This window comes from Lamprobacter sp. (assembly GCF_034860625.1).
GTDB lineage: Bacteria > Pseudomonadota > Gammaproteobacteria > Chromatiales > Chromatiaceae > Lamprobacter.
Window position 1 is genome coordinate 57672 of the sequence record NZ_JAYESN010000004.1, and the last position, 49337, is coordinate 107008.

37 protein-coding genes, 2 pseudogenes and 1 CRISPR repeat array (1 of these 40 only partly in view) are annotated in these 49337 nt (G+C 62.5%); of the genes and pseudogenes, 14 read left to right on the forward strand and 25 right to left on the reverse strand.

Annotated features, from left to right (window positions below; all coding sequences use genetic code 11):
- A protein-coding gene (gene cysM / locus VBE63_RS01955) for a cysteine synthase CysM (RefSeq protein WP_323681305.1) crosses the window boundary here: on the reverse strand, positions 1 to 706 show its 5' portion. 188 nt of this gene lie to the left of the window's left edge; 706 of the gene's 894 nt are visible here — the first part of the coding sequence; its start codon is at positions 704 to 706; its stop codon lies beyond the left edge, outside the window.
- Between the two features lie 150 nt (positions 707 to 856).
- The gene (lptG, locus tag VBE63_RS01960; RefSeq protein WP_323681306.1) at positions 857 to 1918 is read right to left on the reverse strand and encodes an LPS export ABC transporter permease LptG; all 1062 of its coding nucleotides are present in this window, start codon (positions 1916 to 1918) and stop codon (positions 857 to 859) included.
- Between the two features lie 323 nt (positions 1919 to 2241).
- On the opposite strand from lptG, the gene VBE63_RS01965 reads away from it, so the two are divergent.
- Both VBE63_RS01965 and VBE63_RS01970 read left to right on the forward strand, forming a co-directional pair.
- The gene (locus VBE63_RS01965; protein ID WP_323681307.1) at positions 2242 to 3741 is read left to right on the forward strand and encodes a leucyl aminopeptidase; all 1500 of its coding nucleotides are present in this window, start codon (positions 2242 to 2244) and stop codon (positions 3739 to 3741) included.
- Positions 3742 to 3819: 78 nt separating this feature from the next.
- Positions 3820 to 4272, forward strand: a complete 453-nt coding sequence (locus VBE63_RS01970; RefSeq protein ID WP_323681308.1) for a DNA polymerase III subunit chi — start codon at positions 3820 to 3822, stop codon at positions 4270 to 4272.
- 45 nt (positions 4273 to 4317) lie between these two features.
- On the opposite strand, the pseudogene VBE63_RS01975 reads toward VBE63_RS01970, so the two are convergent.
- Positions 4318 to 4824 (reverse strand): annotated as a pseudogene (locus tag VBE63_RS01975) (molybdopterin-binding protein); the annotation flags it as partial.
- Between VBE63_RS01975 and manA the strand changes: the two are divergent.
- Positions 4751 to 6091, forward strand: coding sequence for a mannose-6-phosphate isomerase, class I (manA, locus tag VBE63_RS01980; protein ID WP_323681309.1), 1341 nt, complete (start codon positions 4751 to 4753; stop codon positions 6089 to 6091). The pseudogene VBE63_RS01975 and the gene manA sit on opposite strands and share 74 nt — an antisense overlap.
- Positions 6092 to 6148: 57 nt before the next feature.
- On the opposite strand, the gene VBE63_RS01985 is transcribed toward manA, so the two are convergent.
- On the reverse strand, positions 6149 to 8584 hold the full coding sequence (locus tag VBE63_RS01985) for a PBP1A family penicillin-binding protein (protein WP_323681310.1): 2436 nt from the start codon (positions 8582 to 8584) through the stop codon (positions 6149 to 6151).
- Between the two features lie 377 nt (positions 8585 to 8961).
- Between VBE63_RS01985 and VBE63_RS01990 the strand changes: the two genes are divergently transcribed.
- Positions 8962 to 9651, forward strand: coding sequence for a TetR/AcrR family transcriptional regulator (locus tag VBE63_RS01990; protein ID WP_323681311.1), 690 nt, complete (start codon positions 8962 to 8964; stop codon positions 9649 to 9651).
- Here VBE63_RS01990 and VBE63_RS01995 read toward each other — a convergent pair.
- Positions 9648 to 9953 carry a hypothetical protein gene (locus VBE63_RS01995; RefSeq protein WP_323681313.1) on the reverse strand — a complete coding sequence of 102 codons (306 nt, stop codon included), beginning with the start codon at positions 9951 to 9953 and terminating at the stop codon, positions 9648 to 9650. The genes VBE63_RS01990 and VBE63_RS01995 overlap by 4 nt on opposite strands.
- Before the next feature lie 327 nt (positions 9954 to 10280).
- Here VBE63_RS01995 and VBE63_RS02000 point away from each other — a divergent pair, with 327 nt between their 5' ends.
- On the forward strand, positions 10281 to 10760 hold the full coding sequence (locus VBE63_RS02000) for an Hsp20 family protein (RefSeq protein WP_200242278.1): 480 nt from the start codon (positions 10281 to 10283) through the stop codon (positions 10758 to 10760).
- 137 nt (positions 10761 to 10897) lie between these two features.
- On the opposite strand, the gene hemW is transcribed toward VBE63_RS02000, so the two are convergent.
- Together hemW and uvrD are read right to left on the reverse strand one after the other, a co-directional pair.
- Positions 10898 to 12094 (reverse strand): radical SAM family heme chaperone HemW, encoded by a 1197-nt coding sequence (gene hemW, locus VBE63_RS02005; protein WP_323681314.1) that lies wholly within the window; start codon positions 12092 to 12094, stop codon positions 10898 to 10900.
- A 115-nt stretch (positions 12095 to 12209) separates the two neighbouring features.
- Positions 12210 to 14417, reverse strand: a complete 2208-nt coding sequence (gene uvrD, locus VBE63_RS02010; protein ID WP_323681315.1) for a DNA helicase II — start codon at positions 14415 to 14417, stop codon at positions 12210 to 12212.
- A gap of 229 nt (positions 14418 to 14646) precedes the next feature.
- On the opposite strand from uvrD, the gene hemE reads away from it, so the two are divergent.
- Complete coding sequence (gene hemE / locus VBE63_RS02015; RefSeq protein WP_323681316.1) at positions 14647 to 15711, forward strand: uroporphyrinogen decarboxylase; 1065 nt, start codon at positions 14647 to 14649, stop codon at positions 15709 to 15711.
- Positions 15712 to 15796: 85 nt separating this feature from the next.
- Here the strand turns inward: hemE and glmS are convergent, their stop codons facing one another.
- The 16 genes from glmS to VBE63_RS02095 form a co-directional block, all read right to left on the reverse strand.
- Positions 15797 to 17674 carry a glutamine--fructose-6-phosphate transaminase (isomerizing) gene (gene glmS / locus VBE63_RS02020; RefSeq protein ID WP_323681317.1) on the reverse strand — a complete coding sequence of 626 codons (1878 nt, stop codon included), beginning with the start codon at positions 17672 to 17674 and terminating at the stop codon, positions 15797 to 15799.
- A gap of 102 nt (positions 17675 to 17776) precedes the next feature.
- Entirely contained in the window at positions 17777 to 19156 is a 1380-nt protein-coding gene (gene glmU, locus VBE63_RS02025; RefSeq protein ID WP_323681318.1) for a bifunctional UDP-N-acetylglucosamine diphosphorylase/glucosamine-1-phosphate N-acetyltransferase GlmU, read from the reverse strand.
- 251 nt (positions 19157 to 19407) lie between these two features.
- Positions 19408 to 19830: a F0F1 ATP synthase subunit epsilon gene (locus VBE63_RS02030; RefSeq protein WP_323681319.1), complete on the reverse strand. Its 423-nt coding sequence runs from the start codon at positions 19828 to 19830 to the stop codon at positions 19408 to 19410.
- Between the two features lie 29 nt (positions 19831 to 19859).
- Positions 19860 to 21236, reverse strand: a complete 1377-nt coding sequence (gene atpD / locus VBE63_RS02035; RefSeq protein WP_323681320.1) for a F0F1 ATP synthase subunit beta — start codon at positions 21234 to 21236, stop codon at positions 19860 to 19862.
- Positions 21237 to 21350: 114 nt separating this feature from the next.
- Positions 21351 to 22220, reverse strand: a complete 870-nt coding sequence (atpG, locus tag VBE63_RS02040) for a F0F1 ATP synthase subunit gamma (protein ID WP_323681321.1) — start codon at positions 22218 to 22220, stop codon at positions 21351 to 21353.
- Between the two features lie 113 nt (positions 22221 to 22333).
- Entirely contained in the window at positions 22334 to 23875 is a 1542-nt protein-coding gene (gene atpA, locus VBE63_RS02045) for a F0F1 ATP synthase subunit alpha (RefSeq protein ID WP_323681322.1), read from the reverse strand.
- A gap of 13 nt (positions 23876 to 23888) precedes the next feature.
- On the reverse strand, positions 23889 to 24428 hold the full coding sequence (locus tag VBE63_RS02050) for a F0F1 ATP synthase subunit delta (protein ID WP_323681323.1): 540 nt from the start codon (positions 24426 to 24428) through the stop codon (positions 23889 to 23891).
- 9 nt (positions 24429 to 24437) lie between these two features.
- Positions 24438 to 24908: a F0F1 ATP synthase subunit B gene (locus tag VBE63_RS02055; RefSeq protein WP_323681324.1), complete on the reverse strand. Its 471-nt coding sequence runs from the start codon at positions 24906 to 24908 to the stop codon at positions 24438 to 24440.
- Between the two features lie 60 nt (positions 24909 to 24968).
- Entirely contained in the window at positions 24969 to 25202 is a 234-nt protein-coding gene (gene atpE, locus VBE63_RS02060; protein WP_150091495.1) for a F0F1 ATP synthase subunit C, read from the reverse strand.
- Positions 25203 to 25257: 55 nt separating this feature from the next.
- Positions 25258 to 26124 carry a F0F1 ATP synthase subunit A gene (gene atpB, locus VBE63_RS02065; RefSeq protein WP_323681325.1) on the reverse strand — a complete coding sequence of 289 codons (867 nt, stop codon included), beginning with the start codon at positions 26122 to 26124 and terminating at the stop codon, positions 25258 to 25260.
- Between the two features lie 16 nt (positions 26125 to 26140).
- Positions 26141 to 26488 (reverse strand): ATP synthase subunit I, encoded by a 348-nt coding sequence (locus VBE63_RS02070; RefSeq protein WP_323681326.1) that lies wholly within the window; start codon positions 26486 to 26488, stop codon positions 26141 to 26143.
- A gap of 295 nt (positions 26489 to 26783) precedes the next feature.
- The gene (locus tag VBE63_RS02075) at positions 26784 to 27704 is read right to left on the reverse strand and encodes a ParB/RepB/Spo0J family partition protein (RefSeq protein ID WP_323681328.1); all 921 of its coding nucleotides are present in this window, start codon (positions 27702 to 27704) and stop codon (positions 26784 to 26786) included.
- Between the two features lie 63 nt (positions 27705 to 27767).
- On the reverse strand, positions 27768 to 28562 hold the full coding sequence (locus tag VBE63_RS02080; protein WP_323681329.1) for a ParA family protein: 795 nt from the start codon (positions 28560 to 28562) through the stop codon (positions 27768 to 27770).
- Positions 28555 to 29289, reverse strand: coding sequence for a 16S rRNA (guanine(527)-N(7))-methyltransferase RsmG (gene rsmG / locus VBE63_RS02085; protein WP_323681330.1), 735 nt, complete (start codon positions 29287 to 29289; stop codon positions 28555 to 28557). Before rsmG ends, VBE63_RS02080 begins: the two co-directional genes overlap by 8 nt.
- Position 29290: 1 nt before the next feature.
- On the reverse strand, positions 29291 to 31345 hold the full coding sequence (gene mnmG / locus VBE63_RS02090) for a tRNA uridine-5-carboxymethylaminomethyl(34) synthesis enzyme MnmG (protein WP_323681331.1): 2055 nt from the start codon (positions 31343 to 31345) through the stop codon (positions 29291 to 29293).
- A gap of 263 nt (positions 31346 to 31608) precedes the next feature.
- Positions 31609 to 32091: a Uma2 family endonuclease gene (locus tag VBE63_RS02095; RefSeq protein WP_323681332.1), complete on the reverse strand. Its 483-nt coding sequence runs from the start codon at positions 32089 to 32091 to the stop codon at positions 31609 to 31611.
- Positions 32092 to 32506: 415 nt separating this feature from the next.
- On the opposite strand from VBE63_RS02095, the pseudogene VBE63_RS02100 reads away from it, so the two are divergent.
- A pseudogene (locus VBE63_RS02100) lies at positions 32507 to 32791 on the forward strand (AAA family ATPase); the annotation flags it as partial.
- Between the two features lie 4 nt (positions 32792 to 32795).
- Here VBE63_RS02100 and VBE63_RS02105 read toward each other — a convergent pair.
- A complete protein-coding gene (locus VBE63_RS02105) occupies positions 32796 to 34472 on the reverse strand; it encodes a transglycosylase SLT domain-containing protein (protein ID WP_323681333.1) in 1677 nt (558 codons plus the stop codon).
- Positions 34473 to 34611: 139 nt separating this feature from the next.
- Here VBE63_RS02105 and rlmH point away from each other — a divergent pair, with 139 nt between their 5' ends.
- The 7 genes from rlmH to VBE63_RS02140 all read left to right on the forward strand — a co-directional run bounded on the left by rlmH (position 34612) and on the right by VBE63_RS02140 (position 48058).
- A complete protein-coding gene (gene rlmH / locus VBE63_RS02110; protein WP_323681334.1) occupies positions 34612 to 35136 on the forward strand; it encodes a 23S rRNA (pseudouridine(1915)-N(3))-methyltransferase RlmH in 525 nt (174 codons plus the stop codon).
- Positions 35133 to 35834: a Maf family protein gene (locus tag VBE63_RS02115; RefSeq protein ID WP_323681335.1), complete on the forward strand. Its 702-nt coding sequence runs from the start codon at positions 35133 to 35135 to the stop codon at positions 35832 to 35834. The genes rlmH and VBE63_RS02115 overlap by 4 nt, the downstream gene beginning before the upstream one ends.
- Positions 35835 to 36002: 168 nt before the next feature.
- Positions 36003 to 37457, forward strand: a complete 1455-nt coding sequence (gene rng, locus VBE63_RS02120) for a ribonuclease G (protein WP_323681336.1) — start codon at positions 36003 to 36005, stop codon at positions 37455 to 37457.
- A 199-nt stretch (positions 37458 to 37656) separates the two neighbouring features.
- Positions 37657 to 42237 carry a YhdP family protein gene (locus VBE63_RS02125; protein WP_323681337.1) on the forward strand — a complete coding sequence of 1527 codons (4581 nt, stop codon included), beginning with the start codon at positions 37657 to 37659 and terminating at the stop codon, positions 42235 to 42237.
- A gap of 348 nt (positions 42238 to 42585) precedes the next feature.
- Positions 42586 to 43413, forward strand: a complete 828-nt coding sequence (locus VBE63_RS02130; protein ID WP_323681338.1) for a carbon-nitrogen hydrolase family protein — start codon at positions 42586 to 42588, stop codon at positions 43411 to 43413.
- 262 nt (positions 43414 to 43675) lie between these two features.
- On the forward strand, positions 43676 to 45130 hold the full coding sequence (tldD, locus tag VBE63_RS02135) for a metalloprotease TldD (protein ID WP_323681339.1): 1455 nt from the start codon (positions 43676 to 43678) through the stop codon (positions 45128 to 45130).
- A gap of 72 nt (positions 45131 to 45202) precedes the next feature.
- The gene (locus VBE63_RS02140; RefSeq protein WP_323681340.1) at positions 45203 to 48058 is read left to right on the forward strand and encodes a UvrD-helicase domain-containing protein; all 2856 of its coding nucleotides are present in this window, start codon (positions 45203 to 45205) and stop codon (positions 48056 to 48058) included.
- Between the two features lie 145 nt (positions 48059 to 48203).
- On the opposite strand, the gene VBE63_RS02145 is transcribed toward VBE63_RS02140, so the two are convergent.
- Entirely contained in the window at positions 48204 to 48515 is a 312-nt protein-coding gene (locus tag VBE63_RS02145; protein WP_323681341.1) for a hypothetical protein, read from the reverse strand.
- Between the two features lie 175 nt (positions 48516 to 48690).
- Positions 48691 to 49268: a CRISPR direct-repeat array (repeat unit 29 nt; unit sequence GGGCCTATCCCCGCGAGCGCGGGGGAACC).
- Positions 49269 to 49337 lie beyond the last annotated feature (69 nt).

Below are 49337 nucleotides of genomic sequence, written 5' to 3' on the forward strand. Positions count from 1 at the left end.
GTGACACATCGATGATGCGGTCGACCCGGGTGGCCTCATAGATCTTCGGCAGATAGGCCTCGGGCCAACGCCGAATACCTGGGATGCTCGAGCCCTCCTCGGGCTGTACGCCGATGATCTGCACAGCCGGATTCTGGGCCTTCAGATAGCGACTGGTCCCCATGATGGTGCCCGTCGTCCCCATGGCACTGACGAAGTGCGTCACTCTGCCATCGGTGTCGCGCCAGATCTCAGGGCCGGTGCCCTCATAATGAGCGAGCGGATTGTCCTGGTTCGAGAATTGATCCAAGCGCAGGCCAACCCCCTGCTCCTCGAGCTCACGGGCCAGGTCGATCGCCGCCTCCATACTGCCGGCCTTGGGCGTCAGCCGAATCTCCGCACCAAAGGCCGCCATTGTCTGGCGGCGCTCGACACTCATGTGCTCGGGCATGATCAGCAACATTCGATAGCCCTTGATCGCCGCCGCCATCGCCAGCGCGATGCCGGTGTTGCCGCTGGTCGCCTCGATCAGGGTATCGCCAGGCTGAATCGCGCCGCGCTGCTCGGCGTGGCGGATCATGCTCAGCGCGGCGCGATCCTTGACCGAGCCAGCCGGATTATTGCCCTCAAGCTTGGCCAGGATCAGATTGCTGGTCTCCCCCGGCAGGCGTTGCAACCGCACCAGCGGAGTATTGCCGACTTGATCTTCGATGGTCGGATAGCGCATCGTTTAAACCTCAGAGCGACTGGGCCTATCGCTTAGCAGAACCCTTGCATTGTGCCCTAACCTGACCTTAGAGATTGTCTAGGTTTTTAAGAACAGGGTTCCTGTGCTCAGGGACCGGGCTGGGACCTGCCCCAATTGATGGACAGCCACTTAGCCCACCCGCCGCAGCAAGATCAGCGCCCCGAGCGTGAACAGTATCAGCGGCGCGAAGGCCGCCAGAGCCGGGCTCAAGCCATAGAGCAAGGCCAGGTAGGTAAAGGTCCGGCTGACCAGATAGAACAGGATGCCGAGGGCGACACCGATGAACAATTTGATCCCGGTGCCGGTGCTTCGTGCTGAGCCCAGCAACACCGGGATCGCCACAAAGATCATCGCCAGGATCAGCAACGGCTGCACCACCTTGCTCCAGAACGCCACCGCATGCATGCCGGCGTCCTGCTCGGTCTCCTGCATGTAGCGCAGATAGCGGTACAGCCCCCAGATCGGGAGCGCCTGTGGCTCGACCACGATCACCTCGAGTAAGCGCGGATTGAGCAGCGACTCCCAGCGCGCACGATCGAGCCGCTCGACATCGACGCGCTCGCGACCGATGAGGCTGCGCTCGAGATCGGACAAGACCCAATGGCCGTCCTGGTAACGAGCCTCGCGTGCCTGCGTTGCCGAGGTCAGGTGATGGTCTTCAATCACGAAGATATCAATGTCGGACAGCTTAGCCCCCGGCTCAATCTGGCGCACCTTGATGAAGGCATGGCCGTCGCGCGCCCAGAAGCCGCGACCGCTGATCTTGACCGCATCGCCGCTGGTCGCGGTTGCTCGGACCGCCAATGCACGTTGTTCGGCGGCAGGCGCTACTAGTTCGCCAACCGCAGTGGCAAGCAGCGCCAGCAGCAGGCCGCCGAGCATTGCCCCCCGCACGATCCGCGCAATCGACAGCCCCGCGGCCCGCATCGCAACCAACTCTGAGCGCGCGGCGAGTTGGCCCAGGCCGACCAGCGCGCCGATCAGCGTTGCAATCGGGAACACTTGATAGAGGTAGCGCGGCATCCTGAGCGTCACGAACCAGAACGCGTCCGCCAGCTCATATCCGCTCGAGCCCACCTGACCCATCTCATCGGCAAGCACGAACACCGCCAACAAGGGCAACAGCACAGCCAAAGTCCCAAGGGTACCGCCGATCACGGCACTGGCGAGATAGCGATCGAGGATGCGCAACGGCTCTTTCCTAAGGGTGGACGAATGATGCCGATTAGCGGAGGTCGCAGGCGCAGCCAGAGGATTCAGTCACTGCGGCTGCGGTGCCGATTCCTGTAGACTGCAGACACATGATAGACCGATCCTGCCTTCCCCTGCCGTTCAAGAATCGCCTCCCTAGTATGCAGGGCGCGTCACCGCTCGGGGTGTTGACCTGCCTGCATCAGGACAGAGGCTGACAAGGCCTGTCTTTTGGATCATGGTCACGACGGCACTGACAACGACAGGTCCAATCCAACAGAAATCCTAACGCAAGCCTTCGGCCAGCAGCCCCAGGAGCCCCCATGCAATCCAAGATCACCCACGGTGACCTGACTCAGCTCGAGACCCCTTGCCTGATCCTCGGCGTTTTCAGTGAGCGTCAGCTCTCGGAAGCGGCGAAGACTGTTGATACCGCCAGCCATGGTGCATTGACCCGCGTGCTCGAGAAAGGCGATCTCGACGGTAAGACCGGCAGCAACCTCATGCTCTACAGCCTCGCTGGGGTCAAGGCCGAACGGCTCATGTTGGTCAACTGCGGCAAACACGAAGAATTTGATCGCAGCGCCTACGAAAAGGCGATGAAAGCCGCACTGGCGAGGCTCGATAGCGCCCGGCTCACAAGCGCCCTATGCACCCTGACAGCACTCGAGCCAAACGGCATGGATTGCGGCCAGTGCGTTCGCCATACGGTCCTGCTCGCCGCACAAAGCGCCTACCGTTATACCCAGACCAAAAAGCCTGCTCCAGAGTCGCCGTCACCGCTCGCCGAGCTCGACTGCTGGATCGGGGATACCTCGCAGGCCGAGTCCGCTGAGCATGGTGTCGCGCAGGGGCTGGCCATCGCCGAGGGCGTCGCGCTCGCGCGTGATCTGGGCAACCTGCCCGGTAACATCTGCACCCCGAGCTATCTCGCCGAGCAGGCCGTTGGCGTTAGCGAACACTCCGCCAAGCTGGAAACCGAGGTGCTGGACGAGGACGCCATGGCCGAACTCGGCATGGGCGCCCTACTCTCAGTCAGCCGCGGCAGTCGAGAGCCGGCTAAACTGATCATCATGCACTACCGCGGTGGCAGCGACGAAGACAAGCCGATCGTACTGGTCGGCAAGGGGCTGACCTTTGACGCCGGCGGTATCTCGATCAAGCCCTCCGAGGCCATGGACGAGATGAAGTACGATATGTGCGGCGGCGCCAGCGTCATTGGCACGCTGCGCGCGCTCTGTGCGCTGGATCTGCCGATCAACGTCATCGGCGTGGTGCCGGCCTCCGAGAACCTGCCCGATGGCGCCGCCAATAAGCCGGGCGACATCGTCACCAGCCTCTCCGGCCAGACTATCGAGATCCTCAACACCGATGCCGAGGGCCGGCTGATCCTCTGCGACGCGCTCACCTATGTCGAACGCTTCGAACCGGCTCTGGTGGTCGACATGGCGACCCTCACCGGTGCTTGCATCGTCGGCCTTGGGCGGCATCCATCCGGGCTGTTCGCGAATGATGATGCCCTCGCCGAGGCGCTCACCCAGGCCGGCGAGGCGAGCGCCGATCGCGTCTGGCGCATGCCGCTGTGGGACGATTACCAGCAACAGCTCGATAGCAACTTCGCCGACATGGCCAACATCGGCGGCCGCGACGGCGGCGCCATCACCGCCGCCTGCTTCCTGTCGCGCTATACCAAGGCCTACACCTGGGCCCATCTGGATATCGCCGGCACCGCCTGGCTCACCGGCAAGGAGAAAGGCGCAACCGGGCGACCCGTGCCGCTGTTGAGCCAATTTCTGCTCGATCGTGCTGGACAAGGCGCCTAAGCCCCTGAGCCAACCGAACTGGCTGCGGCGGGCCCCTCCAGCCTCATCGCAGCCAATCTTGCGGTTGGGACCCACGTCATGACCAGGGTCGATTTCTACGTCCTCAAGGAGAGCAGCCGCAGCGACCGCTTCGGGCTCAGCTGCCGACTGGTGGAGCGCATCTACAAAAGCGCGCCCGCAGGTGAACAACCACCAAGGGTGCTGATCTACTGCCCGGCATCACAGCAGGCGCGCCACCTCGACCGCCTGCTCTGGAGCTTCCGCGAAGACAGCTTCTTGCCGCATGGGCTGGTCGGCGAGACCGACCCAGCGCTGACCCCGATCCTGATCAGCACCGATGGTCAACCGGAGGCCGAAGACCAGGTACTGATCAATCTCAGCCCGAGCCCCGAAGCCCCGCCCTTCTTTAGCCGCTTCGAGCGCCTGTGCGAACCGCTCGATCATGACACCGAGATCCGTCAAGCAGGCCGCAAACGCTATCTTTACTACCGTGACAGCGGTTATCCGCTCGCGCATCATGAAGTGGGTTAGGTGTCCAAATCCCGGCACCTGATTGACCAAATTGGGGATCAACGAGGCCCCAGCTGGCAGGTCCGCCATTCGGATACGCTGCGGATAGGCATCGGCGCCGAAACGGTTCTCGATCAGCATCGCCGCCTCTGCATGCCGTTCCAAGGTCACAGCAGCAGCGGCTGCCACACAGGCGCGGGTGTAGTCATCCGGAGTTGCACCGATCCCGCCGCAGCAGAAGACGGGGTCCTGAGCAGACATCGATGCTTGCAACTGGCGCACCAGTCGCTCGGGCTCATCGGGCAAGATCCTGATCCATCCAGCTCGCCTTATCGGCCGATCCGCGGTAAACCCGCTACAGCGGGCATATCCGCTGCAGCGAGCACTGGCATCAGAGCGCTTTCCCAGGGTCATTAGGCACTGGAACCGCTTCGCCGAACCCGCTATCGTCAGGCAATAGACTCGCAGCCAACGCCTTGCCGACTGGAATGCCGTTGCGATGAACTCCAACCGATGCGCCCATAGCAGTCGCATTGCCCAAACGTGCAGGCAATGGATTCTCAACAACGCCATCAGCGACTTCAAGGCAGCACCAAGACCCTTGCCCCTACACTGCGGTGTTCAGCATTACAGCTGGGGTGATCCGGATTTCATCCCAAAGCTCATGGGTGTTCGCAACCCGCGTCGACTGCCCTTCGCCGAGCTCTGGATCGGCGCCCACCCAGACCTCCTCTCGACCGTTCAGCTCGGCGGTTGCCGATTATCACTGGCGGAACTCATCGCCGCGGCTCCAAGGACTCTGCTCGGCGCCGAATCGGCAGTGCGCTTCGGCCACCAATTGCCCTTTCTACTCAAGCTGCTGGCGGTGCGCGAACCGCTGTCGATCCAGGTGCATCCGACCCGAGAACAGGCGATTGCCGGCTATCAGCAAGAGGACGCGATCGGGCTGCCGCTGAGCGATCCCCGGCGCAGTTACCGTGATCGCAACCATAAGCCTGAGCTGCTGGTCGCGCTGACCGATTTCTACGCGCTACGCGGCTTCCGGCCCTTGGAGGAGATCAGCACCGAGCTGGCCGCAGCCCCCGAACTCGCCCCGCTCCAAGCGCGGTTCACGCAGAGCGCGACGGGGCTGTTCGACCTCTATCGGTGGCTGATGCAGCTCGAGCAGACGCAGGTTGACGTCCTGCTCTCACCGCTGATCAGGCGCCTGCGGCGACAGCGGGCGGCTGTCCCGTTCGACCCCAATGAACGTCGCGCTTGGCTGATCGAGGCCGATCGGCTATTTTCCATCAACGGCCACCGCGACCGCGGCCTGTTTTCCTTCCTCTTACTGAACCTCATCAGGCTGCATCCCGGCGAAGCCCTCTTCTTGCCCGCGGGAGAACTTCACGCCTACCTGCGCGGCGCCGCAATCGAGCTGATGGCCAATTCGAACAATGTCCTGCGCGGCGGCCTCACGTCGAAGCAGATGGATGTGCCCGCCTTGCTAAAGGCCCTGAGCGTCGATCCGGCGCCCGGCGAGGCGCGCCAAGCCCAGCCGCCAGCGGGACCTGGACGGCCGCAAACCTATCCAACCCCTGCGAGCGAATTCCTGCTCGAGCGGCACAAACTCAGTGCCCGAGAGCGTCGCCAGATCGGCCCTAGTGCCGACAGTGGAATCATCGGCACCAGCGCCAGGCTGCGGCTCGGGCTGGTCATGGATGGACCACTCAGCTTGCACAGCGCGGGGCAGGCGCCGCTTGAGCTGGAACCAGGCACGGCCTTCGTGCTTCCTGCCACCTGCACGGTGGAGCTATACACTGAGCAAGACGCCCTGCTCTTCATGGCGCGAGCACCTTAGCCTGTGCCCACGGCCTCCTTACCGATCATCGCCCCACAGCGGTCTTCAAAGTCATCGCTAGAACAACTCGTCCATCATCCGCGGCGCTGTGCGCTTTGGGGCCGCTTTCTTCCGCGCGACCGGCGCCGAGTATCTCACGGGGTCTGGCCCCAAGGTCATGAGTTGGTACTCATCGCGAATGTACTCGATTCGGCTGTTGCTCTTCGAACGGGTCTTATCACCACTGCTCAGACTGATACGCACCGGCACCATGCCTTCCGGTCGCTTGATCGTCGCCACCGGAATATCGGCAAGTGCATCTTGCATAAAGTCGATCCAGATGCCGAGCGCCGCGGTTCCGCCCCACTCACCTTTACCGAGCGGCTTGTTGTCGTCACGGCCAACCCAGACCACGGTCACCAGCCTTGGCTGATAGCCTGCAAACCAGGAGTCTCGCGACTCATTCGTGGTGCCGGTCTTCCCCGCGATATCATCGCGATTCAACTGCTTGGCGCGCGTTGCCGTGCCGCTCAGGATCACATCCTTGAGCATCGAGTCCATGTTGTAGGCAATTCGGGGGTCAATCGCCAGCGGCGCCTTGGGACCTTCAGAGGCGCCGACCGCCTGCACCCTTGCCGCCTCCTCATCGTTCTCAATCCAGCATTCCATGCAAGCTCGAGGTGGCTGCGCATCGTACAGAATCTGGCCACGCGCATCCTCAATGCGATCGATGAGATAAGGCAGCACGCGATAGCCGCCATTGGCAAAGACCGCAAAACCTCGCGCTAGCTCGAGCGGTGTCATCGAGCCCGAGCCCAGTGCCATCGACATATCCACCGGCATGCTCTCCAGCGTGAAACCGAAGTTCTGGATAAACTCACGCGCATACTTGACGCTCATCCGGTTGATGAGGTTGACGATGGCGAGGTTACGCGACTTCGACAGCGCGACGCGGATGCGAATCGGCCCCATGAACTTCCCGTCGGCATTCTTCGGTCGCCACATGCCCTGGGCCGAGGGCATCTCGAAGCGTTCATCCTTGACCAGGCTGGCCGGCGTATAGCCTTTGCCAAGAGCAGCCGCATAGACGAACGGCTTGAAGGTCGAGCCCGGCTGCCGCTTCGCGTCTAGGGCACGGTTGAACTTGCTCCATTCAAAGGCATAGCCGCCGGAAAGGGCGCGAATGGCGCCATCCTCGGGCGTTAGCGCCACCAAGGCCCCGCCGACCTTAGGGACCTGAGCCAATACCCAATCGTCAGGCTTGTCCTCACGCAGCCGAATCACGTCGCCGACCGCAACAGCATCGGTCACCCGGCGCGGCGCCGGCCCCCGCCAGTTCTCGGTCTTGAACGGTCGCGCCCATTTGACCTGCGCAAGTCCTAGACCGCGCGTTTCGCCCTTGCCCAGGTAGACCTCCGCCATTGAACCGCTTGCGTTGATCACGATCCCAACGGGCAGGCCCGGAACCTGAGGGCGTTCGGCGAGGAGCGCGTCGAGGGCCTCAACACTCAGTTCCGCAACATCCTCGACCTTCGCTTCAGGTCCATGGTAGCCATGACGCTGATTGTAGGCCATGAGCCCTCGACGCAACGCCTCGTCGGCCTCGCGCTGCAAGTTCTCATCGACCGTGGTATAGACCCGCAAACCGAGCCGATAGGCATCCTCTTCGCCATAACGCTGAACGATCTCCTGGCGCGCCATCTCAGCAAGGTAATCGGCGCGGAGCTCGATGACCGGGACATAGCGTTGTGCCGTCAGCGGCGCAGTGATCGCGAGCAAAAGGTCGGTCTCATCGATGTAGCCTAAGACGTGCATGCGCTCCAGAATAAAGTTGCGCCGCGCGATCGCACGCTCGGGATTGGTCAGCGGATTGTTCACCGAGGGGGCTTGTGGCAGCCCGGCAAGCATTGCCATCTCAGCAAGGGTGAGTTCGTCCAGCGTCTTCTGATAATAGAACTCAGCCGCGGCCGCCACCCCGTAGGAGCGATGGCCGAAGAAGATCTTATTCAGGTAAAGGCTGAGGATCGCTTCCTTGCTCAGCCTAGCCTCAAGCCTCCAAGCCAGCAGGATCTCGGTGAGCTTGCGTTTGACGGTCTTATCGCGGCTTAGGAAAAAGTTCCTCGCGACCTGCATGCTAATGGTGCTACCGCCTTGGGTTGCCTCACCACTCCTCGCAACACTGAATGCGGCTCGGGCAAGGCCAATCGCGTCGATGCCGTCATGCTGGAAAAAGCGGCTATCCTCAACCGCAATGAAGGCGTGAATCAGCAGGGGTGGGATCTCATCAAATGCCACTGCACGCCGACGCTGAACACCAAACTCCGCCATTAACGCCCCCTTGGCGGTAAAGATACGCAGTGGCTCCTCAAACTCGACATCGATCAGCCCGTCCACCTGCGGCAGCTCGGCCTCAAGTGCGTTGAGCACAAGGGCCGCACCAAAGGCAGCGATCAGTGCCAAGTCAAACGGGATGGCTAGGCCCTCGGAGACCAGCCGCGCAAGCCAGCCAAGCACACCCGTGAACAGCCCCCGAGACCCTTGTCGCTGACTTGCGCGAGAGGGCGCTCGCTGCTTCCGATGTCGTGACCCTTCTGCTTCTGGGGCCTTTCCCGAGGAACCCTCTAGGCTCTCCGAGCCAGGGCGCTCTTGCGTACGACTGTCATTCTCCAAGCGGCTCAACCCCCTAACAGTAGGCCTTTCGTTTCGCGGAGGTTGGACGGCCAACGCCAGCGATCGCCATTGATATCGCCATCGATGTTGCCATCGATTCAGTAGGCGCTAAAAGTCTACACGAAGCGCCGGCACAGGATTAACCATGACAAGACGACCGAAAACCCAATCCCCGCGATCATCTACACTTAGCCATCAGCCATCAGCAGAGGAGCAATATCTTGCCGGACAGGGGCAGTAACAATCGTACGCGTGAGCGGCTGCTGCAGGCAGCCCTCGAGGTTTTTGCCGAGCATGGTTATCGCGCCGCCACCATTCGCGAGATCTGCGGCCGTGCCGACGCGAATGTTGCTGCGGTGCATTATCATTTCGGCGATAAGCGCACACTCTATGAAGCCATCTACGGCCACCTCTTCGAGACCCTGCGTGAGCGACGCACCGCCTTCCTGCCACCTGATTCCGCGCCCGATCTGCGGTTGCGCGTGCACATTCGGACCCTCTTCGAAGAGATCTTTTGCTGCAAGGACAATAGCGACCGGCAGGTACAGCTTAGCAGGCTCTATCTCAACGAGATGGTGCGTCCAACCGAGGCTCTTGATCGCATCGTGACCGAGCACTTCGAGCCCGACGCCCGCACGCTCTACGAGATCATTGCCGCCCTCCTTGAGACCAGCCCCACCGATCCGCTGACGATTGACTGCGCCGCGAGTGTGATTGGGCAAATCCTGTACTACCATCATGCGATGCCGATCATCTCGCGGCTGCATCCGGAACGCCCTTCGGTTGCCGAGCGGCTCGACGCGATCATCGAGCAGGTCTGGCGGTTTTCACTTGGCGGCATCGAGCGCGCGAAACAGTCCCGCGATGTCCTCAGCCAGCCGCTGGACGACGTCGCCGACCAGGGATGTTAATCAGCCGCCGTTGGCGCGTGTGGCAGCTTCTCAAGCAGCCCAGCCGAGGCGATGGCGAGATGAGACTCGGCCCGCTTTGAAAGCGCGCTCCCGAGCGCAAAGGCCTCGGCCCCAATCGCCAACTGCTGCAGCCGTGGCGGCTCGCCATACAGCGAGACGAAGAGATGCGCGAGCGCGGTTGGCGCCAGCTGATGGCTGGTCCAGCCGAGCCTCTGGGGCGGAGGACGGGGCTGAGCGCACGCCGGCGCGACCGGGGTCAGATGATAAGGCTCGCCCAAGCCGAGCCAGCGAGCGTTCGACAACCCCGGCGACCTGCTGCGCCTCTGGCAAGCCTCCACAATCGGCCTGATGCATGACGCCTCCCTCTGGAGAATCATGGACACACCCTCAGGATAGTCAGTGGCACGAACTTCGCTGACCGCCTATCCCACTACCATAAATAGACTGTTTTTCAAAGCTTTTTCATCTCCACGCCCAGCAAAGATTACAATCTGTTCATGTTGTCTTGCAAAGCTCGGAAGACTGCGCTACTTTACATAACGCAGACGGCCAACACGGCGTTTGCATTCAGCCGGCGGTTCCTCTGGAACGCCAAACCAACCCATATTGCTCATTTGGAGGATATGCAGATGACAACCATCGACTTCTCACCCCTGTTCCGTTCCATGATCGGCTTCGATCGGATGGCGCCCTCGCTCGAGAATGCCTATCGCACCGAGGCTGGCGGTTATCCGCCCTACAATGTCGAGGTCGAGGACGAGAACAAGTACCGCATCACCATGGCGGTCGCCGGCTTCGCCGAAAGCGATCTTGGTCTTGAGACCAAAGAGAACCTGCTCACGGTGACCGGCTCGCGCCAGCAGGACGACGCAGAGGATGCCCGTCGCTACCTCTATCGAGGCATTGCGACCCGCAGCTTCGAGCGGCGCTTCCAGCTCGCCGACTATGTGAAGGTGGTCGACGCAAGGCTTGAGAACGGGCTTTTGCACATCGACTTGGTGCGTGAGGTGCCAGAGGCCATGAAGCCGCGCAAGATCGAGATCCGCGGCGACAATGGACGCTACATCGAAGGCACCAGCAACCAAGAGGAGGTGCGCGCTGCCGCCTGAGCGCGGTAGCCACCTTGGCCTGTCACGGCTGATCCCTGCGGTCAGCCCAAAGGGCCAACTCCAGTGGTGACTTAGACCAAGGCCGGGCCATTTGCCCGGCCTTTTTCATTGGTCCGCTGCATCCTGAATGGCCCTGCTCAGAGCGTGAAGCAGCCTATCAGGTCGTTCAAGAATGCGAGACCTCGTGCCGTTGGATGCATCGCACTAGGATCTCGAGCCTCGATCCGAGACACCAATCCAAGCGCTTCTGCAGCGTCCAAGCCCGGTTTGAGATGGCTTGCACTGAGCCCAGTGCTGCGCTCGAAGTCTATAGCGGTGAAGCCATCGACCAGACGAAAAGCGTTCAACGCAAACTCCTCAAGCAAATCCTGCTCCGAGAGGGTCCATACCGAGCTCGTCGGGTCATTGGCGCTCAGATAGACGTTCTGACAGGCATTGATATAGGCATTCGGCTGACGTCGCTTTGTCCGACGCGCGACCAGCCCAGAGTTCGCGGCAGTGAGCTTCCCATGCGCCCCGGCGCCAATTCCAAGATAATCGCCAAAGTGCCAATAGTTGAGGTTGTGGCGACAGCGAGCGCCTGGCTGCGCAAAGGCCGAGATCTCATAACGCTCGAAACCGGCCTCCGCCAGCAGCTCGAAACCCTGCTGCTGGATCGCATCCGCCAGATCGGGATCAGGCAGGGCCGGCGGTTGCTGGAAGAACGCGGTCTTTGGCTCGAGAGTCAGTTCGTAATAAGAGAGGTGCGTTGGCTCAAGCGCCATCGACTGCTCCAAATCCTCACGCGCAGCCGCTAAGTCCTGCCCCGGGAGCGCGAACATCAGGTCCAGGTTGATGTTTGTGATGCCAGCCGCTCGCGCCACCGCAACCGCCCTCCGCGCATCGTCCGCAGTGTGGATACGCCCGAGTCGCGCGAGCGTCTCAGCCGCGAGCGATTGCACCCCCATCGACAATCGATTCACCCCCGCCTCGGCATAGCCCGCAAAGTGCGCCTCATCGACCCTGCCTGGGTTCGCCTCCAGCGTGATCTCGACATCAGGCGCTAGCGCGAACCGCGTCCTCAGGCCATCAAGCAGACGGCGAATCGCCGACCCTGAGAACAGACTCGGCGTGCCGCCACCGATGAAGATCGAGATCAGGGGCCGAGCGGGCGCAGACGCGAGCCGCTGGCACTCAGCATCGAGGTCGCTGAACAAGGCGTCAAGATAGGCATCTTCGGGAATCCCGTTCTGCACTGCATGGGAATTGAAGTCGCAGTAAGGGCATTTGCGCACACACCAAGGCATGTGCACATAGAGCGCTAATGGCAATGGCCTGGCGAAGAAGGGCCCCATAGATTGCGTCAACAGGCGCTACAGCGTCTTGGAGTCTCTGTGCTCATCCGCGACGGCCGTTCAGCGCTGATCGCGGGTCGGCAAGCAGGTCCAGATTCTGTCGTCATTCACTGCATCATTCCGCTGGCTCAAGCCGCGCATAGTCGAGCACCAACCACTTGGCACCGGCTGACTCAAAGTTGACCTGAATACGGGCGCCAGAGCCGCGCCCCTCTGCGTTCAGGACCACCCCGGGACCAAACTTCGGATGTTGGACACGCTGCCCGAGCTGGAATCCGCCGCCGGCATCGGCAGTAGCAACCTTAGACCCTGCCCCAGCGCGCGCAGCTCCAAAGCCCGATCCAGCCCCGCCACCGTGCGGCCGCGAGATCCCACCGCCGCGGACCTCCTCGATCAGCTCAGCTGGCACCTCGCGCAGAAAACGCGAGGGCATGGCGTAATCCTCGCGCCCATGCAAACGCCGGCTCTCGGCATGGGTCAGATAGAGCTGCCGCTTGGCGCGGGTCATGCCCACGTAGCACAAACGCCGCTCCTCCTCGAGGCGGGTCGGATCGCTAACCGACATGCTGTGCGGGAACAGCCCCTCTTCCACCCCGGTGATGAAGACCAGTGGGAACTCCAGCCCCTTGGCGCTGTGCAAGGTCATCAGCTGCACGCTGTCCTCAAAGCCATCGGCTTGGGATTCACCGGCCTCGAGCGCGGCGTGGGCAAGGAAGCTGCCAAGGATATCCCCCTCATCATTCGGCGCCTCGGCAGCAAAACGACGCGTTGCCTCAACCAGCTGCTCCAGGTTCTCTAGCCGCTCAATGCCGCGACCGTCCTTGTTCTTCTCATAGTGCGCTGGCAGCCCGCTCGCCTCCAACACCTCAGCGACCAGATCCGGAAGCCCCTGCTCCGTCTGGGCTTGCTTGGCGAGCACCTCGATCAGCTCGATAAACCCGCGCAGCGCACCAGTCGCTCGCGCCGGCAGCAACGCGCGACTGACTGCCAAGCGCGCGGCTTCCCACAGCGTGCTGTTCTCCGCTCGCGCCTGGGTGCGCAGCAGATCCACCGTGCGCGCTCCAATCCCGCGCGGCGGCAGATTGACGACGCGCTCGAACGCGGTCTCGTCACTCGGATGAGCGATCAGGCGCAGATAGGCCAACGCATCCTTGATCTCGGCCCGCTCGAAGAAGCGCTGCCCGCCATAGACCCGATACGGCAGGCCGGCCTGAATCAGCGCTTCCTCGAACAGCCGTGACTGCGCCGTAGTGCGATAGAGGATGGCACAGTCGCTGCGCGCCAATCCTTCCTCCTGGCTCGCGCGGCGGATGCGCTCGACCACGAAGCGCGCCTCATCGATCTCGTTGAAGGCGGCGTAGCGGCGAACCGGCTCGCCGGCGCTGTCCTCGGTCCAGAGGTGCTTGCCGAGCCGGCTCGGATTATTGGCGATCAGCGCGTTGGCGGCGCCGAGGATGGTGCCTGTGGAGCGATAATTCTGCTCCAGCCGAACGATCTGGGTATTCGGATAGTCGCGCTGGAAGCTCTGAATATTCTCGACCCGCGCACCGCGCCAGCCATAGATGGATTGATCGTCGTCGCCAACCAGGAACAGGTTGTCACGCTCGCCGGCCAGTAGTCGCAGCCAGGCGTACTGGATGGTATTGGTATCCTGGAACTCGTCGACCAGGATGTGCGCGAACCGCTCGCGGTAATGGTGCAGGATGTCCGGACGCTCGCGCAGCAGCTCATGCGCGCGCAGCAGCAGCTCGGCGAAGTCGAGGCTGCCGGCCTTATCGCAAGCCTCCTGATAGGCACGATAGACGCGCAGCATCTGCTCTTGGAAAAAGTCCCCCGCGGCATCGATCTGCCGCGGCCGTCGGCCTTCGTCCTTCTGACTGTTGATGAAGCCCTGCGCTTGACGCGGCGGCCAGCGCGACTCATCCAGCTCCAGCGCTTTCATCGTGCGCTTCAGCAACCGGAACTGATCATCGGAATCTAGGATCTGAAACTGCTGCGGCAGCCCGGCATCCTGCCAGTGCGCGCGCAGGAAGCGATGCGCGAAGCCATGAAAGGTACCAACCCACATACCGCCGATCGGCTCGCCGAGCATTTCCTGAATGCGGCCCTTCATCTCGCGCGCGGCCTTGTTAGTGAAGGTGACGGCCAGGATGCGCCAGGGCCGCACGTCTTGCACCTGCAGCAGCCAGGCGATGCGATGCACCAGCACCCGGGTCTTGCCGGAGCCAGCGCCGGCCAGCACCAGACGATTGCCGGCATCAGCAGTGACCGCCTCGCGCTGGGCCGGGTTCAGGGGATCGAGAATACGGGAGACGTCATCCATCGCGCGATTGTAACCGCTGCTCCCCTGATTTTCCGCAGCCAGTCTTTATCCGCGGTCAATCGCGGTGCATGAAAAAATCCGCGCCTGGATCAAAGAGCGCCGCGCCTGGGTCAGAACAGCCGCTGCCTGTGTCGCTCCTCAGCCGCATCCGCCCCTGACAGCGGGCGAATCGCCGTAGTATCCTGCTCGCGACAACAACCCCATTCACCACCGCTGCCGGACCCTGCCTGTGACCGAGCTCAAGAACGATACCTTCCTGCGCGCCCTGCTGCGCGAGCCCGTTGACTACACCCCGGTCTGGATGATGCGCCAGGCCGGTCGCTACCTCCCCGAGTACCGCGAGACCCGCGCAAAGGCTGGCAGCTTCATGGATCTCTGCCGCTCGCCAGAGCTCGCTTGCGAGGTCACCATCCAACCGCTCGAGCGCTTCCCGCTCGATGCGGCCATCCTGTTCTCGGACATCCTCACCATCCCAGACGCCATGGGCCTTGGCCTCTCGTTCGCCGAGGGCGAAGGACCACAGTTCGCGCGCCCGGTGCGCACCGCCGCGGATATCGACGCAATCGCCGTGCCCGACCCGGAAGACGAGCTGCGCTACGTCATGGACGCGGTCGCGCTGATCCGCAAGGAGCTCGACGGACGGGTGCCGCTGATCGGCTTCTCCGGCGCGCCCTGGACGCTAGCGACCTATATGATCGAAGGCGCCAGCGCGAAGAATTTCGCCCACAGCAAGGCGCTGATGTTCGACCAACCCAACCTAATGCACAATCTGCTCGGCAAGGTTGCCGACTCGGTCACCAGCTACCTCAACGCCCAGATCGCCCGTGGCGCCCAGGCCGTGATGGTCTTCGACACCTGGGGTGGCGTGCTCACGCCCTCGGACTTCAGGGAATTCTCGCTGCGCTACATGGAGCGCATCGTCGACGGGCTCACCCGCGAAGCGGATGGCCGACGCGTACCGGTGGTGCTCTTCGCCAAAGGCGCCGGTCAATGGCTCGACCGCATGGCCGAGACCGGCTGCGATGCGCTCGGTGTCGACTGGACCACTGATCTGGCCGACGCCCGCAAGCTGGTGCGTGACAAGGTCGCACTGCAAGGCAACCTCGACCCCTGCACTCTCTACGCTTCACCCGAGCGCATCCAGCGCGAGGTCGGGCGCGTGCTCGCCAGCTACGGTCGCGGTACCGGCCACGTCTTCAATCTTGGCCATGGCATCCATCCAGACATCAACCCGGATCACGCCGCTGCCATGGTGGCGGCGGTGCATGAGCAGAGCCGCCCCTATCACGCCTGAATCAGGTGCCTGGGTTGATCGCCCGGCTCCCTTGGCGATGCTTTGTACAGGCTAGCCGGCGGTCTCGTCGGCTAACTGGAGCCCTCTACTCGACCGTCACCGACTTGGCGAGGTTACGCGGCTGATCGACGTCGGTGCCTTTCAACACAGCGACGTGATAGGCCAACAGCTGCAGCGGGATCGTAAACACCATCGGATCGATCAGGTCGTCGGTCTCGGGAACGCGGATGATGGTGACGCCTGGATCTTGCTGTAAGGGGACCTGGTTATCGGCGAACACAAAGAGCTGGCCGCCACGGGCGCGGACCTCCTCAAGGTTGGATTTCAGCTTCTCGAGCAGGGCGTTGTTCGGTGCGACAACAACGACGGGCATGTCTTCGTCGATCAGCGCGAGCGGCCCATGCTTGAGCTCACCCGCTGGATAGGCCTCAGCATGGATGTAGGAGATCTCCTTGAGCTTGAGCGCACCTTCCATCGCAATCGGATAGGCCTCACCCCGGCCGAGAAAGAGGCAATGGTGCTTTTCGACGAACTGCTCGGCGAGCGCGGCGACCTGCTCGTCGAGCGCAAGCACGCGCTCGATCTGGGCCGGCAGCGAGCGCAATAGCTCAGCCTGCAGGCCCTCTTGGTGTAAGCCCTTCTGGTCCAAGCGCTCCTGATGCCCTCCATCTCGGCGCCCGCCATCCCGGTGGAGACGTGCAAGCGTCAGCGTCAATAACAGCAGCGCGACCAGCTGTGTGCTGAAGGCCTTGGTGGAAGCGACCCCAATCTCGGGACCGGCGCGGGTCAATAGGACCAGATCGGACTCGCGCACCAGGCTACTTTCTGGCACGTTGCAGATTGCCAGCGTGGTGACATAGCCGCTGTCTTTCGCGATGCGCAGCGCGGCGAGGGTGTCGGCGGTTTCACCCGATTGCGAGAGGGTCACGAACAACGAGCTCGGCGAGACCACCTGCTTGCGATACCGATACTCGCTGGCCACTTCGACCTGGCAGGGCAGGCCGACGAGGGACTCGATCCAGTAGCGCGCCACCAATCCAGCGTGGTAGCTGGTACCACAGGCCACGATGGTGACCGCCCGCACTTCAGCGAAGATCTGCTCGGCGCCCACACCAAAGGCCTCGGGCAGAACCCCATCGCTGCTGAGTCGACCTTCAAGGGTGTCGGCGATGGCGCGCGGCTGCTCAAAGATCTCCTTCTGCATGAAATGCCGATACTGCCCGCGCTCGGCCGAATCCGCCGCCACCGAAGACTCGCGCATCGAACGCTCGACGCGCTCGCCTTGGGCGTTCCAGATACTCAGCTGGTCGCGACGCAGCTCGGCGATATCCCCTTCCTCGAGGAAGATGAAGCGGTTGGTGACCGGCAACAGCGCGAAGACGTCCGAGGCGATGAAGTATTCCTGAAAGCCAACACCGATGACCAACGGGCTGCCTTGACGCGCTGCAACCAGCCGATCAGGGAATTGGGTGTCGATGACGCCGAGCGCGTAGGCCCCATCCAATCGCGCGATGGTTGCACGCACCGCTTCGGTCAAGTCCTGACCGGCCTCGAGCGCGTCATAGATCGCGTGAACAACCACCTCGGTATCGGTTTGCGAGGTGAAGCGATGGCCCGTCGCGGTCTGCTCCTGGCGCAACTGCTCATGGTTCTCGATGATGCCGTTGTGGACCAAGGCACAACGCAGGCGCGCAATGTGAGGGTGCGCATTCTGGGTCGAGGGCTCGCCATGTGTCGCCCAGCGCGTATGGGCGATGCCCAGCGTACCTTCCAAGGGCTGCTCTTCGAGCGCGGCACTGAGCTGGGAGACCTTACCCAAGGTACGCAGACGCCCAATCCGCCCGTCAGGCTGGATGACGGCGAGTCCGGCCGAGTCATAGCCTCGATACTCAAGCCGCCGGAGGCCCTCAAGCAGGATCGGCGAGACGGGGCGGTGCGCAATGGCGCCAACGATGCCGCACATGGGCAGCCTCCTCAGTTGAGACGATAGGGCCTGATGGTATCTGCTGCGTCGGCTGCCAAGCAAAAGCAACCAGGTCCGGTCGCCATGTCGAACACTGCTGGCCTAGGTCGACGACTTGATTGCGGCTTTGGTTGGCCGCGTCCAACCCTCAATCGTCGCCTGCGGGGCTCGGGTGAGGGTGAGTTGTTCGGCGGGTGCGTTTCGACTGATCACCGAGCCGGCGCCAATAGTTGCACCGGGGCCAACCACGACAGGGGCAACCAGCGCCGTATTGGAGCCGATAAAGGCACCATCGCCGATCTCGGTCAGATGCTTGTTGGCACCGTCATAATTGCAGGTGATGGTCCCCGCGCCGACATTGACACCAGCGCCAATCTCGGCATCGCCGACATAGCTTAGGTGGTTCACCTTGCTGCCGGCCGCGATGCGTGACTTCTTGACCTCGACGAAGTTACCGATATGGCAATCCTCGGCGATCTCGGACCCCGGTCGCAGCCGGGCAAAGGGACCGATACGCGCACCGGACGCCACCGAGGCACCCTCGATGATACTGTTGGCCATGACCTCGACCCCGGTACCGAGCGTACAGTCTTTGAGCAAGCAGTTCGGTCCGATATGACAGTTGGCACCGATCCTCACCCGACCTTCGCAGACCAGGTTCACGTCCAGAAAGACATCCTGATCGCAGCTCAGCGAGCCGCGCACATCCAGCCGGCTCGGATCGGCGAGCGTCGTCCCGCCGAGCATCAGCTTCTCGGCAATCCCGCGTTGATAGTGGCGCTCGAGCAGCGCAAGCTGCGCGCGGTCGTTGACGCCAGCCACCTCTTCAAGCGTCTCCGGCGCGGTGGTCGCCACGGTCACGCCATCGGCGACCGCCAGCCCAATGATGTCCGTGAGATAGTATTCATGCTGGACATTATCATTGCCGATCCGCCCCAGCCAATCGGCAAGGCGGGTACGCTCGGCGACGATGATACCCGTGTTCACCTCCGTGATGGCGCGCTCGGCGGTGCTTGCATCCTTCTGCTCGACGATCCTCAGCACCCGGTTACTCTTGTCGCGAACGATGCGCCCGTAGCCGGTCGGGTCAACAAGTTCCATCGTCAAGAGTCCAAGGCTTGTCTCAACCGTATCGTCAACCAATCGCGTCAGGGTCTCGGGCTCAATCAGGGGCACGTCGCCATAGAGCACGAGGACCCGATCCATGGCCGCCATCGCTGGCATCGCCTGGAGCACGGCATGCCCGGTACCCAGACGCTCGCGCTGTTCAACCCACTCCGCCTTCGACTGAGGAAAGGCGTTCGGCACCTGCTCGCCACCATGGCCGTACACCACGGCGACCTGAGCGGCGCCCAGCGCAGCCGCGGCATCAAGGACATGCCCCAACAAGGGCCGGCCAGCCAAGGGATGCAGCACCTTCGGCAAGGCTGATCGCATCCGCGTTCCCTTTCCCGCAGCGAGCACGACAACACCGAGCTTCATCGACGCATCCTCTTAAAATTCCCAGGTTCACCGATCCGGTAACGCTTGGTTTGATGGAAGCCGATTGAGGTCTCTGCGCCCATTTGCGCCCATCGACGCTATCGGCGGTCAAACCGCGCTTGTTGGGATGATAACTCAGGCGCCTCCTGCTGCGCCTATCCCGACGACGAGATCGCTTTCAATCCCCAAAATGCAACACCCCCGCTCAAGGGCGGGGGTGCATCACCAGGACAAAGGGATAGACGCCCCTCTCAGCCCTTCATCTTCCGCAACTTTTCGATGGCTCGAAGTTGCGCGATGGCCTCGGCAAGCTCGGCCTGGGCCTTCGCATACTCAAACTCTGCGGTTTGACCTGCAAGCGCATCCTCCGCCCGGCGTTTCGCCTCCAATGCCTTGGCCTCATCGATGTTCTCGGCACGAATCGCGGTATCCGCCAGGACCGTAACGATGTCGGGCTGCACCTCAAGCATGCCGCCAGAGACGTAAAAGTGCTCTTGGTTGCCCTGCTCGTCTTCGACCCGGACATCACCAGGCTTGAGCCGGGTGACCAGCGGGGCGTGCCGTGCCGCGATACCCAGCTCGCCCATCTCGCCGGGGGCGTAGAGCATCGCCGCAAGTCCGGAGTGGATCGCACCCTCCGCACTGACGATGTCGACGTGAACAGTCATTGCCATGATTCAGACCCTCCGCGACCGCGTGGCGATCACATCTTCTCCGCTTTGGCGACGGCCTCATCAATGGAACCGACCATGTAGAAGGCCTGCTCGGGCAGGCTGTCGTGCTCACCAGCGACGATCTCCTTAAAGCCGGCAATGGTGTCCTTGAGGCTGACATACTTACCCGGCGAGCCCGTGAAGACCTCGGCGACGAAGAACGGCTGCGACAAGAAGCGTTGGATCTTACGGGCGCGGGAGACGATCAGCTTATCGTCCTCGGACAACTCGTCCATCCCCAGGATGGCGATGATGTCCTTCAGCTCCTTATAGCGCTGCAACGTGCCCTGTACCGCACGGGCGGTGTCATAGTGATCCTGGCCAACGATGTTCGGATCGAGGATACGACTGGTCGAATCCAACGGGTCCACGGCCGGGTAGATACCCAACTCAGCAATCTGACGCGAGAGCACCAGGGTCGCGTCCAAATGCGCGAAGGTGGTCGCGGGCGAGGGGTCGGTGAGGTCGTCCGCCGGCACGTAGACGGCCTGGAACGAGGTGATCGAGCCGGTGTGGGTTGAGGTGATGCGCTCTTGCAAGGCGCCCATCTCAGAGGCCAGCGTTGGCTGATAGCCCACGGCTGAGGGCATGCGGCCGAGCAGTGCCGAGACCTCGGTTCCGGCCAGGGTGTAACGGTAGATGTTATCGATGAACATCAGTACGTCACGGCCTTCCTCGCGGAAGTACTCGGCCATGGTGAGACCGGTCAGCGCCACGCGCAGACGGTTGCCCGGTGGTTCGTTCATCTGACCATAGACCAAGGCCACCTTGTCCAAAACGTTGGACTCGGTCATCTCGTGGTAGAAATCGTTACCCTCGCGGGTGCGCTCGCCAACCCCGGCGAACACCGAGAACCCTGAATGCTCGGCGCCGATGTTGCGGATCAGCTCCATCAGGGTGACGGTCTTGCCGACGCCGGCGCCGCCAAACAGACCGACCTTGCCGCCCTTGGCGATCGGCATGATCAGGTCAATGACCTTAATACCAGTCTCGAGGATCTCGGTCGCTCCGGCCTGCTCCTCGAACGAGGGCGAGTCGCGATGGATCGGCCAAGACTCCTCGGCGCCGATGTCGCCTTTTTCGTCGATTGGCTTGCCGAGCACGTCCATGATGCGACCCAGGGTCTTCGGGCCGACCGGCACCGAGATCGGCGCACCGGTGTTGCTCGCGTCGATGCCGCGCTTAAGGCCGTCGGTCGAGCCCATCGCGATCGTGCGCACGACACCGTCGCCAAGCTGTGCTTGGACTTCTAGGGTCAGCCCGGTCGAGTCAACCTGAAGCGCATCATAGACCTTGGGCATCGCGTCGCGCGGGAACTGAACGTCGACGACGGCGCCGATGATTTCCACCACCTTACCGGAACTCATAGCGGATTCCTCTGTTCTGCCTTGCAGCTGTTCGCAAGGGCGTGTTTACCTTGAAGTCGGTTGCCGTCGCGGTCAGAAGCCTGTGCCCTGACAGCTCGCGAGCGAGGCCGGCCGCTAGCCAACGGCAGCAGCGCCGCTGACGATCTCGGACAGTTCCTGCGTGATCGCCGCCTGGCGCGCTTTGTTATAGACGAGCTGGAGCTCGTCGATCAGGTCGCCGGCATTATCCGACGCCGCCTTCATCGCGACGCGACGCGCGGCCTGTTCGCAAGCACCGTTTTCGACCACAGCCTGATAGACCAGCGACTCGATGTAGCGCGTCAATAGGCTGTCTAGAACGAGTCGGGCATCAGGCTCGTAGATGTAATCCCAGATCGGCCCGGTCGGGCGCTCATCGTCGCCGGCCTGCAAGGGCACCAGCTGCCGGATCATCGGCTGCTGCGTCATGGTATTAACGAATTCGTTATAGACCACATAGACCGCGTCAACCTCGCCGCTCTCGAACGCGTTCAGCATCACCTTGACGGTGCCGATCAGATCCTCGATATGCGGCTTATCGCCCAACTGGGTGACCTGCGCCTCGACCTTGCCGCCAAAGCGACGGAAGAAGCCCAGCGCCTTGCTGCCGATGGTGCAGAACACCGGCTCGATGCCCTGCGCTTTCTGCTGTTTGATATTCGCCACTAGGCGTCGGAACAGGTTGCTGTTCAGGCCGCCACAGAGGCCGCGATCGGAGGAGACGACGATGTAGCCAACGCGCTTGATCTCGCGCTGCTCGGCCATGAAGCTGTGCCGGTACTCCGGCGATGCCTTCGCCAGATGACGAATCACCTGCAGCATCTTCTCTGCGTAAGGACGCGAGGCCTGCATACGCTCTTGCGCCTTGCGCATCTTTGAGGTCGCGACCATCTCCATCGCACCCGTGATCTTCTGGGTACTCTTGATGCTCGAAATCTTGGTGCGGATCTCTTTGGCGCCTGCCATTGCGTGCTCCGTATGTGAGCGGGCGCGTCCGATTGGACGCGCTCACGCCAGACCTCTACTCGGTTTAGCCTAACCACCCCAGCCACCTCAATGGAGGCTGGGAAATCCACCCTCTACCAGGTGTTGTTGGCCTTGAAGTCCTTGATCGCGCTATGGAACGCGTTTTGGACCTCCTCATCGTACTGACCGGAGGCGTTGATGTCCTCGAGCAGGGACTTGTGACTGCTCGCCATGTAGCTCTGCAGCGCCCGCTCGAAATCGACGACCTTCTTCACCTCAACGTCATCCAGATAGCCTTCGTTCGCCGCGAACAGCGAGACCGCCATCTCAGCAACACCCATTGGATGATATTGGAGCTGCTTCATCAGCTCGGTCACGCGTTCGCCGCGCTCGAGCTGCTTGCGGGTTGCCTCATCCAGGTCGGAAGCGAACTGCGAGAAGGCCGCCAGCTCGCGGAACTGCGCCAGTGCGAGACGAATACCGCCTCCTAGCTTCTTGATGATCTTGGTCTGCGCCGCACCACCGACACGCGACACCGAGAGACCGGCGTTGATTGCAGGCCGGATACCTGCGTTGAACAGATCACTCTCGAGGAAGATCTGACCATCGGTGATCGAAATGACATTGGTCGGCACGAAGGCAGAGACATCGCCTGCCTGGGTCTCGATGATCGGCAGCGCGGTCAGCGAGCCAGTCTTGCCCTTGACCTTGCCATTGGTCGCCTTCTCGACATAGTCCGCGTTGACCCGAGCGGCACGCTCGAGCAGGCGCGAATGCAGGTAGAAGACATCCCCCGGATAGGCCTCACGACCCGGCGGACGACGCAGCAGCAGTGACACCTGACGATAGGCCCAAGCCTGCTTGGTGAGATCATCATAGACAATCAGCGCGTCTTCGCCCTTGTCGCGGAAGTACTCACCCATCGCACAGCCCGAGTAGGGCGCAATGAACTGTAGCGCCGCCGAATCGGACGCACCGGCATGGACGATGATGGTGTGTTCCATCGCGCCATGCTCTTCGAGCTTGCGCTGCACGGCGGCGACCGAGGAGTTCTTTTGCCCGACGGCGACGTAGATACACTTAACGCCGGTGCCTTTCTGATTGATGATTGCATCGATCGCAACCGCGGTCTTGCCGGTCTGGCGATCGCCGATGATCAGCTCGCGCTGACCGCGGCCAACCGGGACCATCGCATCAATCGCCTTGAGGCCCGTCTGCATGGGCTCATCGACGGATTGCCGTGCAATAACGCCAGGCGCAATCTTCTCGATCGACGACTGAGCCGCCGCATCGACTGGGCCTTTGCCGTCCAGTGGGGTGCCGAGCGGATCGACAACGCGGCCAAGCAGGCCCTCGCCAACGGGCACCTCAAGCACGCGCCCGGTGCAGCGCGCCCAGTCGCCCTCGGAGAGATGCGTGTAGTCGCCGAGGATCACGGCACCCACCGAGTCCCGCTCCAAGTTCAGCGCGAGCCCGAAGGTATTATTCGGGAACTCCAGCATCTCGTAGTACTGAGCGTCAGAGAGCCCGTAGATGCGGACGATGCCGTCGGTCAAGCTGACAATCGTTCCCTCGGCGCGCGCCTCGGTCTTGATGTCGAACTGCTCGATCTTCTGTTTGATGAGATCACTGATCTCGGAGGGATTGAGTTGCATGGCGGTGTCCCGTTCAGAATTGCAATTCGTTAGCCAACTGCTGCAGCCTGCCGCGCACCGAGCCGTCGATGACGACGTCATCGGCACGGACTTCGAGACCGCCGATCAAGCTCGCGTCTTCCTCGACCCTCAGCTCGACCTCAGTGCCAAAGTGGCGCTTCAGCGACGACTGGAGGGTCTGTTGCTCTGCAGCCGACAGTGCGTAAGCGCTGCGGATCTGGATGTGCCGAACGCCCTGGATCGCTGTTTTGCGAGCCTCGTAGAGGCGCGCGAGGTCAGGCAGAACCGTCAACCGCTCATTCTCGGCGAGCAGACGGACTAGGTTCTGGATCTCGACGCTCAACCCCTCGCCGGCGACCGCAAAGAGTAGATCAACCAGCTCGGAATCGCTGAGCTTCGGGTTCCCGAGCTGTGAAGCGACCTGCGGGTCAGCAACAATGGCTGCGAGCTTGGCTAAGTCGTCGGACCAGGCATCGAGCTGCTGGCTGGCGCGGGCCACCTCGAAGGCGGCCTCGGCGTAGGGTCGCGCGATGGTTGTGCTGTCTCCGGCCATCGGCGTGTCCTAAAGCTGTTTCGCGAAGGATTCGAGCAGCGCCTTGTGCGCACTGGCATCGATCTCTTTTTCCAAGACCTTCTCGGCAGCGGCCACGGCGAGTGCCGCCATCCGCTCGCGCAGTTCTTCACGCGCCCGATTGGTCTCTTGCTCGATCTCGGCATGGGCCGCTGTCTTGATGCGATCAGCCTCGCCCTGCGCATCGCGCTTGGCCTCATCCATGACCTCGTTGTAACGCTTCTGCGCCTGCGCAACGATATCAGCGGCCTTAGCCTTGGCTGCCTTCATCTCTTCGAGCGCCTTCTGCCGTCCGATCTCTTGCTCTTGTTGGCCGCGCTCGGCAGCCGCCAAGCCTTCGGCGATCTTGGTCGCCCGCTCGTCCAGCGCCTTCATGATCGGCGGCCAGACATACTTCATACAAAACGCCACGAAGACCGCGAAGGCGATCATCTGGGTGATTAGGGTCAGATTGATGTTCATCCTATAGCCTCGTTGGGGGACGCGCGGTGAGCGTTGCTGTCCGTCCGGGACGAGACGAGATCAGAGTGCGAACATCGCGTACAGACCCATCGCGATGGCGATGACTGGCAGCGCGTCGGTCAGACCCATGACGATGAAGAACTGCGTGCGCAACATCGGGATCAGCTCGGGTTGGCGGGCAGCACCTTCCAGAAAACGGCCGCCAAGCACGCCGATGCCAACACCAGCGCCGATAGCACCAAGACCCAGCATCAGACCGGCCGCAACGATGACAAGAGCTTCTGCGATTTCCATTTGAATTCCCCTCGGGAGAGCGTTGAGTGATCGAAAAGATCAGTGAAAGGAAAGATCAGTGATCGGTCTGATGCGCCATGTCGAGGTAGACGATGGTCAGCACCATGAAGATAAAGGCCTGCAGGGTGATGATCAGGATATGAAAGATCGCCCAGGCCAATTGCAGCGCACCGCCACCGAGGCTAAGTACCATATTGTGGCCGTACATCAGCGCAATCAGGATGAAGATCATCTCACCGGCGTACATGTTTCCGAACAGTCGCAGCGAGAGCGAGAGCGGTTTCGACAGCAGGCTAATGCCTTCCAGGATCAGGTTGGCAGGAATGCCGAACTTGCCGAAGGGATGCAGGGTCAACTCACCCACGAAGCCGCCCACACCTTTAATCTTGATGCTGTAGTACAGCACCATGAAAAAGACAGCCAGCGCCATGCCGAAGGTGATGTTGGGATCAGTGGTCGGCACGACGCGCATGAAGACATGATGCGGATCGGCGCCGAACAGCCCCATGAACTGACCAAAAGCCCAGGGAATCAGATCCACGGGCACCAGGTCCATCAGATTCATGAGGAAGACCCAGGCGAAGATGGTCAGGGCCAACGGAGCGACGATGTCGTTTTTTGCGCTGAATGAGCCGCGCACGTTCTCGTTGACGAAATCGATGATCCACTCAACGAAGTTCTGCGCTTTGCCTGGGACACCAGCGGTGACATTCTCAGCCACCTTGCGAAAACCGAGCAGGAAGAGATAGCCAAGGCCGATCGACCACAGCAAACTGTCGACATGTAATGCCCAGAACCCCATGGCGGCGGCCTCTTCAGCATTGTGCGCGAAGACCAGTCCATGATCTGGCAGCCAACCCAAGGTGAGGTTGGTCAAATGATGCTGGATGTAGTCGCTAGCGGTGAGCTCTGCGGTGGCCATCGATGAGATCTCTTCTTTAGCTATTCGAGCGTGCATCCGGACGCTGCGCGAGCACAGCCGGCACCCATTGAACCGCTAGGTAGGCGCCAAACAACGCCAACGGTCTTAGCTGGTCCAGCAGCGCAAACGCCAGGCCGAAAACGGCTAGGGCAATTGCAATCTTCGCGAACTCGGCCCCATAGATGCGAGCGAGTAGTTGACCCGGCTCTCGTGCTTGATAGCGCTGAAAGACGCGGTACGCGAAGTACCAATTCGAAAGGAGGCAGGCACCAGCGCCAACGGCGGCTGAATACAGTGCGTCCAGACCGAACCAGAAGGCGACCAAAACGACCACGACCGTTACGACCACCTGCCAGACAAGCAACCGTTTGAGCTGCACGCGGTCTGGAGAATTCAGACTATCCGCTTGGGTTGAAATGCGGCCGCCCTCCTAAAGCTCGAGAAGTATAAGTTCTGCTGAATATTCCGGTCAACGCCGATAGACGTTCGAGCCCTGCTCGCGAGGCCGAAACAGCGTCCTCCAAGCCTCCTCAACGCCTTCGGAATTAAGCAGAAAAGCCATTAAAATCAGCGCACAACATCCAATGGAGCCACGGCATCGAGAGGGCAAATGGTCTTGTGTCGATAGGAGGTATCGAGATCGCTTATGGCCCTGGTGGCTAGCGGATATGTGCCAGGATGCCGTCGAGCTCGTCCAAACTGTTGTAGTTGATCACCAGCCGCCCCGTCCCCTTGGTGCCGTGCTGAATCGCCACCCGCGCTCCCAACCGCTCGGCCAGATCGTCCTGAAGCCGGCGAATGTTTGGGTCTGGAGCGGGCTCTGCGCGACTCGGCGCAGGATGATCGGCATCGGCTTGCATGCGACGAATCAAACGCTCGGTGTCGCGCACCGAAAGACCCTGGGTGACCACCTGCCGCGCTGCGATCAGCTGCGACTCACCACGCAAGCCAAGCAGGGCCCGCGCATGCCCCATCTCCAGACGACCTTCGTCCAAGAAGGCCTTGACTGCATCTTCCAGCTCGAGCAGGCGCAGCAGATTCGTCACCGTACTACGCGACTTACCCACTGCCTCAGCTACCTGCAGATGACTGAGTCCGAACTCCTCAAGTAAGCGACGGAGCGCCCCCGCCTCTTCCAGCGGACTGAGATCATCGCGCTGAATGTTCTCGATCAGCGCGATCGCCAGCGCGGCCTGTTCGGTGACCTCACGCACCACCACCGGGATACGATCGAGTCCGGCTTGCTGGCTCGCACGCCAACGGCGCTCTCCTGCGACGATCTCATAGCGACCCGGCTCAACGGGACGAACCACGATAGGCTGGATCACGCCCTGGGCCGCGATTGAATCGGCCAGCTCGCGCATGCGCTCCTCATCGAAATCACGCCGCGGCTGATACCGCCCGCGCTGGATCTGATCCAACGCCAGATCGCGCACCCGTTCACCGGTCACCGGAACTGTCAGCGCCTCAGCGTCGGACGGTGCCTGCTCGGCGCCAGACAGCTGCACGCCGGCCTCACGCGCGCCCCCGAGCAAGGCGTCGAGCCCCCGGCCCAATCCTTTCTTCTTTGCGGCTGTCATCGGCACTGAGGCTCCAAGGTAGCAAGACGATAGCGAGACGCGAGACAATAGCGTCGCAGGCCGCTAGGCCGCGTTCGCACTGCGCTCCCGACGCCGCAAGACCTCGCTCGCCAATGCCTGATAGGCGACAGAGCCGCGCGAGCTGCGGTCGTAGAGCAGTGCCGGCAGCCCATGGCTGGGCGCTTCGGCCAGACGCACATTACGCGGGATGATGGTGCGATAGACCTCATTGGTGAAGTGAGTCACCAACTGGGTCGACACCTGATTGGCCAGATTGTTACGCGGATCATGCATGGTGCGAACGATCCCTTCGATGCGGAGCCGGGCATTGCGGCTGCCCCGAATCTGCTCCACCGTATCCAATAATGCCGAGAGTCCTTCCAATGCGTAATACTCGCACTGGATCGGGATCATGACCCCGTCAGCGGCCACCAAGGCATTCACCGTCAGCATATTCAGCGAGGGTGGACAATCGATCAGCACGATCTCATAGGCACCCGCCACATCAGCCAGCGCATCCGCCAAGGTCCGTTCACGCTTGTCAGACTGCATCAGCCCGACTTCAGCGGCCGTCATATCGCCGTTCGAAGGCAGCAGATCGAAGCCCGGCGCTGGCGCATCCAAGCGCACAAGGCAATCGGCGAAGGGTGCCTGGCCCATCAGCAGATCACAGCCGGTCAGCTCGAGCGCGTTCTTATCGACACCCACGCCCATGGTCGCGTTGCCTTGTGGGTCCAGATCAATCAAGAGCACCCGCCGACCAATGGCGGCTAAGGATGCGGCCAGATTGACTGCCGTGGTGGTCTTACCGACACCGCCCTTCTGATTGGCGATGGCAATGGTTTTGATACTAGCCATGGGTACTGCCGCCGAGGGGAACCTCGATTAGAGAACGCTCGCCGTCGACGCCCGGAACAACGAGGGGATGGATACGTGGTTGCGCAACAACACCTGCGCTGACAGACGATGAAGCCTCGGAATCGACGTCGGCGCGCGCCATCAGTGCCGCGAGCTCATCTTCGGCAAGAGGCCCCTTGAGCGCCAACAGACGTCCGTCGGCAATCGCCAAGCCGCGAGCATTCACCCAAAGACTCGCCAGCGAGGATAGAGCGCGGGCGACAATGGTAGCGAATTTCTGCTCAGGCTGGTATGCCTCAAGCCGAGCCTGGACGACAACGACGTTCTTCAGCCCGAGCTCGAGCACCACTTGGCGCACAAATCGCGTCTTCTTGCCATTGCTGTCTAGGAGCGTAAACGCCAGCCGCGGCCGGGCAATCGCGAGCGGAATGCCGGGCAGCCCGGCCCCGGTACCAAGATCCAGCACCGGCCCGCGCACCACCCAAGGCAAAACCGCCAGACTATCGAGCAGATGACGCGGCACTTGCTCGCGCGGATCGCGCACCGCAGTGAGGTTATAGGCCCGATTCCAACGCGTGAGCAACTGTACATATTTCACCAACTGACCGCGCGCCGTCTCATCTACTGTCTCAGCAATCACTGGCGCCATCGCCGCCAGGCCCGAGGCTAAACGCTCACGTAGCTCGGCTGCATCAACCGCATCAGTCCCCGTTCTACTGATCGACACATCAAGCACTCAGACGCTTCAAATGGATCAGCAGCAGCGAGACCGCCGCCGGCGTCACCCCGGGAATCCTCGCCGCCTGGCCCAGGGTTGTCGGTCGCACCCGCCGCAGTTTCTCCGAGACCTCGGACGACAAGCCGCGCACCTTCTCGTAATCGAAATCGACCGGCAGCGAGCGCGCCTCCTGCCCACGCTGACGCTCAACCTCATCCAACTGTCGCGCAAGATAGCCACCGTAGGCCGCCTGGATCTCAACCTGCTCGGCGATCGCTGCTGCATCCGGATGACACAGGGCGCGAGGCACGGCTGCCGCTCCGCAAGCGCCTTCTTGATCAGAGAACATGGCAACTGGCCCGCTAACCGGCTCCGCTGCAGCTTCATGCTCATTCAGCATGGCGTCAGCGTCGGCATGGTAAGAACCTGTTGGCGATGACCGCGCAGACACAGCGAGCGGATCACCGATACCCTCGCAGACAACCAGGTCGAGATAGCTGACCGCCGGCCGGGCCAATAACTCCAGCGCGCGAACCTCGCGCCTGATCGACTCGCCGGTCCGCTGCTCGACCTCCGCTGCCAGATCGGTTCCCGGCCGCAACCAGCAGGCACGCAGCCGCTGCTGCTCCTGCTCAATCGCCTCGCGCTTGGCCTCGAAACGCTGCCAGCGCACATCGTCCACCAGCCCAAGCCTGCGCCCGGTCTCGGTGAGGCGAAGGTCGGCGTTGTCCTCGCGCAGCATCAGCCGATACTCAGCGCGGCTGGTGAACATCCGATAGGGCTCATTGGTGCCGCGGGTGATCAAGTCATCGACCAGCACGCCCAGATAGGCCTCATCACGACGCGGCGACCAGGGCTCCAGCCCCTGTACCTGCCGTGCGGCGTTAACGCCTGCGAGCAACCCCTGCGCCGCCGCCTCCTCGTAACCAGTGGTGCCATTGATCTGGCCGGCGAAGAACAGCCCCGGCACGAAATGCGTCTCGAGCGAGGGCGAGAGATCGCGCGGATCGAAGAAGTCGTACTCGATCGCATAACCGGGCCGGGTCAGATGCGCCTGCTCGAAACCGGGGATCGAGCGCACCAGCGCGTGCTGCACGTCGAACGGCAGGCTGGTTGAGATGCCGTTCGGATAGATCTCGCCGCTCTCCAGGCCCTCGGGCTCGACGAAGATCTGATGCGAGGTCTTGTCGGCGAAGCGGACGATCTTGTCCTCGATCGACGGACAGTAGCGCGGGCCGATGCTCTCGATCACCCCCGAATACATCGGTGAGCGCGAGAGCCCGCCACGGATGATCTCATGCGTGCGCTCGGTGGTGCGGGCGATATGGCAGCTGACCTGGCGTGGATGCTCGGCGGCACTGCCGAGATAGGAGAACACTGGCACCGGATCATCGCCCGGCTGCTCTTCCAGCCGCGCATAGTCGATGCTGCGCGCGGCGATGCGCGGCGGCGTGCCGGTCTTCAGCCGCTCGACCCGAAACGGCAATGCCCGCAGACGTTCGGCAAGCGCATTCGACGGCGGATCACCGGCACGACCGCCCTGATAGTTGCTGAGCCCGATATGGATCTTGCCGCCGAGGAAGGTGCCGACCGTCAACACCACCGCGCGGGCGCGAAACTCGAGTCCCATCTGGGTGCGCACGCCGACCACGCGCTCGGCCTGACCATCCGACTCGAGCAGCAGATCATCAACCGCCTGCTGAAACAGATCCAGATTCGGTGCGGTCTCAACGGCCGCCCGCACCTCGGCCCGATACCGCATGCGATCGGCCTGCGCCCGCGTTGCCCGCACCGCTGGCCCCTTGCGTCGGTTCAGCACCCGAAACTGGATACCGGCGCGATCGGTCGCGCGCGCCATCAAACCGCCTAGGGCATCGATCTCGCGCACCAGATGGCCCTTGCCGATGCCGCCAATCGCCGGATTGCAGCTCATCTGACCAATGGTCTCGATATTGTGCGTCAGCAGCAACGTACGCGCGCCAGCGCGGGCCGCCGCGAGCGCCGCCTCGGTGCCGGCGTGACCGCCACCGACGACGATGACGTCGTATTGTTGTTCTGCCAACATGGGTGGATCTCTCTTGGAAACTGGGGCAAGGATGATAGCCCGATCAGACGCGAGTGCGGGCGGCTAGAGCGGACTGCCCGCCCGCGGATTAAAGGGCGCCTGGCATCAGTCAGCACCGCGTAGGCGCGGCGCTCGGGCTCTGGCAGTTTGAGAACATCCAACTCATCCTTGGCCTGCTGCAGACCGCGAGCGGTGAAGTCGCCCTGAATCTCTTCGTGTTTGAGGAAGTAGATCCACTGATCGAGCGGCTCGTGGTGGAGGATTTAGTATTCGCGCACCCCGGCGGCCTCGTATTCGCGCCGCTTCTGCTCAGGGTCGCGGGCGATCTCGGCCGGGGTGCTGTCGGAGAGCGCCTCGACGCAGAGATCGAAGGTGCCCTTGTAGGAGCGGTCATCGTCGCCGAGCGGGATCGGGTTGCTGTCGAGCACGACCCCGAGATCCGGTTTGCGGATGACGACCTTGTCGACGAGGCGCAAGCGAAAGCCCATCTCGAGCGCGGTCAGGCGGGCGTTGTCGTGGGTATCGAGGTAGAACTGCAGCAGCTGCAGCAGCCAGTGGTAGACACTGAGGGTCAAGGTATCGGACACCGGCCTGACCTCCAGGACACCGTCGTTCCATTCGTAGCTGTTCTCGTGCTCGTAGTAATAGGCCCAATAATCGGCTTCGCTGACCCGTGTGCCAGCGGGTGGATCGAGGTCGAGACCGATCCTGTGCTGATCGGTCAGGGCGATGGCAGGTGGTGACATGATCTCGGACCCTCCTCGGTGCGCTTGAGCCCATCTCATTAAACAGACTCATGCAGTGGGCATGACGATACCAAAGGCCATTGGCGAAAGCGATTGAACACGAGCGTCACCAACCCCGTTCGGGCTGGGATGGCTACTTTTGGCGGCGGCAGCCGAGACAGGCGTTCGCACGAGCGGTGAGCAGTGAGCAGTGAGCAGTGAGCAGTGAGCAGTGAGCAGTGAGCAGTGAGCAGTGAGCAGTGAGGATGAGGATGAGGATCGCGGCGATGGTCTTTCCGGTTGAGTCTGCCGGTGCCTCGCAGTCAGGCTTGCGTTTCCCTATCACAACACCCACAGCGGCTAGACTAGGGGTTGATGACCTCAGGAATCAGCGATGACTTTTGCAGACAACCAGGCAACCAAGCCCGCTCGCCTCATTCCTTCCACAGGCGAGCATCGCAGCTCCCGCGCAAACCCATTCGCGACACTGATCGAGACCGCCGGCTCGGTGATCCTCGGCAAGCCCCATGAGATCAAGCTGGCCTTCGTCTGCCTACTCGCCGGTGGTCATCTGCTGATCGAAGACCTGCCGGGGGTTGGCAAGACCACCCTCGCGCATCTACTCGCGCGCCTGCTGGGTCTGCAGTATGCGCGCATCCAGTTCACCAGCGACATGCTGCCGGCCGATGTGCTCGGGGTCTCGGTGTATGACCGCGCCGCGGGCTTCAGCCACTCACCCTCAGCTTCTGACCAACTCGGATGGTGTTGTCATTCGGATCAAGTTTATTGAGCTTGCGTAGCTTATCGACCGAGATGCCGTTGGTGACCGCCACGCGATAGAGGGTCTCTTGCGGTTTCACAACGTGATACTTAGCTGTCGACGTTGCCGCTGTCGCCGACGGTTTAGCGCTTGCTGGCTTGGCCGCGGGCGCCTGCACGCTTGTCGACGTGGAGCGACTCGCCAGCCTCGCCGTACCCGTCTTTGCGGCCTGCTGCTTTCCGGAGCCGCTATCGTTGCGAACCACGAGGGTCGCGGTAGAAGGCACGCTAATGCGATCTCGGTAAGCCGGGGGATGGGCGGCAACGCGGCGCGTACTGCCCGCTGGCAGCCAGACCGTACTCCCGGCCGGAAGCTGTGCCCGACCATCAACAGCCGGATCACGCCAGTGCAGATTCGCGCGCGCCAGGCTAGCGGTCGAAACGCCGTAGTGATTCGCAACGTGATGCGCCGGCATCGAGCTGTGGAGCACCAAGCGCTCATAGGACCAGGGCTGCTCGTAATTCACCCCCTCTGGGAAATAGCGATTCGGATGATCCGCTACCTCGCGCGCAGCGACGAAGGAGGCGTAGAAATTACGCGAGGCAAAGCCAAAGGCTCGACCCTTGTAGTGTTTGACGATCTTGCCGATGTCATCGCCATACTGGGCCTTGGCGTTGGCCATACCGCCCTTGCCGTGGTTGTACGAGGTGATCGCCAGCGGCCAGCTGCCGAGCTTACGATGCGCGGCAGACAGATAACGCGCGGCACCATCAGCACAGGTAATCGGATCAAGCCGCTCATCGATGTTACGATCGACCCGCATCCCGTATTCACGCCCAGTCGCCGGCATGAACTGCCAGATCCCGGCAGCGCCGACACTCGAGCGCGCATGGGTCTGGAACGAAGACTCCACGTGGGGCAAATAGGCCAGGTCATCCGGAACGCCCTTGGCGCTCATGATCTGCCGGAAATAGGTATCGTATCGGCCACTGATCTCAAGCCCGCGCTTGAAGCGCTCGCGCACCCCGCGCTGGCTGCGTAGCCGGTCTGATGCACCATAAACCGCACCCTTGCCGGCACCCTGCTCGATCTTGGCCAGTAGCTCTTTGTCCGCTGAGGTCAACGGTGTGCGCTCGCGGACCTTACGTTCCAGTGAGCGCAGCTGATCCCGATACATCGCCTCGCGCGACTTGACCCAGGCTCGCTGCTCATTGGTGTAGCCTTCCTGCACCGTGCCAGGCAGCTCGCCCACCTCGTAGACCACCCCCATGTGCTCGTTGTCATGGAAGGCGACCTGGCCGCGGCTCCAGACACCGTAGACGTGGCGCCAGAAGTCGACGTTGGGCTGGATCGCCTCCGGGACCGGAAACGGGCCACTGGTATCGTACTCAATCCTGGAGACGGCATCGCCGCGCAAGTTAGCATCACCGCCGCAGCCGCCGAGAGCAAGCAAGGCCAACACGGCAAGCATCCACAGCAGGATGCGGGTTCTGGGCGTTGTCGCCGCTTGACCTCCGCCCTGAACCCCGTTTATTGCGCAGCGAGCGACGCCAAAAGAGGCGCCGCCGGGTATGCTGCCAATCGCGCCGATGGCAAGCGGATCGATAGGGGCGTGGATGCGGGTCTCCAGTGGCTTGCTCATGACGCGACCGCGACCTCCTCTGGTATTTTGAATGAAAACAGTGAGAATCCTCGCCTACTTCAGACGATTTCGCAAGCGCTGATCGGCGCCCGCCACGATCCCGCGCTGACGCTGAAGGGCAGCAGTTTACCGGAACAAGATGCGTATCCAACTCCTCAGCGTCGGCCGACGCATGCCCGCCTGGGTCGATGAAGGCTTTGCCGAATACGCGAAGCGCTTACCGCCTAGCTGTGCCTTGTCGCTGACCGAGATCGAGCCTGCGGCGCGCGGCAAGGGCTTAGGGCGAGGACGGAGCAAACCCGGACAACGCCCGCAACTCTCGCCGGCAGAGCGCAACCGACTCCTGGCAGACGAAGGCGAGCGGCTGTTGAAAGCGACGCCGAGTACAGCGCTAGTGGTCGCCTTGGACGTTCGCGGGCGCGCTTGGAGCACCGAAGACCTAGCCCGCGAACTCGAGGTCTGGATGGCGGGCGGGCGCGATGTCGCCATGTTGGTTGGTGGACCTGACGGACTCGCAGCCGACTGTTTAGCACGCGCCGAACGCCGTTGGTCACTCTCGCCCTTGACCTTTCCCCATCCACTCGTGCGTGTCATCCTCGCCGAACAACTGTACAGGGCCTGGACCCTGACCCAAGGTCACCCTTATCACCGCGGATCGGCATGACAGAACACTGGACTGATGATGCCAGAGGGCCAGCCACTGACCTCTGCCCCGCTCTCTACCCTGACCTCTACCTGGCGTCACGCTCCCCCCGCCGGCTCGAGCTCTTGGCGCAGTTGGGGCTCAGGCCCGAGGTGGTGATTGCCGACACCGACGAGACGCCCATTGAGGACGAAGCGCCGGAAGCCTATGTGGCGCGCATTGCACAGGCCAAGGCGCAGGCCGGCTGGGCGAGCTTGAACGGGCTCGTCAGCAGGCCGCTTCTCGCTGCCGACACCGCGGTCGTCATCGATGGGCAGATCCTGGGTAAGCCCGCAGATGCTGAAGCCGCGTTGTGGATGCTAGCCTTGCTGTCTGGACGCAGTCATCGGGTGCTCACCGCGGTCAGCCTGCTAGCGCCAAATCCAAAGCGGACTCCAAAGCCTATTCCAAACAGCAGGCCGCGGGCGCGCCACTGCCCGCAGCCGCAACAGCTGATCGTCGAGACCGAGGTCCGGATGCGTAAGATCACGCAGGGAGAGGCACTCGCCTACTGGGCGAGCGGCGAACCAGGGGACAAGGCCGGCGCCTATGCGGTGCAGGGCCGGGGGGCGATCTTCGTCGAGCAGATCCGCGGCAGCTACAGCAATGTTGTCGGTCTGCCGCTGTTTGAAACCGCGGCACTGCTGCGCGCACAAGGTCTCAATCCGCTCGCGTACTGACTGATGACAATGGGCACTTGATCAAACCTCTCGCCACAAGCCCTGTCGAATGCAGCTTAGAACCACAATGCTAAGAACAACCATGCGTAGAACAACAATACCTAGAACCACAGAGAGGTCACCACCGATGCCACTGAGCCACACCGCCGCACAGCCTGCGGCCCGACGATGAGCGAAGAGATCCTGATCAACATTACGCCACCGGAGACCCGCGTCGCGGTCGTCGAGAATGGTGTGGTACAGGAGATCATCATCGAGCGCGCCGAGCGCTGCGGTTTGGTCGGCAACATCTACCGCGGGCGCATCTGCCGCGTACTGCCCGGCATGCAGGCCGCATTCGTCGAGATTGGCCTCGATCGAGCAGCCTTCTTGCATGCCTCGGACATCATGACCTCTGCTGGCGAGACTCGCAGCGAGCACATCAACAGTCTGGTGAAGGAAGGCGACCCCATCTTGGTGCAGGTGGTCAAAGACCCGCTTGGCAGCAAGGGGGCGCGGCTCACCACGAATATCTCGATTGCCTCACGCTACCTGGTCTTCATGCCGCGCCTTGGCAACACGGGCGTCTCGCAGAAGATCGAGGACGACGACGAGCGCAAGCGGCTGCGCGAGGTGCTGCAGGCCTATGTCGATACCCATGAGGGCATCGGCGGCTACATCGCCCGCACCGCCGCCGAGACGGTCAGCGACGACAACCTCTGCCGCGACATGGCCTTCCTGGCCAAGCTCTGGAGCGGTATCCGCGAGCGCGCCGATAGCACCTCCGAGATTGGCCTGATCCACGACGACCTGCCACTGGCACTGCGCGCACTGCGCGATCTGGTGACCCCAGAGGTGGAACGCGTGCGCATCGACTCGCGCGCCACCGTCGACAAGGCGCGGCCCTTCGCAGTCAAGTACATCCCGGAGATCGTCGACCGCATCGAATATTATGGCGGCGAGCGGCCACTGTTCGATCTTTACGGCGTCGAGGATGAGATCCAGAAGGCCCTGCAGCGCAAGGTCCAGCTGAAGTCCGGCGGCCATCTGGTGATCGACCAGACCGAGGCGATGACCACCATCGATGTCAACACCGGCGCCTTCGTCGGCCATCGCAACCTCGAGGAGACCATCTTCAAGACCAACCTTGAGGCGGCGCAGGCGATCTGCCGGCAATTGCGGCTGCGCAACCTGGGCGGCATCATCATCATCGACTTCATCGACATGACCGATGAGGAGCACAAGCGCCAGGTCTTGCGTGCGCTCGAGAAATGCCTCGCGCGCGATCACGCCAAGACTCACATCACCGAGGTCTCGGCGCTCGGACTCGTCGAGATGACCCGCAAACGCACCCACGAATCGCTCGAGCATATCCTCTGCGAGCCTTGCCCCTGCTGTAATGGGCGCGGCTCGCTCAAGACCGCGGAAACCGCCTGCTACGAGATCTTCCGCGAGATCCTGCGCGAGGCACGCCAATTCGAGGTCGAGCAACTGCTAGTCCTGGCCTCGCAAGAGGTGATCGACCGACTACTGGACGAGGAATCTGGCCATCTCGCCGAGCTCGAGGAGTTCATCGGCAAGCCGATCAAGCTACAGGCCGAGTCGCTCTACACCCAGGAGCAGTACGATGTGGTCTTGATCTAAGCGCAAGGCCGATCGCAATCCAGAACGCAGCTCATGCGCAGCCCAATAACCGCTCAAGCTGAGCGTCGGACAACACGACCCCAAAAGCTCAGATTCCAGGGTATGTTCGTATCCGCGAGCTAGGGTGAACGGCGATACCGCCTGAGCGCCCAAGACGCCAGAGCAGCAGCCAAGAAAGCCTGACTTCAACAATGGCGAGATGACGCGAATCCTCCAACGACTCTTGAGCACCACACTGGCTGGGCTCGCAACAACCATCATCCTGCTTGCGCTGTTATCCATCCTCGCTCGGCTGCTATTGCCGCACGCAGACAGAGTGCGCGAGACGCTGATTGGGCGCATTGGGGACAATCTGGGCGTGGCGGTTGAGGTTGGCGCCCTCTCGATCCAGCTCCGCGGTCTGATGCCAAGGCTCAGCTTTGCCGATGCACGACTCCTAGCCCCCGCGGACTCGCACTCGCATTCTCACTCAACCACCCAAAACCAAACGCTCCTCGCCGCGCGGACGCTGACTCTCGACTTAGATCTGCTGGCCACGCTCAGGGCGCGAGGTGCGCGGATCGCGGCCATCAGTCTGGTCGGCGCCGAACTGCAAGTGCTGCGCGACGCCAATGGCCGTCTTCGCCTGCGCGGCCTGGACTCGATGCGGGGCAACGACGCCCAGGCGCTCGATTTCTTCCTCCGCGAGGGACGCTTCCGGCTGCTCGACAGCACACTGAGCTGGCGTGACCAGGGCTCAGAGACCCCAGCTCGAAGCCTCTTCATCGAAATCGCCGAGCTGACGAATCAAGACCAACAACATAACCTGCGGTTACGGGCGTTCGAAGTCGATACGCCTGTACTCGATTCGCTTGTACTCGATTCCTTTGCACTCAACCCCTTTGCGCTCAATCCCCCAGCACCAGATGCGACTGCGCACCGAAAGCTAGGTCAGGCAGTCAGGCTCGAGATCCTAGGCGAGCTTGAGGGTCCACCAGGGCATCCCGAGCGTTGGTCCGGACGCCTCTATCTGAACGCCGAGGGGGATGATCTTGGGCTGGCCGCAGCTGGACTATTGCCCGTTCAGTGGCGCCTCAAGACAAGCCGCTTTCGGATGGAGAGTTGGAATCAGCTCGAGCAGGGGCGACTGATGACATCCTGGACGCGATTCAACGTCGACGGGCTCGGCACCGACAGGCTCAGCTTGCACAACGACCAACAAGGGCGCGCGGTGAAGCTGGGCGACCTCGCGGGATTCGCCCACTGGCAGCGCCAAGTGCAGGGCTGGCGGCTGGACCTCAGCGATCTCAAACTGCCCTTCGGAAACCGCATAGGGCTGACGCCGACGAGGGCCAGCCTGAGCGCCCGCAATGCAGTAACGCCAATCCAAACTCAGACACCGGAATCAACAGGCATCAACGCCACATCGCCCTCGCCCAGCCTTGACCTGTTCGCCGCCATCGGTACACTCGATCTCGGCCCCATCGCCGAGGCCATAGCGACCCTAGTGCCCGATCTGCCCGACCCGATCAAGGCGCTGGCTCAGGGCCGGCTCCAAGGCCTAGGCCGAAATCTTGCTGTTCATCTCCAGCTGAGACCGAAAGCGCCGATTTCGCTAGCAGGAACGAGCCTCCTAGCAGAACAGTCATCAGACCATCGAATCGCCCCCAGCGCATCGTCCCACACCGGCACCAGCGACAGCGGACAACCGCCTCGCCATCCGTCGAGTCGTCATCCCAAACAGGTTGAGACCAACTGGTCATCACTGAGAATAAGCGACTGGCGTCTCAGCGCTGAGATCGAAGACTTCAGGATCGCGCCCGAGATCGCGTCCGAGATCGCCCCCGATCCGTCGCTCGATCCAATGCCCGATCCGTCGCTCAACCCATCGCCCGAGACTTCCACGGGCACTGCTATCCCGGCGCTCTCCGGCCTCGATATCGGCATCGATCTCGGCCCCCAGGGTGGCTATGCCCATCTCAGCGGCAGCAACGTCCGCCTTGACCTGCGGCCCTTGTTCGCGCAACCACAGGCATTCACTCATGTCGATGGCCAGTTCGCTTGGCGCAGGATGCCCGCCGGCTCCATCCACCTCTGGACCCAGGCGTTCAGCGCCAACACCCAGCATTTCGACAGCCTCAGCCGCCTCAGCCTTTGCCTGCATCCATCCGGCGTCAATCCCTTTCTCGATCTGCACACGCATTTCCGAAACGGCAGCATCGCAGCGCTTCCTCAATGGCTACCCGTCGGCATCATGGATGACAGCCTAGAAGACTGGCTGTTGCGAGCGATTGTCGATGGTCGCCTGGAATCCGGGGATCTGCTGTTGCGCGGACCGCTCGAGCGATTCCCATTCGATGCCCAGGAGGGACGCTTCCTCTTGGTGTTGCGTGCGGTCGACGGCGTGCTCGACTATGGCGAGGCCGCGCAGCCGACAGGCTCAACGGTCGGGCTGCGCAGCGCCGAACAAACCCCTCCACTGAGCTGGCCGCCCCTCCAACAACTGGCCGCTACGCTGCGCTTCGAGAACCGGAGCCTCGAGATCGACGTCCCCAGCGCCGAGATCTTGAACAGCCGCATCGATGCTGGACGCGTCAGCCTGTCCAACCTGTGGCAACCCAGCTACCTGGAGATCGACGCCCGCGGCGAAGGCCCCCTAGCCGATGGGATGCATGTGCTAGCAACCTCGCCATTGGCGCATCAGCTCGGCGGCCTGGCATCGGCGGTCGAGGTCAGTGGCTCCGGGGGCCTCCAGTTGCAGCTAGGCGTGCCACTGAACAAAACCCTGCCCTTTCGCTACGCTGGCGAGCTGCTGTGGGACGCCAGCGCTGACCAGGACGAGGGCATCGAAGACCGCGGGCTCAGCATCAACGGCACCGAACTGAGGTTCGACCAGATCGCCGGCCGCCTGCGCTTCGATGAGACCGGCATCGAGGGCGACAGCATCCAGGCGCGGCTGGGCAAACAGAGGCTTGACATCGCCGTGAAGACCTTGGACAGCGGCACCGACGATGGCCGCACCCAGATCGACCTGCGGGGCCGGACAGCCGTAGAGCGCCTGGCCGAGAGCCTACCGAGCAGCCTCTGGTCGCTCGTCAGCGGCAGGCTAGATTGGCGCCTCGGCCTGACGCTCAACAACCGCGATGCCGCGCAACCGAAACCACCCATCGATTTTACGTTCAGCTCAGATCTCCAGGGGGTCACGCTCTCGCTACCCGACCCCATCGGCAAGCCGACGAGCGAGCAGCGCAACCTGACGCTGAGCGGGCGGTTCCAAGACCAATGGCCGCTCAACCTCCAGCTTGAGTATGGCTCGCTTGGCGGCCTGCTGGAGATCGATCGCCAGCCCGATGGCTCCATCCTGCTGCCGCGGTTGGCCATCGATCTAAACGGCCAGCCGACGACCCTACCCCGGGTTGGATCGATCCAGATTGGCGGCGCACTCGAGCGCTTGGCGCTCGACCCCTGGTTGAGCTGGCTGAGCGAGGCCGACCTCAAGGCTCTGCAAGGTGACCCTGATCATGCCGGGCTCCGGCTGTTACCGCTCCAACTGCGGGTTGAAGCGCTGGACGTCGGCGCCTTGCGACTGAATGCTGTCGAGGCGGTCCTGACCCCTCAGACAGCAGGCGCTTGGGACATTGGCTTTAGCGCTGAGCAGACCGGCGACAGCCAGATCAGGCTGCCGGCGCGCAGGGCTGATGACGCGCAACCGCTGCAGATCCGCCTTGAGCAGCTAGACCTGGAACCGATCTTTGCCGACCTGGATGCCGGGCAAGATGCCGAGCAGGACTCAGTGCAGGATGCCGTCAGCACCGAGCCCAAGCGCCTTTCGCGGGCCGATCCCCGAGCGTTTGGCCGCCTCGACCTCCAAATCGCGCAACTGCGCTACGGCAAGGACCTGCTCGGACGGCTCCACATCCAGAGCCAACCGACCCTAAACGGGGTGCGCTTTGAGACCCTGTCCCTAAGCGGCCCTCACGTCGAGGCAACAGGCAGCGGCGACTGGTTGATCGACGCGACCGACTACATCGAATCGTCGCTGAAGCTCAGCGCCGACAGCAACGCCATCGGCGAACTCTTGCGTGATACTGGCTTTTATAGCGCCTTGAGCGCCGCACCCGGCGAGCTGCAGCTCGCGCTCAGCTGGCCCGGTGGTCCTGATGCATTCTCCCTGGCCCGTGCGCGAGGCTTGATTGAAATCCAGATCGGCTCAGGTCGGATGCTCGATATGGAGCCCGGCGTCGGCCGCATGCTCGGTATCCTCAACACCAGCGCCCTCAGTCGCCGGCTCAGCCTCGACTTTAGCGACGTCTTCGACGATGGCTTCAGCTTCGACCGCATCAACGGGGAGATCACGATTGGCAGCGGCATCGCGAGCATCCGCGAGCTCAGCATCCTGGCCCCACCTGCCGACATCCGCATCACTGGCCGGACCAATCTAGTGGATGGATTGCTCGACCAACAGGTCGAGGTCACGCCCAAGATCGGCGTTGGTCTTGCGCTTGCCAGCGCTATGGCGGGTGGACCCGTGGTCGGAGCCGCAGTGTTTCTCGCAGACAAGGTCACCGATGGCGCCGTCGAACGACTCGGACGCTATGCCTATCAGGTCTCCGGCCCCTGGCGTGATCCGGTGATACAACGCATGGATACGGTGGGCTCGCCGTCGATCGGCAATCTCTTCGTCGAAGATCCGAGCACGGCTGATGACCCAAGCGCGATCAATGCCCAGCAAGACAAGGCCAAGGAGGCGGCACCATCAAGCCCAGAAAACCCGATCAGTCCGTTCCTAGATGATCATTAGGATGGTCCTATAAACCGCAGATGACGCAGGTGCGCACAGATTAAAATAATATATAACAAGGTCTTAGCAGTTCTAGCAAGGCCACCCAACAGGTGAAGCAATGATCATCTGCAATGTAGTGAAATCTCTGCGTTAATCTGCGTCATCTGCGGTTGAAATGCTCTTTTTAGGATGATCACTAGCCGATCGATCCACAACCGCGCCCATGCGCGATGCACTGCAGCTCGAGCTTCAGCAATCGGCAGCAGACAAAACACGCTAATCGAAACACACCAACCGGAACACACCAATCGCGGCCACAAGGCTGGTGGTGCTATGGTTACCAAAATTTGACCCGTTTGAGCCCTTATGAGCGAAACCTCCAAGCTCGCCGCCGTGCAGATGGCCTCCGGCCCGAACACGACCGCTAATCTCATCGAAGCTGAGCGCCTCATCGGCCTCGCCGCCAAGGCCGGCGCCGGCTTGGTGGTGTTGCCGGAAAACTTTGCCTTCATGGGCAAGCAAGATCAAGACATGCTCGCACTGGTCGAGTCCAATGGCAGCGGCCAGCTGCAGGATTTTCTCGCCAAGACGGCGCTGCGCTATGGCGTCTGGATCGTCGGCGGCACCATCCCGTTGCGCGCCACTAACCCAGCGCGAGTGCGCTCGGCAACCTTGATCTACAACGCCCAAGGCGATCGGGTCGCGCGCTACGACAAGATGCACCTGTTCGATGTGGTACTGCCCGACGCCGACGAACGCTATCAGGAGTCGGCGACGATCGAGCCTGGGGATCAGAGCCTGGTGATCGACACTCCCTTTGGCCGCCTCGGCGTCCTCGTCTGCTACGATCTGCGCTTCCCGGAGGCCGCCCGCCGGATGCTCGACAGCGGCCTTGAGATCCTCGCCATCCCCGCCGCCTTCACCGCGCTGACCGGCAAGGCGCATTGGGAGACCCTAATCCGCGCCCGCGCCATCGAGAACCTGTCCTATGTGGTCGCCGCCGCTCAGGGTGGCTACCATCTCAGCGGCCGCGAGACCCACGGACACAGCATGATCGTCGACCCTTGGGGCAACGTGCTGGCGCAGATCGAGCGCGGAGGGGGCCAGATCTGCTGCGCGCTCGACCGCGACCGCCAGGCCTCGATCCGCCGCACCTTTCCGGTGCTCGAGCATCGACGCCTGAAGTGCCGTTGATTGACGACCGCCGTTTTAGCGGTCTTACCGCGCAGCCTTTGCGCAGCCTTTGCGCAGCCTTCACGCACCATCAGGCGCCCCAGATTGGCATCTTGCTCAGATGCCTGCGGCCTACAGCCAACAAGTCCCAATCCCTGGCCGCAGCTCGCGGCGACTGGAAAAATCGACGCTGACCTCCCAACTCCTTTCATCACGGGCGAGAATGCCGACCGCCGCAGCGGTTGCATGCCTGCCGCATCAGAGATCTGAACAACTTCATCTTATGACCGACTCCATCGACATCGCCCGCCAGAGCATCCTCGCGCCCTTCGGCCTCGGCGACAGCGACCTCGATCGCTTGATCGGCGCGCTCCGCAGCCCATCGATCGACGCCGCCGACGTCTACTTTCAGAGCAGCCGGCTGCAATCCTGGATGCTTGAGGACGGCATCGTCAAAGACGGCAGCTTCAACATCGAGCAAGGCGCCGGCCTGCGCGCCATCAGCGGCGAGAAGACCGGCTTCGCCTACTCTGACGAACTCGAGATCGCGGCCCTGACCAAGGCCGCCGACGCAGCGCGCGCCATCGCCCGTGGTGGCGGTGCCGCCCCCGTCAGCATCGGCAGCGGCATGCCGGCAAGGCAACGCCTCTACGAGCCGATGAACCCGATCGAGAGCCTCGACGATGCCGCCAAGCTCGAGCTGCTGCACCGCGTCGACGCCGAGGCGCGCGCCATGGACTCACGCGTGAAAGAGGTGATGACCAGCCTGGTCGCGGTGCAAGACACCATCCTCGTCATCTCCGACGATGGCCGGCTGAGCGCCGACGTGCGCCCCTTGATCCGCCTCAGCGTGGTTGCCGTGGTCGAGGAAAACGGCCGCCGCGAGCAGGCCCACAGCGGTGGCGGCGCGCGCCTGGATCTGGGCTGGATGCTGGCCGAGGATCGCGCGCTCGGCTTCGCCCGCGAGGCAGTGCGCCAAGCGCTGGTGAATCTGGAAGCAGGTCCGGCACCGGCCGGCACCATGACCGTGGTGCTCGGGGCTGGCTGGCCCGGCGTGCTGCTGCACGAGGCGGTCGGCCACGGGCTCGAGGGCGACTTCAACCGCAAAGGCACCTCGGCCTTCAGCGGCCGGCTCAATCAGCGCGTCGCCGCCAAGGGCGTCACCGTCGTCGACGATGGCACCCTGCCCGGTCGCCGCGGCTCGCTGAACATCGACGACGAAGGCACACCGACCCACTGCACCACCCTGATCGAAGACGGCATCCTGGTCGGCTACATGCAAGACCGGCTCAACGCCCGCCTGATGGGCATGGCGCCCACCGGCAACGGCCGCCGCGAGTCCTATGCGCATCTGCCGATGCCGCGCATGACCAACACCTACATGCTCGCCGGCAACCATGATCCGGGCGAGATCATCGCCTCGGTCGAGAAGGGGCTGTACGCGGCCAACTTCGGCGGCGGCCAGGTCGACATCACCTCCGGCAAGTTCACCTTCTCGGCCAGCGAGGCCTATCTGATCGAGAACGGCAAGATCGGCCGCCCGGTCAAGGGCGCGACGCTGATCGGCAACGGACCCGATGTGCTGACCCGCGTCAGCATGGTCGGCAACGATCTCAAGCTCGACGAGGGTGTCGGCACCTGCGGCAAGGATGGCCAAAGCGTGCCGGTCGGCGTCGGCCAACCGACGCTGCGGGTTGATGCGCTGACCGTGGGCGGGACCGGTGCCAGCGGTGACTGAGGCGCCGGCCAGATCTTGCGGTAGGATGAGCGCGGAAAGAGACCGGCTCGCTCACCGACACCTTGGACTCGCATGAAGATTCTCACCTACCGTGGCCTGAACACCAGCGCCATCCCTGGCTATGACAAGCTCAGCGCGCACCTGAGCGCGGATGACTTCCGCTCCGCCGACGTCAAGAAGATCGGCGACAACCTCTATCGCGCACGGCTCGATCGCAGCAATCGCCTGCTGTTCGCCCTCTATCGCCACGAGGGTGAGCGCTGTGCGCTACTGTTGGAATACATCCCGCAGCATGCCTACGAGAAATCGCGTTTTCTCGCCCGTGGCGTCCAGATCGATGAGGACCGGATACCCGCTGCCACCGCAGAGGCCGCTGACGAAGCGCCAGAACTGCCCTACCTGAATCCGACCCTGCCGCGCTTCCATCTGCTCGACAAGGTACTCTCCTTCGACGACGACCAAGAGCAGGTCTATCAGCAGCCGCCGCCGCTGGTGATCATCGGCTCCGCCGGCAGCGGCAAGACCGCGCTGACGCTGGAGAAGATGAAGGATGCCAGCGGCGACATCCTTTATGTCACGCGCTCGGCCTTCCTGGTGCAGAACGCCCGCGAGCTGTACTACGCCAACGGCTGGTCCAACGACGATCAGCAAGTCGACTTCCTCTCCTTTCGCGAGTACCTGGAGAGTATCCAGGTGCCAGAGGGCAAGGAGATCACGCCGCGCATCTTCGCCGGCTGGGCCGGACGCCAGCGTCTGCCCAAGGCGTTGAAGGATAGCCACCAGCTGTTCGAGGAGTTTCAAGGCGCCATCACCGGCACCGACCCAGAAGCCGCCTACCTCAGCCGCGAGGACTATCTCGGCCTCGGCGTGAAGCAGTCGATCTACCCGCCCGAGGTGCGCGCCGAGGTCTACGACCTGTTCGAGAAATATCGACGCTTCCTTGATGAGGAGGGCTGGTTCGACACCAATCTGATCAGCCACGCCTGGCTACAGCGCGTACAGCCGCGCTATGACTTCGTCGTCGTCGACGAGGTGCAGGACCTGACCAACGTGCAGTTGCTGTTGATCCTACGCGCGCTGCGCGACAGCAGCGGCTTCCTGCTCTGCGGCGACTCGAACCAGATCGTCCATCCGAATTTCTTCTCCTGGTCCAAGGTCAAGACCCTGTTCTGGCGCGAGCAAGCCGATGCGTCCAAAACCGCAGCCGGCACTGAGCTGATCCGCATCCTCAACGCCAACTTCCGCAACTCGCCCCAGGTCACCGAGATCGCCAACCGGCTGCTGCACATCAAGCACGCGCGCTTTGGCTCGGTGGACAAGGAGAGCAACTACCTGGTGCGTAGCTGTGGCCCAGCGCGCGGCCGGGTCGGACTGCTGCAGGATAGCGAGCAGATCAAACGCGACCTCGACCGGCGCACCGCCGCCTCCGCGCGCTTTGCCATCCTGGTGCTGCACCCGGAGCAGAAGGCCGAGGTGCGCAAGCACTTTCGCACCCCGCTGGTGTTCTCGATCCACGAGGCCAAGGGCCTGGAATACGAGAACGTGCTGCTCTATGGCTTCCTCTCCAGCGAAGAAAAGCGCTTTCGCGACATCGCCGGCCAGCTCAGCGAGGCCGATCTGCAGGGCGAACTGCGCTTTGCCCGCAGTCGCGACAAGAGCGACAAGTCTTTAGAAATCTACAAGTTCTACATCAATGCGCTGTACGTAGCGGTGACGCGCGCGGTGAAGAACCTATATCTGATCGAGCCACGACCCAAACAGCACCTGCTCGCCCTGCTAGGACTGACCGAGGTCCACGAAGGCGTCGACGATGTCGAAGAGCAGACCTCGAGCCTAGAGGAATGGCGCAAGGAGGCCCATCGCCTCGAGTTGCAAGGCAAGGACGAGCAAGCCGCCGACATCCGCGAGCAGATCCTCAAGCAGCGCCAGGTGCCCTGGACCGTGCTGCGCGGTGACGCACTCACGGAGCTGGAGCAGAAGGCGCTCGACCAAGGCGAGAAGAAGGCCGGCATCGCGCTGATGGAGTATGCGCTGGTCTATCGCGACCAACGCCTGATGAACCGATTGGTCCAGCAGGGCTTGAAGGCCGCGAAGCAGCCGGACAAGGCCCAATCGATGCTGGAGAAGAAGCACTTCTTCAACTACGGCCTCAAGCATGCCACCGGCGTGCTGCGCGAGGTGGATCAGTACGGCGTCGACTTCCGCAACGTCTTCGGCCAAACCCCGTTGATGATCGCCAGCCGCATGGGCAACGCCGAGCTCATCGCAGCGCTGCTGGACCGCGACGCCGACACCAGCCTGGTCGACGGCAATGGGCTGAACGCCTTCCAGATCGCCTTGGATCGGGCCTGCGCCGATGAGCGCTTCGCGCGCACCAAGCTGCCAGCGGTGTTCGAGCGCCTAGCGCCACCGAGCATCGACATCCAGGTCGACGGCCGCCTGATCAAGCTTGACCAGCGGCTGATGGAATACCTGATGCTCAGCATCGCCATGGTGCTGTTCTACCAAGGACTCGGCGAGCGTTGGGCGTACCGACGTCACCTGCTCTCAGCGCCGGATTTCGTCGCGGTGCTGGAGCATTTTCCGGAATCCATCGTCCCCGAGCGGCGCAAGAAGCGCCCCTACATCTCCTCGATCCTGTCCAAGAACGAGATTCACCGCGACGCACCCTACAACCGCAAGCTGTTTCAGCGCTGGAAGCAAGGCCAGTATCTGTTCAACCCGCAGCTCTCGCTACGCATCGAAGACCAATGGCAACGCATCTACGAGTTGTTACAGCCGCAGCGGCTAGCCGCCCAGTTACAGGACGTCTACCACTGGGGTGGCCGCGTCTGGGACCCGAACGAGCGCAGCGAACAGGCCGTTGAAAAGCTGCGCACGATGTTACAGAAGCTCAACGATGGAGCGGATTTGAAGTCGTTGTTTTAACCGCCCCCTCGTCGCTGCCTCTGTTCGTCGGCAGTGCCCTAGATCTGTTGTTGAATCCTATTTAATCATTCTAAATCAAGAACTTGCCTTTCCTTGCAAATCAACGGATCTAGAGCAGTCTCCAGAAGCGAAGCGGCACGGCTGGCTAATCCGCTTCCGCTTGGCAGGCGATCCGCCCGGACTCCTCGCCGAGCTTCTCCAGCGAGAAGAAGGGGTCCATCTCACGCGCCCATTTGGCGGCGAGCTTGCTCGATGCCTTCGCCTGCTCGGCATCATTGAACACGCTCACGGTCACGATACCCGGCAGGCCGTCGCCACCGAGCCCGGTGACGATGACGGAGTAGCTGACGAAACCGACGAGAGCTTTGATGCGCGGCATGAAGGTGGTACCCACCTTTTCCCGTACGATGTCTGGCGTTCCCTTGACGAGTTGGTAGCGGCGAATTGAGCAGTACACGTCTGGGCGCTCCTGGGCAAGGTTCTGAGGACACCTAAGCTAAGATAGCCGATTCTTCGCTAGACACAAGGCAGCCGGGGCAGCCGTAGGAGCGATTCCCCAACCCGCCTCGGGTGTTGAACGCCACTTGCCACGGGGGAACCGGCTTTTGACGCGCTTCCTGTCGTGGTCTTCAGGGCCTATCCCCGCGAGTGCGGGGGAACCCGATCAGCCAGCCATCGCATTGCATCGGCGCGGGGCCTATCCCCGCGAGCGCGGGGGAACCTTGTCCAGGTCCGGCTAAGGCGTTGATCAGCCGGGCCTATCCCCGCGAGCGCGGGGGAACCCTTCGTTGATTTGATCGTAGGACTGCGTGCTGGGGCCTATCCCCGCGAGCGCGGGGGAACCGATCCGCCGGCCCTGACCTCTCGCGTGGTCCCGGGCCTATCCCCGCGAGCGCGGGGGAACCGATACCTACGTTGATACCTACGTTAGACCTACGGGCCTATCCCCGCGAGCGCGGGGGAACCGTCCCGGCGCGCGACGTGGAGCGTGTCAAGGCGGGCCTATCCCCGCGAGCGCGGGGGAACCGCCTGGTGACGATGGATCAGGCCCTAGCGGCCGGGCCTATCCCCGCGAGCGCGGGGGAACCTTTGCCGTTGCCGAGCTGCTCGGCTTTGGCAAGGGCCTATCCCCGCGAGCGCGGGGGAACCCAAGAGCAGGGATAGCAGCCCTAGAGGCACCTGGGCCTATCCCCGCGAGCGCGGGGGAACCCGATGTCAAGCGAGGGCGGCGGACGTTACAGGGGGCCTATCCCTGAGGTATCCCCACAACTTAGACCTA

Excerpts from the sequence above, each read along its gene's own strand:
- atpA (WP_323681322.1), bottom strand. The coding sequence starts at position 23,875 with ATGCAACTCAATCCCTCCGAGATCAGTGATCTCATCAAACAGAAGATC.
- atpG (WP_323681321.1), bottom strand. The coding sequence starts at position 22,220 with ATGGCAGGCGCCAAAGAGATCCGCACCAAGATTTCGAGCATCAAGAGT.
- glmS (WP_323681317.1), bottom strand. The coding sequence starts at position 17,674 with ATGTGCGGCATCGTTGGCGCCATTGCGCACCGCCCCGTCTCGCCGATC.
- mnmG (WP_323681331.1), bottom strand. The coding sequence starts at position 31,345 with ATGTTGGCAGAACAACAATACGACGTCATCGTCGTCGGTGGCGGTCAC.
- rlmH (WP_323681334.1), top strand. The coding sequence starts at position 34,612 with ATGCGTATCCAACTCCTCAGCGTCGGCCGACGCATGCCCGCCTGGGTC.
- glmU (WP_323681318.1), bottom strand. The coding sequence starts at position 19,156 with ATGAAGCTCGGTGTTGTCGTGCTCGCTGCGGGAAAGGGAACGCGGATG.
- uvrD (WP_323681315.1), bottom strand. The coding sequence starts at position 14,417 with ATGGATGACGTCTCCCGTATTCTCGATCCCCTGAACCCGGCCCAGCGC.
- manA (WP_323681309.1), top strand. The coding sequence starts at position 4,751 with ATGAACTCCAACCGATGCGCCCATAGCAGTCGCATTGCCCAAACGTGC.
- hemW (WP_323681314.1), bottom strand. The coding sequence starts at position 12,094 with ATGGGGCCCTTCTTCGCCAGGCCATTGCCATTAGCGCTCTATGTGCAC.
- rng (WP_323681336.1), top strand. The coding sequence starts at position 36,003 with ATGAGCGAAGAGATCCTGATCAACATTACGCCACCGGAGACCCGCGTC.
- VBE63_RS02000 (WP_200242278.1), top strand. The coding sequence starts at position 10,281 with ATGACAACCATCGACTTCTCACCCCTGTTCCGTTCCATGATCGGCTTC.
- VBE63_RS01970 (WP_323681308.1), top strand. The coding sequence starts at position 3,820 with ATGACCAGGGTCGATTTCTACGTCCTCAAGGAGAGCAGCCGCAGCGAC.
- VBE63_RS02050 (WP_323681323.1), bottom strand. The coding sequence starts at position 24,428 with ATGGCCGGAGACAGCACAACCATCGCGCGACCCTACGCCGAGGCCGCC.
- VBE63_RS02105 (WP_323681333.1), bottom strand. The coding sequence starts at position 34,472 with ATGAGCAAGCCACTGGAGACCCGCATCCACGCCCCTATCGATCCGCTT.
- VBE63_RS02055 (WP_323681324.1), bottom strand. The coding sequence starts at position 24,908 with ATGAACATCAATCTGACCCTAATCACCCAGATGATCGCCTTCGCGGTC.
- VBE63_RS02125 (WP_323681337.1), top strand. The coding sequence starts at position 37,657 with ATGACGCGAATCCTCCAACGACTCTTGAGCACCACACTGGCTGGGCTC.
- atpD (WP_323681320.1), bottom strand. The coding sequence starts at position 21,236 with ATGAGTTCCGGTAAGGTGGTGGAAATCATCGGCGCCGTCGTCGACGTT.
- VBE63_RS02030 (WP_323681319.1), bottom strand. The coding sequence starts at position 19,830 with ATGGCAATGACTGTTCACGTCGACATCGTCAGTGCGGAGGGTGCGATC.
- atpE (WP_150091495.1), bottom strand. The coding sequence starts at position 25,202 with ATGGAAATCGCAGAAGCTCTTGTCATCGTTGCGGCCGGTCTGATGCTG.
- atpB (WP_323681325.1), bottom strand. The coding sequence starts at position 26,124 with ATGGCCACCGCAGAGCTCACCGCTAGCGACTACATCCAGCATCATTTG.
- tldD (WP_323681339.1), top strand. The coding sequence starts at position 43,676 with ATGACCGACTCCATCGACATCGCCCGCCAGAGCATCCTCGCGCCCTTC.
- VBE63_RS02130 (WP_323681338.1), top strand. The coding sequence starts at position 42,586 with ATGAGCGAAACCTCCAAGCTCGCCGCCGTGCAGATGGCCTCCGGCCCG.
- VBE63_RS02115 (WP_323681335.1), top strand. The coding sequence starts at position 35,133 with ATGACAGAACACTGGACTGATGATGCCAGAGGGCCAGCCACTGACCTC.
- VBE63_RS02140 (WP_323681340.1), top strand. The coding sequence starts at position 45,203 with ATGAAGATTCTCACCTACCGTGGCCTGAACACCAGCGCCATCCCTGGC.
- VBE63_RS01965 (WP_323681307.1), top strand. The coding sequence starts at position 2,242 with ATGCAATCCAAGATCACCCACGGTGACCTGACTCAGCTCGAGACCCCT.
- VBE63_RS02095 (WP_323681332.1), bottom strand. The coding sequence starts at position 32,091 with ATGTCACCACCTGCCATCGCCCTGACCGATCAGCACAGGATCGGTCTC.
- VBE63_RS02080 (WP_323681329.1), bottom strand. The coding sequence starts at position 28,562 with ATGGCTAGTATCAAAACCATTGCCATCGCCAATCAGAAGGGCGGTGTC.
- VBE63_RS02075 (WP_323681328.1), bottom strand. The coding sequence starts at position 27,704 with ATGACAGCCGCAAAGAAGAAAGGATTGGGCCGGGGGCTCGACGCCTTG.